A 57,671-nucleotide genomic window follows, 5' to 3' on the forward strand; every position below is an offset into this window, starting at 1 on the left:
TGCCTCTGCAAGACCAATACGTGATCTATTACCGGTATTACCAGAATCAATGAGAGCATATCCAATGGTAGGTGGTAACGGGGCATTTGTTGCTCGTGATGGAGAAACAATTGAGGTGACAGCTTTTGCTTCAAAAATAGTGGAGGGTATTCGGCAGATTATTACCGCTTTTCAATTACCATATCTAGTAGATAGTCATTGGGATTATGCTTATACAGGAAGTGAGGATCATCCAATTTATCGAAATCTAGATCCTTTAAAAGCGGCAAAAAAAGTAGCATTGCAGGATATTCATGACATTGTAAAGGTAGTGTTTTTTCCAGGGGAACAGCGAGAAGCTGTATTGTCTGAACTACAAAAGCTTCCGGTGAGTCTGTATGAGCATGCTTCAGAAAATATTGTGGATATAAGTCCTAATGGTATTGATAAATGGAACGGCTTATCTAAATTGGGTGTTGCTGCAGGAGAGTTTATTGCATTTGGAAATGATGCAAATGATGCTTCTATGTTTTTGAAGGCGAAGGAAAGTATCTGTGTAGGAGAGCACCAGGTACGTGAAATGGCTACATTACAAGTTCCTAGCGAGGAAGCTGCCGTCATTGAAATGCTTCTTATGCTAAGTGTAAAGTACAGTACATAGAAATATATAACTAAAAAACTGCTCATTTTCTAGAGGCAATAAGGTGCTGCACCTTCAGAAAATGAGCAGTTTTTATTTAATCTAATTTAAAACGAGAAACTTGCGTGTGAAGCTCTTCTGCCATATTTGAAAGGGTAGCTGCTGAAGCTGCCACTTCTTCAATAGTAGCCAATTGTTCTTCTGAGGCAGAAGCGACATTTTGTAAATTAGATGAGGACATTTGTGCAATCGTTGCTATTTCATCAAAGGAAGCATAAATTTGCTCTGCACTAGATGACATCTCCTCCGACACGGTTGTAGCTTCTTGGATTTGCATGGAAACTTGTTCAATAAGCTCGACAATTTTAGAGAAGCCTTCTTCTGCTACTTTTACAACTTTCATACCAATTTGAACCTCTTGCGTACCGGTATCCATCACGGTCACAGCACGATTTGTATCTTGCTGAATTTCAGAAATTAAAGTAGCAATTTGCTCCGCGGATTTTTTCGATTGCTCTGCTAACTTTTTCACTTCATCAGCAACAACGGCAAAACCACGCCCATGATTGCCTGCACGAGCCGCTTCAATTGCAGCATTAAGTGCTAATAAATTTGTTTGTTCAGCAATATCCGTAATAATCCCAATAATATTGCCAATTTCAATAGAATGTTCATCTAAATTTTTCACAACACTTGCCGACTCTAAGACGGCTGTATTAATTGTTGTCATCTGAGAAATGACACGATGTAATGAATCATTGCCTTTCTTAGCTTCTGAATTCGTTTCGATTGCCAGTTCAGAAACCGCAGCCGTCGTAGAAGCTAATTGCTGTATGCCCTTTGTCATATTTTTCATCGCTTCAGAGCTTTCTGAGGCATTTTTTCCTTGGGCTTCAGAGCCACTAGCAACCTCTTGAATAGAAGAAGTGATTTGTTCTGTAGCCTGTATAGTTTGGTCTGCACTTGCTGTTAACTCAGCAGCAGAGCCACTAACTTGCACTGTGTTTTGACGGACATTTGTAATTAAATCCTTTAAATTTGCAGCCATTTGATTAAAGGCAAGGGCTAAGTCACCCACCTCATCACGGTTTTTAATACGAATTTGTTCGGCTGTTAAGTCGCCTTCCGCTATTTTTTTAGCAGCTTTAGCCATGCCATTAATAGGGCGGGACATTAGGCTTCCTACAACCATTGCAATTATCAGACTTATGACAACAGCAAAGACCCCAAGTAGAAGCATTTGGAGTTTAATATCTTGAATTTGTTTTGATGTAGCAGCCATTTTTTTATCAATATAGTCACTTTGATAATTTGAAAGGTTTTCAACGCGTTCATCAAACTGTTTAATGATTAGGCGTCCTTGAGTACTATCAAGTTTTTCATACTTTTCAGTTTCTCCTTCAGCCTTTAACGCAAACATACGGTCAGCGAATTGTTGGACACTTTGCTCACTTTTGTTAATAGCCTCTAAGAATTTTATTGATTCATCAGAATCTAAAGTAGCCATCAACTCTTCAGATTTTTGCTTAAATTCCTCGCGAGAGTCCTGATTGCTTTGATAATTTTGCTTGTCTCCAAGCAGTAAATAGCCACGCATACTAACAATTTCTTGTTTTGCAATAACTCGTAATTCCTGAATACTGATTGATTTAGTTGTTTGTTCCTCCAGTAATGTACGATAGGTCTTATTTACAGAATCTAGCTGTTTTATATTTAAACCAATTGTCGTAACAAGCACTAAAATCACTATAAAAAAACCGAGTAATAATTTCTTGTAGATAGTAAATCGCATAGTTGAAATGTCCTTTCTCAGTAATTAGTAGAAATGTTACAAAATAATGAAATATGTATATATATCATTTATATCAGATTATACGGATTTTACAAAGTATTATGAGTATTTTTACTGTAATTAATAGTTTGAAGATAATATCAATTTATATGTGATGTGATAAAAAAAGGAGATTTTATAGATAAAATATTAATAATAATAGAGATGGTTAATGATATCTATTGAATATTAAGCCAATTTTCATAAATTTTGAAACTTTATTTATAGTAGTTACGTAGAAGGAGTAATGGAAATGAATAGGGGTGAAGGAAATGTATAGACCAATTTTAAAATTACCCAAAACAAAATCAGAGAAAATATGGAATTATATTGGCGGAGGTATATTTGTTGTATCCATCATCTATATTATATTTGCATGGTTCGAATTACCTAATGAAATTCCTGCGCACTTTAATGGTGTAGGCGAGGTAGATCGATGGGGCTCAAAGGTAGAGTTATTTATTCTTCCATTCATTGGTTTATTTTTATGGATTGTCATGGGACTACTAGAAAGGGCCCCACATATGCATAACTATCCAGCACGCTTGAATGAAAACAATGTAGAAGCATTCTATTTAAATAGCAGAAGAATACTAAATGAAGTGAAAAACCTCTGTCTTATTTTCTTCGCATTTATATCATTCCAAATGGTTCGTATTGGTCTTGGTGAAACAAATTCGTTAGGTTGGTGGGTCTTACCTGTCATCCTATTAGGAACTGCTATTCCGATTATTAAAGGGATAATTGCGACTGCCAAAATAAAATAATAGGTAATAACGTAAACGCTTGAAATTTTTCAGGCGTTTATTTTTTATACCCAAGTTTTCAATAATTCAGTATACTAACAAAACTAAGATGAAAATGTATCAGTACATTATTAGCTGCCAAAAAGGAGATAAAGGTACAGTAAAATGGTGTTAAAGCTAGGCAAAAGGAATTTAAACTGAAGGCTGAATTAGCAGTTGTTATAATCAATAAACCTCGTGATTTGTTAGTTAGAAGTTCTGGTAAAGCACCATTTAATCGAATTATTTCATTTGTGTTCTCTAGTGATGAGATGGTAAATTATTTACAAAAAGTGTTAAAGAGGACTACGCTAGGAGTGAAGGTAGTAAACTACATGATAAAAGTGAGGCAAAATATGAAAAATGTATATATGGAGCAAGTCGAAGAAAAATGGCGTGATGCTTTTAGTGAGCTTGTTGCTGCCGTAGAAACGAATGTACCAGATGGATTTGAACAAACAATGCAATATGGAATGGTCAGTTATGTGGTACCATTAACATCCTATCCTGAGGGTTACCATGTGACACCGAATACGCCATTACCTTTTATTAGCCTAGCTGTACAGAAGCGTCATATTGCACTCTACCACATGGGTATTTATGCAGATCCAGCATTGCTTTCTTGGTTCCAAGAGGAGTATGCAAAGCGAGTGCCCACAAAATTAAATATGGGGAAAAGCTGTATTCGATTTACAAATGCCAAAAATATTCCATTTGATTTAATCGGTGAGCTTGTGTCAAAAATAACCCCTGCGCAATGGATTTCACATTATGAAGGAGTGAAAAAATAGATGAAAAGCGCGACTCCATTTTTAATGTTTCAAGGGCAGGCCAATGAGGCGATTGAACAATATAAGAAGTGGTTTCCAGATTTAGAAGTTGTTAGCTTAGCGTATATGGATAATTCACAACAGGTAGCAATGGCAGTCCTCCATTTAAAGGGATTAAAATTGCTGGTGAATGATAGTGCCATTCAACACGAGTTTACGTTTACTCCATCAACATCAGTCTTTATAGAGTGTGATTCGGAGGAGGAAATAAACCGTTTTGTTGCCCAAATGCTAGAAGGCGGCCAAGCATTAATGCCACTTAATCATTATGGTTTTTCTAAACAGTTTGCATGGATTCAAGATCGTTTTGGCATGTCCTGGCAATTATCGTATGATTGATGAATTAGGAATATAAATAATGAAAAGAAAACAAAAAATAGTAGTAAAAGGGGAATTGAGGATGGCGGTAACTTTAGTGAAGCATGATATTAAATATGCTGAGGCGATGCATGAGTTATCTTCTATGCCGCAGGTGCGAGATGCCCTCGGGTTACCTGCTGGTAAGGTAGAAGATACCATTAATTTTATCAAACGTGAATGTGTGGACGAGGAAGAGGGGAAGACGGTTCCTCGTGTAGTTTTGAATGAGGAAGGGCAACTGATTGGTGTAACATCCCTAATGTTTATAGATCATGATAAAAAGAGCTGTCATATTGGCTCTTGGCTAGGTCACCAATTTTGGGGGAAAGACTATAATCTTGAAGCCAAAACAGCTATCTTAGACATTGCATTTTTCGAGCTAGGACTAGCACGGGTTTTTGCTGGGGCTCGGAAGGTAAATATCCGATCACAAAAAGCACAAGAAAAACTGCCTTTTATTCGATTAGGTGTGGAAAGTAAATATCCAGAGGAGCATTCATGGTTGGAGGTGAAGGAAAAACAACCGTGTGTGTTAAATGTCTTTGAACGTGAAGATTTTGTCCGTTATCGAATATCCCTACAGAAGGTAGATGGCAATCGTGAAGATTTTTTACCACAATTAATGCTAGCTGATGAAAGTGAAATGGTAGTTCGAGAATACTTAGATAAAGGCACTTTATTTGAAATTAAGTGTGGGGAGCTGCTGGTGGGGGTGGCGTTAGTCATTGCGCAATCTGATACAACGATCGAGTTGAAGAATATTGCTATTGTGCCAAAGTACCAAGGGAAGGGAATGGGCAAAGAGGTATTACGACAACTCACTGAAATATGCCAGAAGGAAGGCTATCAAACAGTGCTTGTTGGAACAGCCAACTCAAGTATTGATAATATTGCCTTTTATCAAAAAGCAGGCTTTCGCATGGAGGCTATTGAAAAAGATTTCTTCCGCCATTATCCAGAGCCTATTTATGAAAACGGCATTCGCGCATTAGATATGATTTTCTTTTCAAAGGCATTATAAGTATCTTCATAAAGAAATACCCGTTCAACAAAGGTTGAGCGGGTATTTTTATTTCCCAAGCAGAAGAGCCATTAACTTTTCTTTGGAATGTAAGAAATCGTCTAATGTATAGCGATCTAATACGTTCAAATAGGCTTGTAAAGCTTCATACAGAACACCTTTCAGCTGACATTCTGGGGCTATTTTACATAGATTATTTTCTTTATCGAAACATTCTACAAGATGAAAATCTTCTTCTGTATGACGAACAATTTCACCGATAGTAATGGTTTTTGGATCGATGGCTAAGCGAATGCCACCACCACGTCCACGAATCGTTTCGATATACCCTAATAATCCAAGCTGATGTGTCACCTTCATTAAATGGTTTTTCGATATATTATAAGCATCTGAAATCTCTTGAATAGTTGATAATTGACCATCTTCCTTCGCACCTAGATAAATAAGAGTACGCAGAGAGTAGTCTGTGTATAAAGTTAAGCGCATCAGAACACCCTACTTTCTATAATTCAAAATAATTATAGCATTTTTACATTGAAGTATAATATTTTCAAACCATTTTTAAAGATGTATTTAAAATACATTAATTATGTCCATTTTGTTAAAGATGTATTTAAAATATTGCTTTAAGAAAATGAAAGGGTTATATTGTAATCACGAAAGGATGGTAAGCGATATGTTAAAACAAGAAACAATTCAAATTATTAAAGCAACAGTACCTGTATTAGAAGTTCACGGTGTTGAGATCACGAAGACGTTTTACAAAAATATGTTTCAAGCTCATCCAGAATTATTAAATATTTTTAATCACACGAACCAAGAACAAGGTCGTCAGCAAACAGCATTAGCTAACACTGTTTATGCTGCTGCAGTTCATATTGAAAATTTAGAAGCAATTTTACCAGCAGTAATGCTTATAGCACATAAACACCGTAGTTTAGGTATTTTACCTGAACATTACCCAATCGTTGGGGAAAACTTATTAAAAGCTATTAAGGAAGTACTTGGTGACGCAGCAACCGATGACATTATTAATGCATGGGCTGAGGCATATGGCGTTATAGCAGATATTTTCATTCAAGTAGAAGAAGAGTTATACCAGAAAACTGAGAATAACGGTGGATGGCGTTTATTTAAACCATTAAAAGTGGCGAAGAAAGTTGTTGAAAGTGACTTAGTTACATCCGTTTACTTTGTGAATGAAGATGGCTCACCACTGCCAGCTTATGAACCAGGTCAATATATTAGCATCCGTGTGAAAGTGCCAGGCGAAGAGTATTTGATGAACCGTCAATACACACTTTCACAAGCGAATGCAGAAGACGGCTATCGTATTTCTGTAAAACGAGAAAGCGATCATACGCCAAATGGTAAAGTTTCAAACTATATTCATGATGACTTACAAGTAGGAGATTTAGTTGATGTAAGTGCTCCAGCTGGGTTATTTGTTTTAGAAGAAACGGCTGCACCAATTACATTTGTAAGTGGTGGTATCGGTGTAACACCTTTAAACAGTATGTTGCAATCTTTACATGATGATGCAGTGAATGAAGTAAACTTTATCCAATGTGCTCGTAATGAGAAAGTTGTAGCGTTCAGCGATGACATTCAGGAGAAAGTAAAGGTACTACCGAATGCATCCTATACAGCTTTATTCTCTGAAGAAGATAAGCTTATTACAAAAGAGTTATTAGCAGAAAAAGTTGCTAATAATGCAGATGTTTATGTATGTGGGCCTGTAGGCTTTATGGAAGCTGTTATTAAAAACTTACAGGAAATTGGCGTGAAAGATGAAAAAATTCACTATGAATTCTTCGGACCAGCCATGCAATTAGCTAAATAATATAATGTGTAGGTCCCTGTTATGAGTTACAACTCGTAACAGGGATTTTTTTGCGGACAATCCTGAGAGATGGATTAAATCTGAAACGAGATGAGTGAAGCGGTATGACGGAAAGAGCGAACTATGAAAAAAAGTAGGGACTTTCCCGTTGACAATATACCTTATGGGGTATATTATAAATCACGTAAGCAAGTTCAATCAATCGTTATGGAGGGGGGCGCAAACAGCATGGCTTATGGTTCTAACACAGCAAATCGTGTGAAACGTATGGAAGGCCAATTACGGGGTATTTTACGTATGATGGAAGACGGTCAAAACTGTAAGGATGTTATAACGCAGCTATCTGCCGTACGTTCCGCGGTTGATAAGACGATAGGTGTTATTGTTAGTGAAAATTTATTGGATTGTGTATCAACAGCTAAAGGTGATGCAGAAAAAGTGAATTTCGCTATTCAAGAGGCAATGGATTTAGTTGTGAAAAGTCGATAGTTTTGATATACCCCAAAATGTATAAAGAAGGAGAGTGATCACATGGAAACATGGATTGTTATTGCGCTTATCGCAGCGTTTTTCATTTGGCGAATGAAGCCTACTAAAGGTATTCATTCAATTTCTGCTGCACAATTAAAAAATATGCTTAATGATAAAGATAAGGTATTTATTGATGTGCGTACACCAGCTGAGTATAAGGGACGTAACATTCCGCAATTTAAAAATGTTCCGCTTGGATCAAGCTTTGACAAACTACCAAAGGACAAAGAAATTATTGTCATTTGTCAAAGTGGAATGCGAAGTAGCCAGGCTTGTAAGAAACTAAAAAAACAAGGCTTTAAGCATGTTACCAATGTTCGTGGCGGAATGAGTGCATACTAGGAGGAGGAAAAATGAAGGAAATTACAGCAAAAGAAGTTCAACAAGCAATGGAGCAGGGAAGCAAGTTGAATCTTATTGATGTACGAGAGGTAAATGAGGTAGAGACTGGTCATATTCCAGGTGTTATTCATATCCCGCTCGGATTATTAGAGTTTCGACTACATGAATTAAATAAGAATGAGCCGTATATTATGGTTTGTCGATCAGGTGGACGTAGTGGTTGTGCTACTCAAATACTAGAAAGTAATGGCTTTATTGTATCCAACATGGCTGGTGGTATGCTTGCTTGGGAAGGCGCAGTAAAAATATAGAGCATAGCTATATTTTTTTAGTAAAAATAATACCCATGTAGGTATATGGAGGTTGTTAGGTGTATGAAGTCTGATTTTCAGCTAGATGCTAAAGGACTATCTTGTCCAATGCCGATAGTGAAAACGAAGAAGGTGATGGCTGATTTACTGGATGGTCAAATTTTAGAAGTTTCTGCGACAGATAAAGGATCAAAAGCGGATATTGCTGCATGGGCTGAAACGGTCGGTCATCAATACATTGGTACGTTAGAGGCAGATGGTGTGCTAAAGCATTATATTCGCAAATGTACAAATGAACAAATAGTAGAGATGACATTTGGTCAAATAATTGATCTAGAGCAGATTACCAATCGTGAGGGATTGATTCTTGATGTACGTGAGGAGGCAGAATTCGCTTTTGGACATATTGAGGGAGCAAAATCTATTCCGATGGGTGAACTAATGGCACGACTTACGGAGCTTGATAAAGAGCAGGAGATTTATGTCATCTGTCGTACAGGAACACGCAGTGATATGGCTGCACAAAAGCTTGCTTCACATGGTTTTACAAAGGTATTTAATGTCTTGCCGGGGATGACATCCTGGACGGGCAATTTAACAAAAAGCATTTAATTAGGAGGAATTTAAGATGTCAAACAAGGTAGCAATCATTGCAAGTAATGGTGGTTTATTTGATGCATATAAAGTGTTTAATATCGCAACGGCTGCGGCAGCTTCTGAGAAGGAGGTAGCCATCTTCTTTACGTTTGAAGGGCTGAATCTCATTCATAAACAAGGGATGCATGTACTACCGATGCCTGCTGGCGCGGAGCATTATGCAAAAGGTTTTTCAAAAGCAAATGTACCAGCCATCCCACAACTGGTGGAAATGGCACAAGAACTAGGGGTGAAATTTATTGCTTGTCAAATGACTATGGATGTCATGGGTTTATCAACAGATGATTTTATTGACGGTATTGAAGTAGGTGGAGCTGTAACTTTCCTTGAGTTTGCCAAAGATGCAGCGCCATCACTAACTTTCTAGTAATTTGTTCTTGAGAGTGGGGAGTGACTATAGCTCTCCGCTATAAAAAAAATTGAAATCATACCTATGGGGGTAAAATGTATGTCTATTCAAAAGTGGAGTGCATCACAAGTTGCTAAAAAGGTCATTAATAATGAAGCGCTGTTTATTTTAGATGTTCGTAATGCAGAGGCATTTGAAGATTGGAAAATGGAGGGACATCGATTTGAGTACCTAAATATCCCGTACTTTGAGTTGTTAGATGGGATTGAAGATATTTTACCTAAAATTCCGGCTGAACAAACAGTATTAGTTGTCTGTGCCAAAGAAGGCTCATCATTGATGGTCGCTGAAATGTTGTCTGAGGCAGGTCGTGATGTTGCCTATTTAGCAGGAGGCATGAAATCTTGGAGTGAATATTTAGAGCCGATTAAAGTTGGTGATTTAACAGGTGGTGGAGAGCTGTATCAATTCGTCCGTTTAGGAAAGGGCTGCCTTTCATATATGGTCATTTCTGAAGGTGAGGCAGCGATTATTGATGCTGTGAGATTTACAGATGTATTTACAAGCTTCGCTGAACAGAAGAACGTTACAATTAAATATGTTTTTGATACACATTTACATGCCGACCATATTTCAGGTGGACGCCATATAGCAGAAGAAACTGGTGCAGCTTACTACTTACCACCAAAAGATGCTGAAGAGGTTGTCTTTCCTTATACACCTCTAGTTGATGGAGCCACTGTTCAAATCGGTGCTTCTAAAATAGATGTAGGTGCTATCTATTCACCTGGTCATACAATTGGCTCTACATCTTTTGTCATCGACGGCAGCTATTTATTAACGGGTGATATTTTATTTATTGATTCAATTGGTCGACCTGATTTAGCTGGACTTGCTGAAGATTGGGTTGGAGATTTACGAGAAACACTTTATAAGCGTTATCGCAAATTGTCTGAAGAATTAATAGTGCTACCAGCACATTTCATGATTATTGATGAGCTTAATGCAGATGGAACGGTTGCGAAACGATTAGGAGAGTTATTGGCGCAGAACCATGGTTTAAATATTCAAAGTGACGAGGAATTTAGACGTGTTGTCACGGATCAATTACCTCCACAGCCAAATGCATATCAAGAGATTCGTCAGGTAAATATGGGGAAAATAACACCTGCACCAGATGAACAGACAGAAATGGAAATTGGACCAAATCGCTGTGCTGTCCGATAGCGTATGCTAAAGTGCAATGAGTACGCATGCATGCTTGTAGCGTGTAAATTCCGTGAATGGAAGGCACTCTTCCTTCCTGAAGTTAATAAAGTGGAACCGGCAAAATCGCTTACACCCTTTGTCGGATCAAAGGAGATTACTATGATGTCAAATTTACAACTAGATGCAAAAGGCTTGTCATGTCCCATGCCTATTGTGAAAACAAAGAAGGCAATGGATACATTAGTTACGGGGGAAATCTTAGAAGTTCAAGTAACAGATAAAGGAGCTTTAGCGGATATTCCTGCTTGGGCTAAAGCGGGAGGGCATGTGATTTTAGATCAATCCGAGGTTGCTGGTGTCATTACATTTTTAATTCAGAAAGCATAGAGCTTATTGAGGGTTGTCTATTAACGTAGCACAACCTTCTTTCTCTTTATCTTGATAGATGGGAGCTAGAAAGAAGGAAAAATAAATGGATATTGCATGGATTTTCACCATATTTTTGATTGGTTTTGTCGGTTCGTTTGTTTCGGGGATGCTCGGCATTGGTGGTGCTATTATTAATTTCCCGATGCTACTGTATGTTCCGTCATTATTAGGCTTTGTGGCTTTTTCAGCGCATGCAGTTTCAGGAATTAGCGCAATTCAAGTGCTTTTTGCTTCCTTTGCTGGTGTATGGGTATATCGGAAAGGTGGGTATTTAAATAAATCACTTATTATCTACATGGGTAGTGCTATTTTAATCGGTAGCTTTGTAGGGAGCTTCGGTTCAAAGTTCTTATCAGAATCAGGCATTAACATTGTCTATGGTATCCTGGCATTGATTGCAGCTGTCATGATGTTTATCCCGAAAAAGCAAATTGATGATAAGCCGATGGAGGAAGTGACATTTCGTAAACCACTGGCGATCATTTTGGCCTGGATTGTTGGTATTGGTTCAGGAATTGTGGGGGCAGCAGGTGGCTTTTTATTAGCACCGATTATGCTAGTTGTCTTAGGAATTCCAACACGTATGACCATAGCGACAAGCCTTGCCATTACTTTTCTCTCTTCAATAGGAGGCACCATTGGGAAATTAATAACGGGACAAGTTGAATATTATCCAGCTTTCATCTTAATTGTAGCTAGTCTGCTAGCGGCTCCTCTTGGTGCAAGAGCGGGGAAAAAATTGAATACAAAAGTGTTACAAGCCATTTTAGCGGTGCTGATCGTTGCAACGGCTATTAAAATTTGGGCGGATATAATAGGGGGAGTGTAGCGATGAAAATTGAAGTTTTTTCTGATTTCACATGTCCATTTTGTTATATTGGTAAGCGTGAATTGGAGCGAGCTATTGATGTTGCGGGCTATACAGAGCAAGTAGAAATAGAATATAAAGCATACCAAATAGGGCCAGATACGCCGAAAGTGAATGCCCCCTCTTTTTACGAGGGGATGGCTAAAAAATATGATATCTCGCTAGAAGCTGCGAAAGACATGACGAAGGGCATCGCCGTGAGAGCAGCAGAGATTGGATTGCATTATGATTTTGATAAGATGACAACAGCCCATACAGAAAAGGCTCATCGTTTAGCGAAGTGGACTCAGCAGTTTGGCAAGGCGGCGGCTTATACTGAAGCTCTCATGGCAGGGTATTTTACAGCTGGAGAAGATGTCAACGAAGATGCTTTTTTATTAAAAGTGATAGCACAATTAGATTTAGATATAGAAGAGGCAAAGGTTATTTTAGCAACGAATGATTTTAGCGAGGCCTTAGATCGAGATCGTTATGATGCACAGCAACTTGGTGTGCAAAGTGTCCCGTTCTTCGTGTTTGAAAACCGTTATGGCATTAAAGGGGCAGAGCCAAATGAAGTGTTTGTGCGAACTTTACATCAGGCGGCAGCATTAGCAGGAAATCAACCGACGATAAAGTTGGTGGGAAATGATGGAGCTGCCTGTAATGATGACGTATGTAAACTATAAAAAAGTGTCGAGTACTTGGGTGCTCGACATTTTTTTATTCAGAATGAGCAATATACTACAAGAGGTATTAAGTCTAGTTTTTTGTGTTATAGAACAAAAATAAATGTATAATATATCCATTTTTATCATCTTAACGGTGCTATTTTAAAGAGATGTGAGAAAAATCACATCCAATTAATTGCTATGTTGCTAAAATATAAGAGAGGATACAAAGGGGGGTATTATAGATGAAACCTATAGTAGCAGGAGTAGCAGGGACAGTACTGTTAGCAGGCGCAATTTTTGTTGGAACAATTGTCAGCGATAAAATATCAGTTGATTCGAATGTTGGCGAGCAAGAAGCGACAGTGCAGACGCAATTACCAACAACAGCAGCTGCTCAGTCAGTGGTCTATGCTCCGCCAAGTATTGAAGAAGTACCAGATGGACCTATGAAAGAGGCAATCTTATACGGTTATGAGCTTGTCAATAACACGCATGTAGCGGCAGATGAATATGTAGGAAACCAATTATCTTGCACAAGTTGCCACGCAGGTGCAGGCTATGATGAGCAAACATCGTCGTTAGTGGGAGTAATGGCAAATTATCCACAATATATCGGACGCTCAGGTAGTATAGTTACGATTGAAGAACGTATTAATGGTTGTATGGTTCGTAGTATGAATGGTAAAAAATTTGAAATGAATAGTGATGAGCTAGAGGCTATGGTGGCGTATTTTGCTTATATTTCTGAAGGTGTACCTATCGGTGCAAAACGTGAATGGGCAGGCACTAGTGATATGAAGAATGTTCCGATTCCAAATGTTGCTGATGGCGAGGAGCTTTATGCACAGTCTTGTATTGCTTGTCATGCTGCTGACGGATCTGGTACTGATGCCAATACTGGTCCAGCGTTATGGGGGGGAAATTCCTTTAATGATGGAGCTGGCATGGCGCGTATGTCGAAGATGGCAGGTTATATTCAAAATAATATGCCGATAGGTGCGGCGGGTACTTTAACTGACCAGGAAGCTTCTGATTTAGCTGCCTTTATTTTGTCGCAAGATCGTCCAGAATGGGCAAACCATGATAAAGACTGGCCAAAAGGCGGACGTCCAAATGACATTATGGATAAAGAAAAACGTGAACAAATTAAAAACGGTACGATTGATTGGGAAAAAGTACTGTCAACAAATTAACAATAAGGGATGCTGTTAAACAGCATTCCTTATTGTGTTGTAAAACAAAACCATCCATAGAATTTTTGCGAAAGGTGAAAATGGATTTCCGTTGCAGGCTACTTGCTTTCCTGTGGGCGAGCGCCGAGCCGCTTCCTCTTTTAGAGGCTCGCCTGTCTCGCTATCCCACGGGAGTCAAGTAGCCTTCCACTCCAACCCATAAATTTAGTAAAGGTTTTCCAATAAAGTGAAGGGTATTCACTACTCTTTATGGAGAGGTGTTGTCACTCATCACTTCTCTATATTGAAAATAGGAGCCTTTCCTTTCTCTAATCAGACAAATAATGGGCTAATTTGTTCACTACGGCTCGTATGAAAGATAAGGAAAAGACACTTTTGCACATGGTTGATTGGAGTGGAGCCAGCGTCACAGATGAGACCTTGGAGCGAATGCAGTGAGTGAAGCGGCTCATCGGACGCCCCCCTTGGAAAGGACACTGACGGAACGGAAATCAACCCCTTACCTTTCAAAATAGCTGCTTCTCCCATTGACATCACCGCATCCCTTTTAGATTAGTTAAAGTTATAGGTAGTTACAATTTTTTCCCTGTTAGTTGTTATATCTGTAAAGTATTCATATAAGCAAATACCAAGGAATGATCCACTGACATTCATGACATTAGAATAGCCATTATTTTGTAGAGTCATAACCGCGTTATAACTTCGTTGACCAGATCGGCAATGTACATAAACAGGCTGATCCTTTGGTATCTCATTCATTCGTTCTCGAAGTTCGCTTAAAGGTATATGGTGGGCGCCAATGAGATGACCAGATTCGAATTCGTTCTTTTCACGTACATCTAAGAAAAAGGCTTGCTTTTCAATGAGTGGCCTAACTTCATCCACTTTTATTTGTTTGAAGTTCCCGTGTAATTGGTTTTGTGCTACAAGTGCTGCCAAATTTACAATATCACGTGCAGTGCTAAACATTGGAGAATAGGATAATTCTAGTTCCTTCAAATCTTCTAAAGTACCGCCCATTGTGATAAGAGTGGCTATAACGTCTATTCGTTTATCTGCATTCCCTTTACCAACCGCCTGTGCACCAAGAACCTTTCCAGTTGGTGTTTCGTAAATGAGTTTAAAGTGAAGTGGATTACTATTTGGCATTAATCCTACTTTGTCTGGTGCAATTAAATAAACACTTTTTGCTTGAAAGCCATTTGCTAGAGCTGTTTTTTCGTTCAAACCTGTTGCAGCACATACAAGGTCGAAAATTTGTACGCTCGAAGAACCAATAACCCCTTTGTTATGCTGTGGGATACTATACATATGGTTAGCTGCGGCGCGTGCTTGTCGTTGAGCAGGACCAGCTAAAGCTAGACGCGTTTGTTTATGAGTAAGCTGATGGAATACTTCAATAGCATCTCCTACAGCATAGATGGAAGGGTCAGATGTCACATAATTAGCGTCCACTCGAATACCCCCTAGTTCACCAATAACTAGCCCAGCTTCTTTAGCTAATTTGGTTTCAGGGCGAACACCAATGGCTAATACAACTGCTTGTGCTTTTAATTGCTTGCCTGAATTTAATACCACATAATCGGGTGCAACTTGTGCGAGGCCGTCGTTCACAATGACTTGAACCCCTTTGTCAGCCATTTCCTTGTGTAATATTTGAGCCATGTCATAATCGAACGGTGCCATAATTTGTTGACCGAATTCGACTAGTGATACATTAAAGCCTGCAAGCTTTAGATTTTCTGCTACCTCTACACCAATGAAGCCTCCGCCAATTACAGCAATATCTTGCACATTATCCGTTTGTAGATAACGGTTTAAACGGTCAATATCCACCACATTTCGAATAGTAAAGACATGTTCAGAATGAATACCTTCTAAGTTTGGAACGATAGGACTTGCACCAGGCGACAGAACTAACGTATCGTAACTTTCCTCATAATCAGCACCAGTTTTCAAATCCGTAATCGTGACAGTTTTTTGCATGCGGTTAATACGTATAACTTCTTGTTGAACACGAGCTTCAATATTGTATTTTGTTTGAAAGGCTTGAGGTGTCATTAAGATTAATTTATCGCTATTTTCAACAATCCCGCTCAAGTGGAACGGTAGGGAACAATTAGAGAAAGAAACATTCGGGCCTTTCTCAAACATGATAATTTCTGCTTTTTCATCAAGACGACGTATACGTGCCGCTGTTGATGCGCCACCTGCAACGCCACCAACTACTATAAATTTTTTACTCAAAGTAAACACTCCTTTTCAAAATACATATTAGGGTATTTGGGTACTATTAAATAAGGGTTTAATTTCTAATGATTGATTATTTATATAGGATGAATACTATAAATCAATAATATACCTATAAGGGTATATTATCAAGCAGTACATATTATAAAATTTCAGAGATATTCCTTGTAAAAGAAAGTTAGGGCATAAATTTGCTATACTAGCGGTAGTAGGAATTGGAAATGACACAGGGGGTGACACTGTTGATTTTTTTGAAATTTTTAATTCAAATCCTCATTGTATCGGGTTTGATTTATATTGTGAGCGGACGATTAATTGGTTCAAATATTAATTTTGTTCGCAGAGTGCTATCGGTCGTCATTAGTGTGACACTAACCTCTTTTGTTTACTGGTATTCTTATTTACGCCATACAGATTTTTTGTCTGAAACGATGATGCAGACAGTGACAGAGGTTAGCACACTTATTTGGATTGGTAGTATGCTACTTATCTCGATGTTGCTTTATTTGGTTTTTGAGTTATTTGATCCAAGCGGTATTACGGCTGGAGATCGTCGTAACGGTCAAAAGTCCTTGCTATTGCGTCTGCGAAGCTATTGGCGACAGCAGAAACGTTTGCGACAGGTGTTAAAAATTGCTGTTACAAACGGTGTTGTGCAAACAATTAAATATGCAAGGCAGCGGGAAAATGAAAAAGAGCTTGCGATTGCACTACGAGCAACTTTAGAGCAGTGTGGTGGGATTTTTATTAAATTTGGACAGGTCCTCTCTACACGTAAAGAATTATTTTCACCTATTTTTATTGATGAGTTAGAAAGATTGCAACATAGTGTGAAGCCTTTACCAGCAGAGCAAGTTACACAAATTTTAGAGGGTTCACTTCCACAACCTATGGATGAAATCTTTAGTCATTTTCAAATGGAGCCCATTGCAGCAGCGTCAATTGGCCAAGTGCATAAGGCACGACTCAAAAATTATGAAGAGGTTGTCGTCAAGCTATTGCGCCCAGAAGTAAAAGGGATTATGCGTGATGATCTTGAAATTTTAGAGGAATTTGCTAATTGGCTTTCAACAAAATCGACTTGGGCAGAGTCATTAGGCTTTCGGGAGTTAGCGGGTGGGTTTGCCGATGGACTACGTGAGGAAATTCATTTAGATATTGAAGTGCGTAACACATTACAGGTAAAGAATGCGCTAGCCAAAAGTGATTATAAGGTGCGAATTCCTAAAATTTATACAGCGTATAGTAATGAGAATATCATTGTGATGGAATATATTCGTGGACAAAGTGTGGCGGATGGGGCATCAGAATTCAAACGTTTATCTATTGATCGTAGGCACTTTGCCAAAACGGTATTATATTCTTTCTTTGAGCAAATGCTATTCTCAGGTATTTTTCATGCAGACCCACATCCAGGTAATATTCATATCGATGAATCGGATGGCACACCCGTTTTGCTCGATTTTGGAGCCGTTGGACGATTAGGAGCTACACAGCAAGAAGGCTTAAAGCTATTTTTGATGGGCATTCAGCTTAATGATTCAAGCGTGTTATATGATGGCCTAACATTATTAGTGGAAAATGCTGATCATGCAGAACGCGCAAGAATGGAGCAGGCCATCGATCAAATTTTATTAAAAATCTCCTATGTTGATCGCATACCAACTGAAGAATTGATCCATGCGCTCTTTACAGTGGTAAGAGATTTTGGACTTGCATTTTATCCTGCTGTAGGATTGGCTCTCCGGTCCTTGGTGACGCTAGATGGCACATTACGGGTCATTGATCAACGTTTCGATATATTTACAGAGGCAAAGGATTTTTCTGCTACATATATGCGTGCGTCTTTCCTAAAGCCATTTAAAGAACCGATGGCAACAAAAGAGCGACTGCAGGAGGAACTATCCATGCTGATTCCCACTTTGCGAAAAATGCCAAGAAGGGTAGATCAACTCATCCAACGGGTTGAAAGTGGGAAAATCATTTTACATCATGATATATTCTCGGATGAACATAATGCACGTTTTATCACACATCTGTTTTCTCGATTTGTGCTGCTTCTAGTAGGGATAACATTTGGCATTATATCTGTCGCTCTTTTAGCCATCTCACAATTTATTCATGATTCGTATGCGGTATATTTAAACACAGCCGCTTATTTAGGTTTATTTTTATGTGCAATTTTGTTAGTGAGATTATCTATACAAGCACTGAGATCGATGAAGCAGTAGGTAGGGATTGATTCCCTACCTCATGTTGTTGAAAAAGGTGATGTCAACGGCAGAGACGGGTGGGGGGGTTCCGCCAGCGCCTTTTCCAGGGGGCGTCTTATGAGCCGCTTTACTCACTGCGTTCGCTCTAATCAACCATGTTCAAAAGTGTCTTTTCCTTATCTTTCATACGAGCCGTAGTAAACAAATTAGCCCATTATTTGTCTTCTTAGAGAAAGGAGAGGCCCTTATTTTCAATGTGGAGAAGTGCTGAGTGACAACACCCCTCCATAAAGAGTAGTGAATACCCTTCACTTTATTGGAAAATCTTAACTAAAAAGAAACATTTTTATGGGAAGGCTACTTGACTCCCGTGGGATAGCGAGTCAGGCGAGCCCCTGCACAGAGCGATAGCGGAGGAAGCGGCTCGGCGCTCGCCCACAGGAAAGCAAGTAGCCTGCAACGGAAATCCATTTTCACTTTTCGCGAAAATTCTATTGGTGGTTTTTTTCAAACATTAGTAGGTAGGGATTGATTCCCTACCTTTTTCATTGAAATATTTGAATAAAATATTACAAAAACATTACAAAGTGATGTGTAGGTCTAATGTTGAATCAGCTAATAGTAGCGATAGGCAGAATAAAGTGGCGTTTTGTAGAATAAAGTAGCTTTCTTGCAAATATTACAGAAATATTTCGAGTTTTACTAATGTATTAAATAGACATGAAATAGTATAAAAGTTATGCCGAAAATGCTAAACTTTAAAAGGCTAAAATAAATATAAGAACATTTGATTAAAATAGAATCGTTCAAGTGATTACATAGAATATCTAGAGCGAAATTGACAGATGAAGGGGAATGAAAATCAGTGGGTAAGCGCAATAAATGGCGTAAGTCGATGGTGCTAGCATTAGCACTAGCTGGCGGCTTATTATTTAATACAATTCAACCAACAGAAGTACATGCCGAAGAAACTTCTCAACAAATGATTGAGAAAAAGGCTGAAATTGATGCACAAGTTAAAAAATTACAAGAAGAATTAACAAAGTTACAACAAGAGATCGACGCAAAGGTGAAAATATTTAAACAGGTACAAGCTGATATTAAAGAAGTGGATGCTAGTATTGTTGAAACACAAAAACGTATCGAGCAACGTTCTAAAATTTTAAGTGAGCGTATGGCTGCATACCAAGCACAAGATAATACTGTAGGCGTTTATTTAAATGTCGTTCTTGAAGCAAAAAGCTTTGCCGATTTAATGGATCGTGTCGTAGCGGTCAAAACATTAATGGATGCTGACCAAGAATTGGTAGATCAACAGGAAGCAGATAAAGCAAGCTTAGAGCAACAAAAAGCTATACTAGATGAAAAACAAAAAGAGCTTCAAAAGCAGTTCCAAGAGCTTCAACAAAAGGAAAGCGAAATGGAAGTGAAAAAGGCTGAAAATGAAGCGAAATCACTTGCATTAAAAGCTCAAATTGCAACGAAACAAGAAGAAGAACGTTTAGAGGCAGAGCGTAAAGCAGCTGAAGAAGAAGCAGCCCGTTTACGTGCGCTACAAGCAGCAACTCCAGTTGTACAAGCAACTCAAAATAATGATGGCGGCGTGCCACAAAAAATTGTTATGGGCTCAGGAGCTGGTACGGCTTCTTCAGGAGATGCTATTTCAACAGCTAAACAATTCCTAGGACGTCCATATGTCTGGGGTGGTAGTAACCCATCGACAGGCTTTGACTGTTCAGGTCTTGTACAGTGGTCATACAAACAAGCAGGTGTTTCTTTACCACGTACAGCATCACAGCAGTATTTAGCAACTCAACGTATCTCAGCAAGTGAAGCGCGTGTTGGAGACTTAGTATTCTTCAGCTATGGTTCTGGTGTAGCTCACGTAGGTATTTACTTAGGGAACAACACAATGATCGATGCTCAAAACAATGGTATCGTAATTGAATCACTTGATTGGTGGAATCAATACTTAGTAGGCTTTGGTCGTATTCAATAAGCCTCTATATTTAATAGACGATTGACATGATGAAAAGGTCATCTTTGTAGAGAAAAAATATACAAAGATGACCTTTTTTATTTTGCTTTAGTGTTCATCTACCTCCTTTGTCGAGGAGAGATGAACACTTATTTTGCATTTCCAGTGGTTTAAGAGGAGCATTAGAGGTAAGCTCGAAGCGTAATGACTTTGCATTAAATTTTAAAATTTAGCTTAATGACACCTGTCTCTTTTAAGGCAATAAAGAAAATGATAACAAATGGGCCAACGAGTAAACCAATGATACCAAATAACTGTAGACCAATGAACATGGCAATTAATGTTGGCAAAGTGGATAAGCCAATGTGGTCGCCCATTAGTTTAGGCTCGACGACACGACGAATAATAAGTAAAATAGCAGCTAAGATGAATAATTTTACAGCGATAGCTGTGTTTCCCATTAATAGATGGTATAGTCCCCATGGGGCTAATATAATAATGGACCCTAGGAAAGGAACGATATCTATTAACCAAATAATAATGGTCATCGTAACTGCATATTTCGGTTGGATTAATAGTAATCCAATAAGTGTGACGCCACCTATGATAAAGCTTACAAATAAGTGTGCCTTCATATAACCGAATGTTGCATCTTTTAAACGATTTAAGATGATTTTTATTTTCTTTGCTGTGTTAGGCTTTAAATATTTATAAGTGATTTCCTTTAATTTGGGCAAATCAAGCATAAATAGGAATAAAGCAATCATATAAACGAGAAGACTGATAAATAGGCTTGGAATCTCTGAAAAGAATGCTGAAACTTTGTTATAATTAAAGAAGCTTAAAAAGGATTCTTCAACTTTCTTTATGAAATCCATAGTGGTTTTTTGAAGCGAAGCACTTACTTCAGGTGGAAAGTCCTCTGTGTATTTAGAAATATTTTCTTGCATATGAAGCCACATATCTGATAGCTTGGAAATATAATAGGGAGCTTGCTTTGATAATATAATTATTTGCGACATAATTTGTGTAATGGATATATAGCAAATAATAGAGATAACAATAACACTCACTATGTATATAAAAGCAACTACAATTTTCCTTGACATTTTCCATCGCCTTTTAAAGAACATAACAATGGGTTCTAAGAAAAATGCACTGACACCAGCAAGTATTATAGGCATGGATACAGGGATTACAAAATAGGCAGCTACAAGTAGAGAAAGAATCACAATCAATCGGAAAATCATTTTCCTAGCATTAAATTTATTCATAAACTCACCTTCTTTGAGAAAAAAATTAAGTTAAGTGTACCATAAATCAAATTTTATTACGTTCTGAAACAATAAAGGTAGGGATAAATTATGGAGAAAGAGATTTTGCAACTTTTTAATAATCTAACAGAGCATGACCGCGATATTGAATCTTACGAGGAACTAATAAAAATTCTGCAGGAACCCGTAGATTGGACATATGCAGTCTGGGAACAGCTTGTACAAGCACTTACATACAAAGATGGTCATGCACGTGCACGTGCTGCACAAATTTTATGCGCCTTAGCCGCAAAAAGTGACCCAGAAGAAAGGGTATTGGAGGATTTTTTAAAGATTTGGGCTGTGACTTATGATGAACGATCCGTTACAGCTCGAAATGCATTACAAGCTATTTGGAAAATTGGGCTAGCAGGTCAAGTACAAAGTGACTTAGTGGTGTCTTATTTAGCAAAGAGATTTCAAACTTGTTTAGATGAGAAGCATCCGACTCACATTCGCCATGATATTATTGTATCTTTTAAAAAGCTATATGACGAGACAAGTGACATAAAGTTATTAGACATTGCCCATCGTTTAATTAATGAAGAGCAGGACGTTAAATCTAAACAGAAGTATAAGTCAGCCATCCGTTCAACGTAACGAGATGGTGTTTTTTGTGCAAATTATTTGGTAAATTATTGAATAGTCAACTATAATAAATGAAAAAATAAAAGGGGTTAAGACATGAGCATTTATAATTATTTAGTACGAAAACCTAATGGTGAAATTTTATCCATGGAAACATATCGTGGAAAAACGATGCTAATTGTCAATACGGCGAATCAATGCCGATTTACATATCAATTTGATGACTTACAAAAAATGTATGATAAATATGGGAAAGATAATTTTGTCGTTCTAGGATTTCCTTGCGATCAATTTGGTCATCAAAATCCTGAAGATGGCGAGGAGACTACGCATCTTTGTAAAGTGAATTATGGCGTTACCTTCCCAATTTTTGAGCTTGTACAAGTAAATGGAGAGACTACCCACCCATTATTTAATTATTTAAAACATGAAGTGGATTTTCGAGAGTTTGGCAAGGCGAGCATGCAGGAAAAAATGCTTGCTGAGGCAATTGTTCAACTTGCCCCTAACTTTTTAGATGGTCGTAATATTCGCTGGAACTTTACAAAGTTTTTAGTAGATGCTAACGGCAAGACCGTTGCACGCTTTGAACCAACAGATTCACAACTTGATATTGAACAGGCAATTGAAACTATACTATAAAACAGTTTTGTTTATCTTATTCTTTAGAAATGGTGACGATCCATTCAAAGCACAGCTATTTTTTCCTATTAATATATGATAAACTGCTTTACAAGTGAATTATTCTTGCAGAATAAAGGTGCTAACAAGCATAATCGGGAATTCGGTGAAAAACCGAAGCTGTTTCCGCAACTGTAAGTACAGCTAGTATAAAGGTTTACCACTGTCTTAACAGAGATGGGAAGGTACTTTATCACACATTCGTTTTTTATGTAATGAACTGTACAAGCCAGGAGACCGACCTTTGTTTGAACGTATAAAAACTTCTCGGAAGCTAGGAGGATATACGGCAAATACATAGGCTATGTCATGTTAATTTGGCCATTATTATGTTATTTTCGTCGTTCCTTTGCGTAAAGGAGCGGCGTTTTTTTATGCAAGAATTTTCATAATGAAAAGTGGGGGGATCGCAAGTGAAAAAAGATGCACGTTATTCTTGTTATCCATTTATGCGTGAAAAAGCTTCGACGGTTGATTTTGAGATTCGAACAGACAGTCTGACTACGCATTTGGGAGTTGCTTTAGCTGCAGTTAAGAAAGAGGATGTACAAGCTGTTGTAGAAGATTTAATGATTATTTTACCTATGGCCTACCATGTCAATGGCTCGGTTCGTGGAAAACTAGCTGTAACAGAAGAGGATCTTGCTTGGTTAAGTGAGCGCTATGATTTTTATGTTCGTCATGTGAAGGAAGAGATACAAAACTTTGTCTTACCTCAAGGTACAGAGGCTGCCGCTGCTCTACATCTTTGCCGTAGTGAAGCAAAAAAATCATATCGTACATTACACAAAGTATCGGAAGAACGAGAGGTTCCAGCTATTCTTTTTGATTATTTAGGCCTATTAGCCAATGTGTGCTTCGTTATGGCTGTCTTTATGAATCAACAAGCAGGGATAGTTGAAATACCATTTATTAGTAAATCATATCCGATGAAAAAGAAAAAGGAGAATAATAATGAAGAAATTATTTAATGTTCAATGGCTAACAGTACTCTTCCTTGCAATGATTTTAGCAGGTTGTGGTACTTCAGTAGATACTAAAAATAAAGACGCTTCACAGGATACACAACAAACAGAGCAAACAAACTACAAAGTGACAGATGATCGCGGTGTAGAAATAGAGTTTAAAGAAGTACCAAAAACAGTTGTATCATTGCAACCAAGTAACACAGAAATTTTATTTGCTCTAGGTGTTGGTGATAAAATCGTAGGAGCAACTGAGTATGATACTTACCCAGAGGAAGCACAGAAAATTGAACGGGTTTCTGATTCTGTGAATTTTAACAGTGAACGAATCATAGCGTTGAAGCCAGATGTTGTTATAGCTTATACGATTGGTGATAAGGAAGCAATGAAACCACTTGAAGATGCTGGAATCAAAGTGTTTGTTATTCAATCAGCAGCTACATTCGATGATGTTTATGGTGACATCGAACAGATCGCAGCTGTAATGGGTGTTGCAGATAAAGGAAATGAAGTAAACGAAGAGATTAAAGCGAAATTAGCTGACGTTAAAGCAAAGGTGAAGGAAGTAAAAGCACCGAAAAATGTTTATTTAGAAATTAGTCCTAAGCCCGATATTTATACAGCAGGCTCTGGTACTTTCCAGCAAGAAATACTAGATGCAGCCAATGTTAAGAATGTTTTTTCTGACTTGAGCAGCTGGGCACAAGTTTCTGAGGAAGATGTCATAGTGAAAAACCCAGATGTTATTTTAACGACAGTAAACTACACAGAGGATCCAATAGGTGAAATACTTGCACGTGATGGATGGAATACAGTGACAGCAGTTCAAAATAAAGCAGTACAGACTCTTGATACAGATATCTCTAATCGACCTGGCCCACGTATTGGGGAAGCCGTAGAACTAGTAGCAAAGGCTGTCTATCCAGAGTTATTTAAATAAGAAACCATTCAAGGCTAGCTGTATACTGACAGCTAGCCATTTTTATGTGTGTTGTTATTTCCTAGTGTGAAAATTGGAATTAATTGAGTTAGTTCTATAAAATAAAAGTAAGAGTGCTCGATAATTTTAGGAGGTGTAGTAATTGGAACAGTTAGAGACAAAGATAATTCCATTTGAGGCAGTTTATAATTTTCGAGATATGGGGGGATATAGGACAAGGGATGGGCGCATTGTCAAGAACGGTTTATTTTACCGCTCAGCGGCTCTTGGGAAAATGACGTTGGCGGATAAAGAGCTATTTGAAACATTAGGGATTAAAACCATTTTTGATTATCGTGATAATAATGAGGCACACCATAATCCTAACCCTATGTTCTCACACGCTCAATATATTCAAATACCAGCGAAGGGCAATCATACATTTGAAATGCCTACAAATGCTGGTGGTAGAGATTTTTATAAAGCAGTAAGCCCCGAAATGTTCCGAGATTTTTATGCACAGATGCCGTTTAATAATCCTTCTTTTAAAGAGTTAATGAAAACCATACAAAATCCTGACAATTTGGGTCTTGTCCACCATTGTGCAGTTGGTAAGGATCGCACAGGTATAGGGGGAGCTCTTATTTTGCTAGCCTTAGATGTACCTGAGGAGACGATTATGGAAGACTATTTAAACACGAATATCCATTTACGTCCAATGGTAGACAGAATGGCACAGGCTATTCAACATCAATATAATGAGCAAGAATTACAGCAATTTTATGCATTAATGTCTGCTCGAGAAGACTATTTACAAGCAGCATTGGATGCTATGGATTACCATTATGGCTCAAAGACTAAGTTTTTAGAGCAGGAGTTTGGCCTAACTATTGCTAGACGAGAGCAATTGCAAGCTTATTGCTTAACATAACAATGACCCCTTTCACATATCTGTGTGAGAGGGATTTTTTATGTGGAAGCGCTGTCTTCCTATAAACCTCTTTACAGTCTGAAAATTTATGATAAGATACAATAGATTTTTAAGAAAAATATAGGAGAAGTGAAAGTATTGGCAGAGACAATGAAAGAGACAAATAAGTTAAGTCTATTCCATTTAACATGGCCTATTTTCTTAGAAGTATTTCTATTTATGTTAATGGGATTAGCCGATACTTTTATGCTCAGTGCTTTATCAGATAATGCTGTATCCGGAGTAGGTGCAGCCAATCAATATATCCATATTGCGATCTTGATTCTTGAAGTGGTAGGGAATGGTGCATCCATTGTCGTTTCACAGTATTTAGGTTCAAGACGTTTTTTTGAAGCAGCGAAAATATCGGCTTTAGCTGTCACAATGAATTTGGTTGTTGGACTGTTAATGAGTATTCTATTTTTCTTCTTTGCAAAACATTTAATGACTATGATGAACTTGCAGGGAGAAGTACTTCACTATGCACAAAGTTATTTAGTTATCATCGGGAGTTTTATTTTTCTACAGGCTATTATTAATGCACTTGCTGCAATTATTCGTGTACATGGTTGGACGAAGCAAACGATGTATGTATCACTTGGCATGAATATCTTGCATGTTGTGCTAAACTATGGTCTGATTTTTGGGAATTTAGGTTTACCAGAGCTTGGTGTAAAAGGAGCGGCTATTTCTTCGGTCATTAGTCGGGGATTAGCTGTACTAGTGTTTTTCTGGTTGCTCTATCAAGTGATGGAAGTACGCGTGAAGCTACACTATTATTTTGATTATTCTAAGGAATATGTAAGGAAAATATTAAACATTGGTTTACCTTCTGCCTTTGAGCAGGTACTTTATCAGTTTTGTCAGATTGTCTTTTTATATTATGCGACATATTTAGGAGCAGAAACACTGGCAGCACGACAATATGCTATGAATATTTCGATGTTTACGTATTTATTTGCGATTGCCATTGGTACAGGAACAGCTATTATTATCGGACGTCATGTGGGGGCAGGGAAGAAGGATGAGGCATACCATCAACTATGGATAAGTGTCCGTGCGGCATTTGTTTTTACGATTATTATGGTTGCAGTCGTTACGATTTTCCGCAAACCACTCATGCATGTTTTTACCGATAATCCAGATGTCATTACTATTGGAGCATCCGTGTTAGCCCTCAGTATTTTGCTAGAGACTGGCCGTACAATGAATATCGTTGTCATTAACTCTTTACGTGCTTCTGGAGATGCCAGATTTCCTGTGAAGATTGGTTTTCTATCGATGGTTTGTATGAGTCTTCCGCTTGGTTATTTATTTGTATTTATATTGGATTGGGGCTTGGTTGGAATATGGCTAGCTATTTCAGCAGATGAATGGGTACGTGCAATTATCGTATACTTTAGATGGAAAAGCCGTAAATGGGAGCGATTTGCCCTCGTTTCACCGAATGAACAGAAGGAGGCATAGAAATGGGAGCATTATCTAAACGTGCGATAGCGGCAGCATTAATGGAGCAATCTATCACACTTTTTGCTTGTCCTGTATGTCAGCAATCGATGCATGTCTATGAGCAGGGAAGATTGGTTTGTCCTGCTAACCATTCTTTTGATATAGCTAAGCAGGGCTATGTCAACATGCTGACACATAGCGCTGCTTCTAAATATAGCAAAAGTCTTTTTGAATCTCGTAAGGCAGTGATTGATAGTGGGATTTATGATGCTGTAGAAGAAAAAATTAGTAAGCTTATAGCCTCTGCAAAAACAGTGCTTGATACTGGCTGTGGAGAAGGATCACATTTAGCTCGTATTATGACAGACATAGACAATGGCATCGGTGTTGGTATCGATATAGCAAAAGAGGGCATATTGGCAGCAACACGTCATTATCCACAACAAATTTGGTGTGTAGGTGATTTAGCCAAAAGTCCATTTGCGCAAGAAAGCTTTGATGCAATATTAAATATTTTATCGCCCGCAAATTATGAGGAATTTAAGCGTCTTCTTGCCCCAGATGGCTGTCTTGTAAAGGTTGTACCACAAAGCGGCTATTTACAGGAACTGCGTGCCCAATTATATGCAGATTCGAGCAAGGAAACATACTCTAATGAACAAATTGTTGCCCGTTTTAAAGATAGCTTTAGTGAAGTTATAGTAGAACGTGTAACCTATACTTTACCGCTTGCAGAAGAGCTTGTGCCGGCGTTATTAGAGATGACACCGATGGGCTGGCATAAAAAAGAGGAAACGGCCATTGTATTAAATGAAATTACGATTGATGTAGATCTATTAGTAGGGAAAGTTTAAGAGGGCCACCTGCAATTGCAGTATACTGGTCTTTTCGATTACAATGGGAATAACTATTGAATAAGGTAGGAATGTAACAGTGTATAAATTAGCAGCTAATGTTGTCAAAGTAATATTAAAATTAATGGGTTCAAAGGCTCGTGTATATGGAGAAGAAAACTTGCCAAAAGATGGTGGGTATATTATAGCTTGTACACATACAGGCTACGTCGATATTTTAAACCTTGGTGTAGCCATGTACCCTCGTGAAATTCACTTTATGGCGAAGAAGCAATTATTTGAAATGAAAGGGCTTGGCTGGCTTATTGAGCGTTTAAATGCCTTTCCGGTGGATCGTGATAATCCTGGACCAAGCGTGATTAAAATTCCTTCACAGTTATTGAAAGAAGGTAAAATTGTAGGGATTTTTCCCTCTGGTACTCGTAGCTCAGAAGGAACGGATTTGAAGCAAGGAGCGATTACGATTGCACAGCTAGCAAAGGCGCAAATTGTTCCAGCTGCATATGTTGGCGCGCGTAATGCTGGCGATGTAATGAAGCGTGGCAAAGGCTACTTAATCTATGGTGAGCCATTTTATGTAACAGGGAAAGGGAAAGAAGGTCGTGAGCAATTTACACAACATCTTGAACATGAGCTAATTTCTTTAACGGAAGAATTACAAAAACGTATTGCAGTCAAATAAAGAGAAGCGGCACTCAGAGTCACATAGATTTTGAGTGCTTTGTTGTAGGAGGAGAAACATGATTCGAGTACTTTTCGTTTGCTTAGGTAATATTTGTCGCTCTCCCATGGCAGAAGCCGTCATGCGAGAGTTAGTAGAAAAAGAGCATTTAGGAGATAAAATTGAAGTGGATTCTGCTGCCACAAGTTCATGGCATATTGGTGAACCTCCACATCAAGGTACATTGGATAAGCTTAGAGAAAATGGTATTTCCACAACAGGCATGCAAGGTCGACAATTACAACGGGCTGATTTTGAAAAATTCGCTTATATTATCGGTATGGATGAAAGCAATATTCGCAATATCCGAACGATGCTAGGCGATCCGCGCTCACCAAAGATTTTTCGTTTTCTAGATTTAACGGAACATCGCAAAGACGTCCCTGATCCATATTATACGGGTGATTTTCAAGAAACCTATGATTTAGTGCAAGAAGGCTGTCAGGCATTACTAGCAAAAATAAAACAAGAGCTGTTGTAAAGTGACACTAAAAAACGAAAATTTTAACAGCTATTTCTTCAGAAAATATTAGCTTAAACATTGGTATATATAGCTTTGTAAGTATCATTGTGTTATTATTTGCAGAGTAAAGATACGATAAGTATTTAATTACCATTTACAGATGTGCAACTGCGTATCTATCATTTTTATAAACTTATATTTGAAAGAGAGTGGAAACAATGGGTCGTAAGTGGAACAACATTAAAGAAAAGAAAGCGTCTAAAGATCAAAGCACAAGCCGTATTAATGCAAAATTCGGGCGAGAAATTTATGTGGCAGCTAAATCAGGCGAACCAGATCCAGAGTCAAACCGTGCACTTAAAGTAGTGCTCGAACGCGCGAAAACATACAGTGTTCCAAAACATATTATAGAAAAAGCCATCGATAAAGCAAAAGGTGGCGGCGATGAAAACTTTGATGAATTACGTTATGAAGGCTTTGGACCAGCCGGCACAATGATTATTGTGGATGCTTTAACAAACAATGTGAATCGTACAGCATCAGATGTTCGTGCGGCATTTGGTAAAAATAACGGGAACATGGGTGTCAGTGGATCTGTCGCTTATATGTTCGATTCAACTGCAGTTATTGGCTTAGAAGGTAAAACGGCTGATGAAGTACTTGAAATTTTAATGGAAGCAGATCTTGATGCTCGCGATATTTTAGAAGAGGATGACGCGGTTATTATTTATGCGGAGCCAGATCAATTCTTTGCGACACAAGAAGCGTTAAAGGCTGCAGGGGTTGCAGAATTTACAGTAGCAGAGCTTTCTATGCTACCTCAAACAGAAGTTGCCTTAACTGGCGATGATGTAGCTAAGTTTGAAAAACTAATCGATGCATTAGAAGATTTAGAGGATGTACAAAATGTCTTCCACAATGCAGATTTGGGCGAATAAATCGATAAATGAAGTGAGTAAACCAGTAGCAAATTAGCTACTGGTTTTTAATTAGGGAGGAAAACGATGCAGAGTATTTTAGCCATTAGTTTATTTTTAGTCACATTATTTTTTGTCATAGTACAACCACGTAAACTATCTATCGGCTGGTCAGCCTGTATAGGGGCGGCGATTGCCTTACTAATGGGTGTAGTTACCTGGCATGATGTGTTAGCAGTAACTGGAATTGTTTGGAATGCGACGTTATCATTTATTGGCATTATTTTAATTTCGCTAATCTTAGATGAAATTGGTTTTTTCGAATGGGCAGCTCTGCACATGGCACGACTTGCGAAGGGAAGCGGAATTCGGTTATTTGTTTATATTGCTTGCCTAGGGGCAGTTGTGTCGGCCCTATTTGCTAATGATGGAGCGGCTTTAATACTCACTCCCATTGTGTTAGCAATGGTAAGAAAACTGAATTTAACTGAAAAAATGATTTTTCCGTTTATCATGGCAAGTGGTTTTATAGCAGATACAACTTCCTTACCATTTGTAATAAGTAATTTAACTAATATTGTATCAGCTGATTTTTTTGAAATCGGCTTTATAGAGTATGCAATTCATATGGTTGTACCGAATTTCTTTTCTTTAGTGGCCAGTATTGTTGTACTGTATATTGTTTTTCGACGGTCCATTCCACAGCATTATTCTCTTGAGGCGGTTGAGCATCCAAAGCAGGCAATTCGAGATCCTCGCTTATTTTCGATAGCTTGGTATGTGATTGCCATCCTATTAGTAGGGTTCGTGGTCGGTGAAGTTCTACACATTCCTGTATCCTTCGTTTTATGCGGTGTTGCTTCTATTTTCTTATCGCTTGCACAGCGTAGTAAGGTTGTAGATACGAAGAGGGTCATAAAAGGAGCGCCGTGGAATATAGTGTTCTTTTCCATCGGTATGTATGTGGTGGTCTATGGATTAAAAAATGTAGGGATGACAGGATTGCTAGCCAGTTTACTAGAGCAAGCGGTACAGCATGGTTTTGTAGTGGCAACCATGACGATGGGATTTGTTGCGGCAATTTTGTCTGCAGTGATGAATAATTTACCTACTGTTATGATTGATGCCTTAGCGATTTCTGAAACAAGTGCAACTGGTATGATGAAGGAAGGGCTCATTTATGCAAATGTTATTGGCACAAATTTAGGTCCGAAAATGACACCGATTGGCTCACTTGCGACATTATTATGGCTTCATATATTGGCTCAAAAGGGCATTAAAATTAGCTGGGGACAGTATTTTAGAATCGGCATCATTCTTACAATTCCAACACTGCTCGCTACTTTACTAGCATTAGTTTTTTGGATAAGTATAATAGCATAGTTATATTGTCGAAATAGTGAAATAAATAGTACAATAAGTAATAGTAAGATATTAATATATCAGCGTATTAAAGGAGGAAAGTATGCGAGCGACAGGTAAATTAAGTAATAAAATTGTGCTAATGTCATTTGTTATGCTATTAGCTTTGTTAGCCTTTTTCATTGTAACAACGATATATACAGCGAAATCATCTGTTAATAAAACAATGGGAACACAGGCAGTTGCAGTTGCTGAGAATATTGCAAAACGTTTGAACGCAGATGAATATGAACAACTCTCACAGGACCCAAAGGAATCTGAATTATATTGGCAGCTAAGGCAAGAACTCAATGAATTGCGTGAAATAAATGGGGTTCTGTATGCCTATACTTTCGCAGTCCCAAAGGAAGATAAAAAGGTTCGATTTTTAGTGGATGGTATGCCAGTAGATGATCAAGAAAATGCTGGCGTTATAGGAGATGAATCTGCTTCCACCTATTATAAAGATTTAAAAAAGGTAATGGATACGGGGAACTACTACTCCGATATTTTACATAGCGATTTTGGCGATTATTTATCAGGTACTGTGCCATTGAAAGATGCCTCAGGAAATATTGTTGCCTTTGTAGGGGTAGATATAGAGGCAACAGAGGTAAGTGGTGTGACAAATGCTGTGCTAACAGCCATTTTACCTGCTTTAATTGTCGTTATATTAGCTTTAATAGGACTTGTTATGTTTATTATGTATCGTTATATCAATCGAGCGTTGAAGCCTTTAACAAATTTAGGTGTTGCCGCACAAAACTTTGCACAAGGAGATATTGCTAAGGCATCTATGGCAGTAGAGGAAATTCAATTGACAGGAGAAAATGAGATTACTATTTTTGCTCAATCCTTTAAGGAGTCTCTACAAAGATTAAAAGAAACATTCCACACGATTCAACAACGAACATTAGCTTTACAAAGTGTCGTTCAAAAGATTGATGAGACAACTCATCATGTGGAAACATCAAACGCTCAAATTGCGGATCGTATTATCGAAATTGCTGCGGGGAGTGAGCAGCAGCAGCAAAACAATCAAGAGGTTGTCTTAACGATGAACGAAATGTCGATTGGTATTCAACGTCTAGCTGATACTACGTCTGAAATTGCCGAGTCATCTTCAGCTATGACGGGTCTAGTTGAAACAAGTGTTGGTCATTCACAAGAAGTTGTATCACAAATTCAAAATGTAGAAGCCTCCGTTTTACGTACAGCTAATCATGTCGAGGAGATGGGCGAGAAGTTCCGTTCTATTGAAGAGATGGTGACGATCATTACGAGTATTGCCGATCAAACAAACTTACTTGCTTTGAATGCGGCGATTGAAGCAGCGAGGGCTGGGGAAGCAGGTAAAGGATTTGCGGTTGTGGCGGACGAAGTACGTAAACTTGCAGAGATGTCTAAATCATCAGCTGACGAAATACACATGCATTTAGAAAGCTTTAAGAAAATAACAGATCGAGCATTGCAAGAGATGTCGAGCAGTACAGTAGACGTACAAGCAGGCAATAAAGCGGTGCAATATATTGGTGTAAGCTTAGAGCAAATATTGCAATCAGTCATTGAGGTAAATAACAAAATTCAAGATGATTCAGCTGTGATCGAGGAAATGTCAGCTGGCTCTGAGGAAATATTAGCTACTATAGAGCAAATGAATGATATTGCGAAGCATAGTGTGCTAGGAACAAAGGAAGTTGCAACTTCCTCTGACTTACAAGTAGCAATGGTTTCGGAATTAAATGAAGTTGTAACCATTTTAGATCAGACATCTAAAGAAGTTATCGATACGATTAATACATTCAAATTATGATGACCTTGAAACTATTTTTCTATAAGCATAGGTCTTGTAGAAAAATAGTTTTTTAATAGGAGATAGTAGTGTGTAAATGTCTAAATAAACCATATTAAGGGAAATTAGAAAATAATTTGTGTTTTACCCATTGTGAAAACTTTCAAACCATAACATAATATAAAGTAATATTTGTTGAACGAAATAGGGGGGCTAAAGTATGAGGTTTTTACGTTCAATACAGGGGAAATTGATTATTATTTCATTAGCAATACTGATTATTCCAAGTTTAATAATTGGTATAGTTAGCTACGGTAAGGCTAAGAATGGCATGGAGGAAATTGGTGAGCAAGTACTTTACAATAGCGTAGAATCAGCTTTGCAAATAATTGAGCTTGCCAATGAGAGTGTTGAAAAAGGTGACATTCCTTTAGAAGTTGCACAGGAGCGAGTACGTGAGGCGTTTCTTGGACCTAAAGATAGCGAAGGGAAACGCCCTATTAATTATCCTGGTGATTTAGGAGAATATGGCTATATTTATGTATTGGATGATAAGGGGACATTAACAACACATCCAACGCGAGAAGGGGATAATCTTTGGAATGACCAGGATAGTAGCGGAAATTATTTTATTCGGGAAGTGACTGAAAAAGCTCTTGCTGGTGGTGGTTTTACAGTATATGAATTTGAGCTACCAGGTCAGGATGTCTTAGCAGATAAAATTATTTATTCGGAGAAAGATCCACATTGGGGATGGGTAATCGCATCAGGTACATATATGCAAGATTTTAACGAAGGGGCAAATTCTTTATTGTTAGTGATTGGTGTGACATTAGTGGGTGCGATTATTATCGGGACAATCGTAGTCATTTTAGTATCTAGACATCTGGCATTACCAGTTAAAAAATTATCGATGCGTGTGCGAGAAGTAGCGCAAGGGAATTTAACTGTAGAGATTGAGCATTTACAGCGTTCAGATGAAATTGGACAATTAAATGAGGGCTTTAATGAAATGGTAAATCAACTCAAAACGCTTATTTCAGATGTGGAGGAAGCGATTGTAGAAATACAATCGACATCAGCGAACCTAACAGCAGTGGCTGAAGAGACGGATGCCTATGGTGACGAAATCGTCAAAGCCATCAATGAAGTATCTAAAGGTGCAGTCAAGCAAGCATCAGATGCGGAGGATACAAATCGAACAGCTATTGAGTTTGCTCAGCAAATTGAAGGATTGCACGATAAAAATGATTTAATGTTGGATGCATCACAGCATATGAAAAAATCAAATGAAGAAGGTCTCGTTAATCTAGATAGTTTAAAAGAGACATCACAGGAATCTTCCGATATTATTCAGAACATTCAATCTGTTTTTGGCAGTTTAATAGTCAAAGTGCATGAAATTGAAGGTATTGTAGAGACAATTACGCAAATTTCCGACCAAACAAACCTACTGGCTCTTAATGCCTCTATTGAAGCCGCAAGAGCGGGAGAACATGGTAAAGGATTTGCAGTTGTTGCAGAAGAAGTACGTAAGCTTGCGGATCAAACATCAGTCGCGACAGAGCTCGTCCGCACCACTATAAAGGGGATTGAAAGTGAAACGAAGTTAGTCAATGATGAGATGCAGAAAACGCATGCTATTGTGCATCAGCAAAATGATTCGGTTCAGGTGACAGCGTTATCTTTTAAAGAAATTAAATTGGCTGTTGAAAAAATAATAGCCATTATAGGAGATATGGCAGAGGGTGTAGAATATTTAAATAGCTCCAAGAATGTTATTATGCAGTCGATTGAAAGCATTGCAATGATTAGTGAAAAGAATGCTGCTGCATCTGAAGAGGTAACAGCGTCTGTAGATGAGCAGCAACGAGCAATCCAGCTTGTTAGTGAGTCTTCCAATGATCTAACTGATGAAATATCAGCCTTACAGGAGTCTATTAAACGCTTTATATTGAGATAATTATGCAGGATGCTTGGTCAACAAGCATCCCATGTTGTTGAAAAAAGGTAATGTCAACGGCATAATAAGCAATTTTGTAAGGCGAGGGGTTGATTTCCGTTCCGCCAGCGTCCTTTCCAGGGGGCGTCCGATGAGCCGCTTCACTCACTGCGTTCGCTCCAGGGTCTCCTCTGTGACGCTAAATCCCCTAGGAGTGACGCCGGCTCCACTCCAATCAACCATTCTGCAAAAGTGTCTTTTCCTGAACAAAATAGCCCATTATTTATATTATAAGAGAGGATAGCCTCTTACTTTCAATGTGGAGAAGTGATGTGTGACAACACCCCTCCATAAAAGAGTAGTGAATACCTTCACTTTTTTATGGATTGGAGTGGAAGGCTACTTGACTCCCGTGGGATAGCGAGACAGGCGAGCCTCTAAACGGAGTGGTAGCGGAGGAAGCGGCTCGGCGCTCGCCCACAGGAAAGCAAGTAGCCTGCAACGGAGATCCTTTTTCACCTTTCACATAAATTCTATGGATGGTTTTGTTTTTCAACACTATGGGATGCTTGGTCAACAAGCATCCTTTTTTCTTTAGCTGCGTTAATAAAAGGTAAAGGAGGGGTGATTTGTGAAAAAATGGGTAATTGGAGGAAGTGTACTTCTAGTAAGCATTGGAATGGTTCTTTATATTTGGTTGGGAAAACAAATAGAGCAGGGTGTTGAACCAAGTGCAAAAGGCTCTGCTGACTATATGATTATACTAGGGGCAAAAGTAAAGGCGGGTGGTGTACCATCACTTTCATTAAAGAGTAGATTAGAGGTGGCAGTTCCATACTTAACAAAATACCCTCATGTTAAGGTCATTGTGTCAGGGGGGCAAGGACCTGATGAAGATCAAACAGAGGCATCTGTTATGCAAGAATATTTAGAACAGAACGGTATCGAGGCTACAAGGATTATCGTCGAGGACAAGTCTACGTCCACTTATGAAAATTTAGTATTTTCCAAAGAATTATTACCGAAAGATACAAAGAAAATCACCATCGTTTCAAATGACTTTCATTTGAAACGCGCTAAGTATTTAGCAGAAACTTTAGATTTCGAAGTGGATGTCGTCGCAGCCGAAACACCAAAGTCAGTAGAAGCTAAACTAAGATTGAGAGAAAGAGCCGCTTTATTAAAAACGTATATTGTTGGCTATTAAAGTACTTTCATTGAGGCGTAATCATTTCTAGTGCTTTCTCGTAAAAAACACCACTACAAAAATAGATAATTGTTTCTTAATAGGTTCCATTTGGCATATAATAGAAATATCACGGGGTATAGGACAGAAAGAGGGGACTTCAATGACAACGTTTAAAGATTATCAGTATAGCCGTCCAAATGTGGCAGCGATGAAAGAACAGCAATTAGCACTTATCGAGCAATTTAAACATGCACAATCAATAGATGAGCAAAGTGGTGTAATTGAGAAGCTAAATGCCATCAGTAATGACTTTGCGACAATGGCTAACTTAGTATACATTCGCGCTTCAATCGATACGAATGATGAATTTTATCAAGCAGAACGCGATTATTTCGATGAAGTAGGCCCAGAGCTAGAAGAAGTAACGACTGAATATTATAAAGCATTAATTGATTCACCATTCCGTGAGCAATTAGAAGAGAAGTGGGGTCAACAATTATTTGACCTTGCAAGCTATCAAATTAAGGGTTTTTCACCAGCAGTTATTGATTTAATGCAAAAAGAAAACAAGCTTGTTTCTGAGTATAATAAGCTTGTAGCTTCTGCACAAATTGACTTTAATGGGGAGACATTAACACTTGCTCAGCTTGGTCCGTTTGCAGAATCAACTGATCGAGAAACACGTAAGGCAGCAACTGATGCCCGTTTCGGTTTCTTTGCGAAGCATGAAGATGATTTCGATCGTTTATATGATGAGCTTGTAAAAGTACGTCATGAAATTGCGATTAAACTAGGCTATAACAACTATGTTGAGCTAGGATATGTTCGTATGAATCGTATTGATTATAATGCGGAAATGGTTCAAAAATTCCGTGATCAGGTTCGTGATTTAATTGTACCTGTGGCAACGAAGCTATATGAGCGTCAGGCAAAGCGTATTGGAATTGAAGATTTTAAATTCTATGATGAAGCATTCAACTTCTTATCAGGTAATGCTGCTCCAAAAGGAGATCCAGAGTGGATCGTGGCGAATGGTAAGAAAATGTATGAGGAATTATCACCTGAAACAGGAGAATTCTTCAATTTCATGATTGACCATGACTTAATGGACCTAGTAGCGAAGAAAGGGAAAGAGAGTGGTGGTTATTGTACATTTATTGAAAACTATCATTCTCCATTTATTTTCTCGAATTTTAACGGTACGTCAGGTGATATCGATGTATTAACACATGAAGCAGGACATGCCTTCCAAGTTTATTCAAGCCGTAACATTGGCATTCCAGAGTATCTATGGCCGACCTATGAATCTTGTGAAATTCACTCGATGAGTATGGAATTCTTCACATGGCCTTGGATGGAGTTGTTCTTTAAAGAGGATACAGAGAAATATAAATTTACGCATTTAAGTAGTGGTCTTTTATTCTTACCATATGGTGTTGCAGTAGATGAGTTCCAACATGTTATTTATGAAAATCCAACAATGACGCCGGCTGAACGTAAAGCAGCATGGAAAAAAATTGAGGAAACATATTTACCACACCGCGACTATGATCATAACAGCTACCTAGAGGCTGGAGGCATATGGCAACGTCAGGGCCATATTTATGCAAGTCCATTTTATTATATTGATTACACGTTAGCCCAAATTTGTGCATTCCAGTTCTGGAAACGCTCACGTGAAGAATTTGAATCGGCTTGGAAAGACTATATTCATCTATGTGGCTTAGGTGGTTCTATGTCCTTTACAAAGCTGGTAAAAGAGGCAGGTTTAATTTCACCATTTGAAGATGGCTGTGTTGAATCGGTTATCGGGGAAATTGAGGAATACTTAAATTCAGTAGACGATTCTTCACTATAATTGATTACGTAAATTCGCTACACTTCCATGCTAAGCGTTGTGGAAGTGAGCGAATTTTTTAGTTTGTCAAAGTTGATTTTTCAAGCAAATTCGAAAAATCTGGACGCATGGCTTAGCTGTGCGCATGTAGCAATGTCGTCCAGTAGTATCATTGATTTTGTTTAAAAATACTAGGATACTTGCGAAATGGGTAATATATCAGTAGTATTTTCAGTAACTGTGAAAAAAGGAAGTGAATAAAAGTGACGAGGAAAGTTTGGTTTCAAGTAGGTGTAGGGATATTAATTACACTACTAATCATTAAATATTTTATAGAGATTCATTGGATTTTTTCACCATTAGTCATCATATTAAAAGCTATTTTTGTCCCTTTACTACTTGGCGGTGTCCTCTATTATGTGACAGAACCGATCCAGAGATTTTTAGAAAAACGTAGATTTCCTAGATGGGGAAGTATTTTGACGATTGTATTTGGGCTAATAGCCATTGTAGGGATTTTTGGTTGGATTATTGGTAATCCGATTGCTGAGCAGATCAATAAATTAGTGAAGAATGCCCCTATGATTAGTACGAGCATTAGCACAAGCATTCAGCAACTAACAGACTATGTAACGCAAAATAAAGATAACTTCCCACAGCAATTAAATGATGTTATTGAAAAAATGGCGAATTCAGTACAAGATGTTGCAGTAGTGGCGAGTAAAGGATTTATGTCTTTTTTACAATCCATAGTGTCCGTATCGTTATTAGCTATATTAATTCCGTTTTTCTTTATTTTTATGCTGAAGGATCATGAGAAATTTGCACCATCCATCTATAAGTATTTCAGTGGTGAACGTCAGCAATGGGTAAAGAAAACGTTAAGTGAAATTGATGATGTATTACGTACTTATATTCAGGGCCAACTGCAAATTAGTTTTTTATTAGCACTTATTATGTATGTCGGCTATTTAATTATTGGATTAGACTATTCGTTGCTGCTAGTAATCTTCGCGTTCTTTATGAACATGATTCCATTTATCGGACCTTGGATCGCCTTTGCGCCAGCGCTGATCGTAGCAGTTATTCAGGATCCTATTTTAGTTGTGTGGGTATCCGTTGTGACGCTTGTTGCTCAGCAAATTGATAGCAACTTTATCACACCTAATGTTATGGGGAAATCCCTTGATATCCATCCACTAACCGTGATTACAATTATTCTAGCAGCAGGTAATATAGCAGGTTTTATTGGAATTATTATCGCTGTACCATTTTATGCAGTATTAAAGGTTATCGTATCCAATATTTATGATCAACGTAATGCGATTAAGAAAAAAGCGACGAAGTCAGTATAGGAGTCGAAACAATGGAACGAGAAATTGTAAAGGTATTTAATGAGCAGCATGAGCAAATAGGGACAGCTACGAGAGCAGAAGTACATGAAAAAGGGCTTTGGCATGAGACTTTTCATTGCTGGCTTGTCAATGAAGACTATATTTATTTTCAAATACGTAGCTCACAGAAAAAGGATTATCCAGGCTTACTCGATATTACAGCAGCAGGACATCTTTTAGCGATTGAGACTGTGGAGTCAGGTATCAGAGAAGTAAAAGAAGAATTAGGGCTCCAGATAGATGTCCATGAAGTTGTCAAAATGGGCATGACCTCTTGTAGTATCGTTTCCGAAAATATGATTGACAATGAATTTTGCCATGTCTACATATACCCTTTCGAGCACGATTGGGATTCCTTTGATTTACAGTACGAGGAAGTATCAGGTGTAGTGAGAGCAAGGCTAAATGAGGCTGAGGCTTTCTTCTTGGGAGAAACAACAACACTTAATATTGAAGGGTACGAGTATTTCCCTGATGGTCAACGAGTGAAAATTGTCAGACCAGTTGGCACCACGCAATTTGTTCCTTATCGAGAATTGTATGTAGCACAAGTGATAAAATTTACACGCGAAAAGATATTTAATCAAACATCATAAGAGGGAAAGTAGGACAAGCTATCAATGTAAGCTTGTCCTACTTTTTGGGCAAAAATGATTTAGAAACTACACGATATAACAGTAAAAAATACGTTATACTGTAAGATAGATTGTAAAGAAAAGGAGCATTTTTAATATGCTAACATTTGAACAAAAACAAGCGATTATTGAATCGTTTTCTGGACTAACAAAAAAGGAGATTTCATTAAAACGCTTAAATTATCACTATATGGATAGTCTTTATGAAAAGACAATTGTAGTGGAAAAGCTTCACCCAAATGGCAATGGCTTTGTCTTTGTTGGGGATTTATTACGCTATGAGCAAGAGGCTACTGATAAAGGATTAGTGAATATCCGTGATTACGATGAGCAACAGCTACGTGAGATTATTGAGGATTCTATTCAGTATTTATCAGAAGAAGTAGAAGAGCAGGAGCCGATTGTAGAGATTTGGCATAGCCGAGATGGTGTGAAATTACAGCTAGCGTTTGAGCAACGTTCTTGGAATGTGTATCATGGAGAAAATCTTGAAGAGGCATTTGGTACGTATGACGCGGCAAAGGAATATTTACTAGAAGAAGGCTTTCGTACAAAGAAATAAACATACGGGGGATCATCATAAATGAACGGAAAAAAATTAGTGGGAATTGTAATTGTTGTTTTAATCGTGGCATGTTTATTTTCAGTTTTTACCATTACTAATTTTTATAAAAACCATGAGGAACAGCCGAATCGAGAAAATCGAGAAATTAATAAGTCAAAGAGCTTGAATTTAATTTTGCCACAGGCTACAATTATCTCGAATTCAAGATAATCGAGAGGTGATTGTTAGTGCAACACATTTTTTATAAAGGTACAGATGAAACAAAACCGACGTTGCTATTGTTACATGGCACGGGTGGTAATGAAGAAAGTTTAATTGGGTTGGCAAAAGAAATAGATGAAACAGCCAATATTTTAAGTGTACGTGGAAATGTTCTTGAGCATGGGATGCCGCGATTTTTCCGTCGATTAGCAGAAGGTGTCTTTGATATAGAGGATTTAATCTTTCGAACTAAAGAGCTTCATGACTTTTTACAGGAGGCGGCACAGCAATATGGCTTTGATCGCCAACGAATTGTAGCGATTGGCTATTCAAATGGCGCTAATATTGCAGCAAGCTTATTATTCCACTATGCTGATGCATTAGTAGGAGCTATTTTACATCATCCAATGGTACCAAGACGTGGAATAGAATTACCTCAACTTTCTTCTACGCCTGTTTTTATCGGTGCTGGAACGAATGATCCGATGTGTACAGCACAGGAGTCTGAGGATTTAGAAGCGCTTTTAACGTCTTCAGGTGCAATGGTCACGACAGCTTGGTTTAATTTTGGTCATCAGCTAACAATGCCGGAAGTACAAGCAGCAAAAGAATGGTATAACAGTATCTATGTTTAATTGAAAAATCCGCCTCTTTTCCTAAAGGAGGCGGATTTTAATGATTTTATTTACTTTTCTTTGAAAAAGGTAGCCACCAGTTCCAATCACCAAATAATTTCATGAGACTTGGCACAAGCATAAGACGAATAATCGTCGCATCAATAGCAACGGCAATGGCTATACCAACACCAATTTGTTTTACAGGCATCACGTCTGTGAAGGCAAATGCCCCTGTAATAACAATCATAATAAGCGCTGCCGATGTAATAATACGGCTAGTGGATGTTAACCCATCAATTGTTGCGTGTGTATTATCTGCCCCTTTTAAATATTCTTCTTGGATACGAGAGATTAAGAAGACTTCGTAGTCCATACTTAAGCCGAACACCAGACAGAAAACAATGACTGGAATAATTAGTACAATCGGACCTGCTTCAATACCAAAATGTCCATATTGGAAAATATAAACGAGTATACCGAACGCAGATGAAAGCCCAATAATGTTCATAATAATCGCTTTTAACGGTATTAAAATCGAACGGAATGCCAGCATTAAAATAAAGAATGTGGAAACGATGATAATGGCTATAGCCAAAACTATTTTATTCGCAATTTCATCAAAAATCTCTTGGTTGAATTTAGCGGGTCCTCCAAGCGCGAAATCTACACCTAAATCTTGATCCATCCAAGATCGGGCAAATTTTTGAGCAGTAGTGGAAGAGCCCGCTGCATCGATGGTAATAGGGATAAATAATTGAGTATCTTTTGAAAAAGTATTCATTACAGACTTTAACTGTTCCGCAATCTGTGGAATTGCTAAAGAAGTAGAAAGCTCCTCAGGTGTTTGAATGTTAGCAGCTGTATAGACTGTTGAAACATTTGTTACTAGGGAGTCCTTTAATAGCTTTTCTTGAATAGCATAAATGAGCTCTCTTCCTTCAGCATCCTCCCAGCCTTCTTTTCGTTCAGCTAATAAATATAACGTAGATGATTCACCCAGTCCAAACGTTTCATCTAATTTATCATATGCTGCACGTGCATCATATTTAGTTGGCAAGGAGTCAACCTGTGGAATCGTTAGTTGTATGTCCTTTAATGGGAGCATACCAATGCCAAGTAATAATAAAGCAGAGATTACAATGGCTATTGGATGTTTCATGACAAAGCCTGCAAAGCCACGCCAACGATTGGCACCACCTGGTTTAATGCGTATTAGACGCCATTTATTGAGTTTATCTCCTAATAGCATCATAGTGGCAGGGAGTAGTGTCAAGCCAGAAAGAACGGCTAACAGGACGACTATGGTACCTCCTAGAGCGATATTGTGAAAAATCTCTACATCAATAACGATCATAGCGCCTAAGCCTATCATGACACAAACGGCAGAGAAAATGATGGAACGCCCTGCTGTTTGTATAGCAGTTTGAATAGCTTGGACTATAGAGGTGTGCGCACGCTCTTCTCGGTAACGATTAATAAACAACAATGCAAAATCAATGCTTAAAGCAAGCCCGAGCATTGGGACAATATTTAAGACGAAAATGGATAGATTCACACTACCACTAAGGAGCGTCATTATACCGAACGCAGTAACAACTGTTACAACACCAATGATGATTGGCAAAATAGAAGCAATCACTGTACCAAAAGCCAATAAGAGAACAACGATGGCAATGGGTAACCCAATGGCTTCAGCGGAAGCTAAATCTTTTTGACTGGCTGTATTAATGTCAGCAGAAATAACGGGTCCTCCCGTAATGCTAACGCCGTCTTCTTCAATTAATGATCGAACATTTTCTACAATGTCAGAAAGATTCTCCACATCATTTTTTAAATGAACCATTGCATAGGCAATGTCATCTTTACGTAAAGAGGAGTCTTCTAAAGGTGATTGGATTGAATGTATGTCTTTTATGCTATCTAGTTTTTTTAAAGTGTCTTTCATTTGTTGATCTTCAGCTGGATCAAAGACAATTAAAATCGTATCAGATGGTAGATCAAAGTTTTCTGCTAGCTCATTTGTCACATAGGTATGGTCGGCTTCAACAAAAAAGCCATCACCCTGAAGTTTACCTGGAAGCTGTAGAGCAAAATAAGCCATTGCTAGAAAAATAATAAGCCATATCGCTACGATTGCTTTTGCATGTGCTGTAATAAATGCCGAAAAAGTTTTCATGGTTGTTAATGCATCCCCCTTTTCAAATAGTGTAAAGGATGTGTCACATTTTGTCGTGTGACAAAGTAAAGATATTGGACAGGAGTCTTTCATAGTGTTGAAAAACAAAACCATCCATAGAATTTATGTGAAAGGTGAAAAAGGATTTCCGTTGCAGGCTACTTGCTTTCCTGTGGGCGAGCGCCGAGCCGCTTCCTCTGCTACCGCTCCGTTTAGAGGCTCGCCTGTCTCGCTATTCCCACGGGAGTCAAGTAGCCTTCCACTCCAATCCATAAAAAAGTGAAGGTATTCACTACTCTTTTATGGAGGGGTGTTGTCACACATCACTTCTCCAAATTGAAAGTAAGAGGCTATCCTCTCTTATACTATAAATAATGGGCTATTTTGTTCAGGAAAAGACACTTTGCAGAATGGTTGATTGGAGTGGAGCCAGTGTCACTCCTAGGGGATCTAGCGTCACAGAGGAGACCCTGGAGCGAACGCTGGCGGAACGGAAATCAACCCCTCGCCTTACAAAATTGCTTATTATGCCGTTGACATTACCTTTTTTCAACAACATGAAAGACTCCTGTCCATCTATTGGACAGGAGCCTTTTATTAAAAGAATAATGATAAGAGGAAATAAATAACAGATGCCATAACGGCTGAAATTGGCATTGTAATAATCCAAGTAGTGACAATCTTGCGGGCCATACCCCAGTTTACACCACGTACACGCTGTGCAGAACCAACACCCATTATAGATGAAGAAATAACATGTGTGGTTGATACTGGTAAGTGGACTAACGTAGCCCCAAAAATGACAGTAGCGGAAGCTAAATCTGCTGCTACCCCGTTAACAGGGCGGATTTTCATAATTTTACCGCCAACGGTTTTGATGATTTTATAACCACCTATCGATGTACCTAGACCCATTGCTGCTGCTGCTGCTGCACGCACCCAGAACGGTATTTCATCTCCTGTATGCAAACCACCAGCAATTAACGCCATTGTCATAATCCCCATTGCTTTTTGTGCATCGTTTGTCCCGTGGGTAAATGATTGAATGGCCGCCGTGAAAATTTGCATAGTACGGAAACCTTTATTTGTTCGATATAAGTTTAAATTTTTAAACCATATTTTAAATAGCGTCATCATAATAAAACCTGCGCAAATAGCAAGTATTGGAGAAAAAACTAACGCCATAATAATTTTAGTAAAGCCACCATAGTTTAGTACATTAAAGCCAGCAGAAGCGATAGCAGCGCCGGCAATAGAGCCAATCAATGTGTGAGAAGAACTAGATGGAATACCAAAATACCATGTCAATAAATTCCAAATTATAGCTGAAATTAATGCAGCTAAAATAACGACTGAACCGGTTGTGTCACCTTCAAAAGCATTTAAAGAGAAAGGGTCTACAATATCTTTTGTTAGAGCTTTTGCAACCCCTACAAAGGTAATAGCACCGATAAAGTTCATGGTTGCTGCCATGATGATTGCTACTCGAGGTGGCAATGCTCTAGTGGAAACCGAAGTTGCGATAGCATTTGCTGTATCATGGAAGCCATTGATAAAGTCAAATGTAAGGGCAAAGATGACGACCAGTACGGTTAGTATAATGATTGTGTTCATTGTAAAGTGCCCATCTCCTAATTATGCGTTGCGCATGATAATTGTTTCCATAGTATTTGCTACGTTTTGACAATGATCAGCGATATCTTCAAGTTGTTCATATATATCTTTAAATTTAATGAGGCGAATTGGATCTTTTTCATTTAAAAATAATTTCTTAATGGAAGAACGCTGTACCTCATCACATTCACGTTCATAGTCTTTAATAAGAATTGCGTGTGGACGCATGCCAATTAGATTCTTTTTCTTTAACTCTTCAGTCGCTTTAACAATTTCATCAGCACTTTTAGAAATAAACCCTAAGAACGTACGCATGGATTCATCGATTTCTGTCAGGGAAAACATTTCAAAGTGTGCAATACAGTGTTCTGTTCCATCTAAAATATCATCCATACGAATGGCAAACTCTAAAATATCCTCACGTTCAATAGGTGTCATAAATGATTTGTTTAGCATTACGATCAGTTCATGAATGAGCTTATCGCCAGCAGTTTCGTAATTTTTCATTGTAATGCTAATCTCTTTTAGGTCAGCTACACTGTTAATACGAAAATCATTTGCGTAATGTACAGCCTCTCTCATATTTTCAGCAATTTTATGCAATGCAATAAAGAAAGGGTCTTGTTTTTTTGAGTTAAGCATGTAAATCGAATCCTCCTGGATGTAAATAAAATTAATCGACCTCTAAACTTTATTATCATAACAAAATCTTTAATTTATCTACATAAAAACTTTATATTCGACATGAAAATTTACATTCCTGTAATATTTATTTCGTTCACAAAATGAAAGGGGAACAAACTGTATTTATTTTTATAGATACAGGAAAAGTCTTTATTTAATAAGGAATTATCTTATAGTTTTTTCTGTTTGGTACAGATTTCAACGGAAAATAGGATGAATAACAAGAGAAATAGCATGATGAATTGTAAAGCTAATGTAAATACGTTTGTACTATGAGGAAGTCTTCTTATTCTTAAGAATTTCTTCATTTTTATCCTTCCTCTTTATTAAGAATTGTTTTCTACAATGGGAAATGAATGAGAAAGGAGCGTTTATAAACAAATGATTCAAGTTGAAAACTTACAACATACATTTTTAATTGGTAAAAGAGGGAAGGAAAAACAGGTTCCAGTATTGAAAGGTGTGAACTTTGAAGTTAATAAAGGAGAGATTGTTGCCATTGTAGGAAAAAGTGGCTCTGGCAAATCGACCTTATTACAAGTTCTTGCTGGTTTTATGAAAGCTGAACAGGGGTCTATTAAAGTAAATGGTAAGGAAACAGCCCATCTGACTGAAACAGAAAGTGCTGCTTTTCGCTTACGTCAATTTGGCTTTATTTTTCAAAACTTTCAGTTGATGCCGGGTTTAACGGCTTTCGAAAATATTGAATTACCTTTAAAACTACAGGGCTTACGTAAGGCTGTACGGAAAGAAAGGGTAAAGAAATTAATGGACAAAGTTGGTCTGACAGAAGTGGCAGATCATTATCCTAATGAATTATCTGGTGGACAACAACAGCGTGTCAGTATTGCGCGTGCCCTTATCACAAATCCTCCGATATTGCTTGCTGATGAGCCTACAGGAAGTCTTGATTCAGAAACCGAGCAAGATATTTTATTGCTTATCCAGAGCCTAAACCGTGAGCTAGGGCTAACCTTTGTCATTATTACGCATGATGAAGAAGTGGCCACGATAGCACATAGACGTTTTCGCATGTATGATGGCGAACTTGTAAAGGAGGAGGCTTAACATGTTATTTAAAGATCAACTAGATTTTGTAACACAACATATTAAGAAAAATAAGCTGCGCGTGTTTATGACGATATTAGCTGCAACGATGGGCTGTGCTTTTCTGATTGTGCTAGCATCCGTTGGTTTTGGATTACAGGAATCTTTACGCAATGAAATTCTTTCGAATGAAACAGTTACGAAAATTCAAGTATATGGCGATAAGCAATTGACAGAAGAGCAAGTACAAGAAATTAAAAATTTGAACCATGTAGAAACGGTGCTTGAAACGATAAGTGTGAATGCTTCTGCACATTCCTTTTTAGGTGATCGTGATACAACCTCTAATTTAATTTTGTCGGATATGCAGGACTTTGAGCAGGTGAACGGCAAGCTTGCAAAAGGACACTATCCAACAAAGCCAAATGAAATTGTTGTAGGCTATCATTTTGGTCAAACATTATTGAATGCGGCAGAACGCAATATTATTGAAGAAAAGAGTAAAAAGGCTGAAGCAGAAGGAACATACTATGATGGTAGTGAAGAAGGCTATAAAGAATCATTAATTGGAAAAAATATAGAGCTTTCCTTAGTGCCTCATACTGGCACAAATGATGAAACGCAAAAAATGGCCTATACAATTGTTGGTGTGATGGAGAAGCCTTCTTATGATTGGATGGTTGATAACGCCATTCACATGGATAAAGCACAAAAGTCAGTGTTAGCTGAAAATATACCTGCCAATAGTGATATCAAAGAAGATGAGCTATTTTACTCAGAATTTAATATTTATGCGGATACTTTAGAAAATGTAAAGCCGATTTTGGAGAAGTTAAAGGGTAAAGGCTATAGTGTCTATTCAGTGACCGAACAATTAGATCAAATGAATGTATTTTTCCTTGTACTAAAAATTGGCTTAATCTTTGTAGGGACGATTGCGGTGCTGATTGCTTCTATTGGTATTTTTAATACAATGACAATGGCTGTCACAGAGCGTACACGTGAAATCGGTGTGTTAAAGGCGATTGGTGCAAGTCCGAAGCTTATTCAACGATTATTCTTAATGGAGAGCACGTTTATTGGTATTTTTGGAACGTTTATTGCGGTTGTTATTTCGTATGCCATCAGCTTTGCGGCTAACGCAGCATTACCATTGATTCTTAAGGCAGCGACAGGAGAGGAGGCTTTTGCAACAAATGATATAATATTCTCTCTTATACCATGGCAATTAGTCATTATTGCAGCCGCCATTAGTATCGGAGTAGCGATGATTTCAGGCTATCGTCCAGCACGCAAAGCGACTAAAATAGATGTGATTCAAGCTTTACGACAAGAGCTATAATAAAAGGCGGTCCATTTCAAAGATGGATCGCCTTTCTATTAGGGAAGGAGTACCCCGTAGATTATAAATAATCTTTTAACTCTTTAGCTAAAAATGGTGTGGCATTGAGCAATTTTAAGAAGGCATCATAGCTGGCGCGTTGCTCTTCACTAGGTTTTTTACCTGTTTGATATGCTCGGATTAAAATGTTTTTAGGGGTATTTTCCATATCAATAAACTCTAAAAGCTGTGCCTCATAGCCAACCAAGGATAATATTTCAGCACGAATAGCATCTGTGGCTAGTGCTGCAAAACGTTCTCGAACAAGACCGTGTTGCAACATAATATCAAGAGCTGGCGTATTTAATTGACGATTTAACTCATGCTGACAACAAGGGACACTTAATATTACACTGGCCCCCCATTTCACAGCACGAGCTAGTGCCATGTCTGTCGCAACATCACATGCATGTAGTGTTACCACCATGTCCACAGCAGATTCATCATTATAATCATTAATATCTCCTACAAGAAATTCGAGCTGGTCATAGCCTAGATCCTGTGCGATTCTTGAACATTCTTCAATAACCTCTTTTTTTAAATCTAAACCAGTAACACGAATGTCTAAGCCCTTTTCGATTTTTAAATAATGATACAAAGCGAAGGTTAAGTAAGATTTACCCGAACCAAAATCTAAAATACGCACTTGTCGATCCTGAGGTAAGTAAGTTAAAGCATCATCAATAAATTCAATGAAACGATTAATTTGCTTAAACTTATCGTATTTTTGTTTCTTTACTTTCCCTTCCTCTGTTTGTACCCCAAGCCGAATTAAAAATGGATAGGGCTGGTCATCAGATAGTAAATAATTTTTTTTTCGATTATGGGCTAAATTGACTTGTTTAGGGGAGGTCGCTTTATCAGATTTCCAAAGGACCTTATTCTTTTTGGATAATTGCACATGTACTTTTTCATCTACAAAATCGATATGTGCTTGACGATAATCCTCAAAAATGGCTTCAAGCTTGTAAGGGAAATCGGCCACTTCAATATTTTCATGTTTTAAAATGCGTTCATATTGGTATTCAATTTGTATATGATAATGATTTTTTAACATTAATGGCTTTAATTTTATACGTTTGATTTCGTTCGATTTCATGCGTGGTTGACTGATTGTAGCAGTCACAAGCTGTTGCTGTAAAATTTGCTCAATGAGCAGAGCTTTCATTTCTTCAAATGTCATACATTTTCGCCTACTTTATTGTGTAATAGATGGCACTAGTTTAACACATTTTATAATAGACAATGGCTACTTTGACATTCGGAAAAATTTTAATAAAAATTCTGAGTATTTATAGGTGGAATTGTATATTCATGGTATCTTAAATATAGTAATTCTTTTTGAATTGGAGATACTAAAGAGGAAAAAAGGAGGAGAAAATATGTCAGATAACATGTATCAATTATTAGCAATTATTATTTACATGGTCGCCATGCTAGCAATAGGTTGGTATGCATTTGTGAAAACATCCAATTTAACAGACTATATGCTTGGCGGTCGTTCCTTAGGTCCAGCGGTTACTGCGCTAAGTGCAGGTGCTGCGGATATGTCTGGCTGGCTCCTTATGGGCTTACCAGGTGCGATATTTTTATCAGGTCTTGTGGAAGCTTGGATTGCGATTGGACTTACAATAGGGGCTTATTTAAACTGGCTGCTTGTTGCACCACGTTTACGGGTTTACACACAGGTTACGAATGATTCCATTACCATTCCAAGTTATTTGGATAATCGATTACGTGATAATACTAAGCTTATTAGGATTGCTTCAGGTATTATCATCCTATTATTTTTCACGTTTTATGTATCGTCAGGAATGGTAGCAGGAGGCAAGTTTTTCGAGAGTTCATTTGGTTATGATTATCACACAGGATTATTAATCGTTTCAGGCGTAACAGTTGCCTATACCCTATTCGGTGGGTTTTTAGCGGTTAGTTATACAGATTTTTTACAAGGGCTTATTATGTTTTTAGCACTTATTATGGTACCGTTATTCGGGCTATTTGTAACAGGTGGGATAGGAGATACAATTACCTCTATTAAAGCGGTTAGTCCAGATCTTCTAAATTTATTACCAGCCACTGCGACAGCGGCAGGAATTATTTCTTCAGTTGCTTGGGGATTAGGTTATTTTGGACAGCCACATATCATTGTTCGCTTTATGGCAATTAGCTCTGTGAAAGAAACAAAGCAGGCTCGACGTATTGGTATTGGCTGGATGATGTTAAGTTTATTCGGTGCTATTGGGACAGCTTTGGTAGGGGTAGCCTATTATGAGCAAAACGCTGGTGAGCTGAAAGACGCTGAAACAGTATTTATTGTCCTAGGACAAGTTTTATTCCATCCATTTATAGCCGGTATTATGCTGGCGGCTATTTTAGCAGCTGTTATGAGTACCATTTCCTCACAGCTTATTGTGACTTCCTCAGCGCTTGTAGAGGATATTTATAAAGCTTTATTTAATAAAACAGCAGATGATAAACATTATGTGTTTGTTGGGCGTATGGCTGTATTAGTTGTTGCAATTATTGCAGCAATCCTAGGGTGGAATCCAGATAGTTCCATTTTAAGCTTAGTTGGCTTTGCTTGGGCAGGATTTGGTGCAGCGTTTGGACCTATTATTTTACTCTCTTTATATTGGAGAAAGCTCACGAATTATGGGGCACTTAGCGGAATGATAACAGGGGCTGCAACTGCGTTTGTTTGGGGTAAAGTGGATGTTTTATCAAGTGCTCTATATGAAATTGTTCCTGGCTTCTTTGTTTGTTTAATTGTTGCGATTGTTGTCAGTATGCTGACATATAGACCAAATAAAGAAATTGAAGAAGAGTTCACTCGCTCAGAGACAATACTAAAAGAAGAAAGAAAATAGTTAAAATGCGCCTTTTCTTAAGAGGCGCATTTTTTAGAAAAATAGCTGAATATCAAGAGATACGAAAAAGAGTTATATATGGTAAAATGAAGAAAATTTGTCGTAGAGACACCAAGCTTTGGTGGGAGGTTTCTAATGGATAGAATTAAGGAAGTCGATGTATTACTTGAAAAGGCCATATTAGTTGGCGTAAATTTACGAAATGATGAGCATTTTGATTATTCTATGGAAGAGCTAAAAAATTTAGCAGAGGCCTTGCATGTGGAAGTAGTAGGCGTTGTCACGCAAAATTTGGAGCGTGTTACACCGTCTCATTATGTGGGGACAGGTAAAATAGAAGAAATCAAAAATTTTTATGAAGAAGCGCAAGCAAATCTTGTTATTTTTAATGATGAATTGTCGCCTTCTCAAATTCGTAATTTAGAGCGTGATTTAGCAACGAAGGTTATTGATCGAACAATGCTTATTTTAGATATTTTTGGAAGACGGGCAAAAACACGAGAAGCACAAATGCAGGTGGAATTAGCTCAGTTACAATACATGCTACCTCGCTTAGTGGGCTTACATGCCTCTCTAAGTCGTCAGGGCGGTGGTACTGGAGGCGGCTTTAAAAACCGTGGTGCTGGTGAAACGAAGCTTGAATTGGATCGACGAAAAATTGAAGATCAAATTGCTAAAATTAAAAAGGATCTTGAGCACGTTAAAGAGCAACGAGAAACACAACGTAAACAGCGTCGAAAAAATGCACTCCCAGTTGTATCAATCGTCGGCTATACAAATGCGGGTAAATCAACCATTATGAATCAGTTGCTTGCCCAAATAGGGCAAGAAGAACATAAACAGGTTTTTGAAAAGGATATGCTTTTTGCTACACTTGAAACTTCAGTTCGTCAAATTGAACTACCCGATAAAAAGACATTTTTACTGACAGATACAGTTGGTTTTGTTAGTAAATTACCCCACCATTTAGTAAAAGCGTTCCGATCCACATTAGAAGAAGCGCGAGATGCTGATCTTTTACTCCATGTTGTTGATGTTTCAAATGCAGAGCATGGATTTATGATGGATGTGACAAATGAAACGCTGAAGGCGGTTGGAGTAGAAGACATTCCAACAATCTATGTTTACAATAAGGCTGATATAGCAGATGTTCCTTACCCTGTAGTCAGCGGTGATAATATGTGGATTTCAGCAAAACAAGGGATCGGTTTAGAGGAATTAATACAATTGATTCGTCAGCATATCTTCTCTCATTATGTGACGTGTGACATGTTAATTCCTTATGACCAAGGCAACGTTGTTTCTTATTTAAATGAATATGCCTCTGTTTTTAATACAGCCTATGAAGAGGGCGGTACATTATTATCGCTTGAAGTAAAGGCAGCAGATTATGCCAAGTACCAACAATATGTTGTCAATTAAAAAAATGTAGATCACCCAAAGCATGCCAAAGGATTTTTGGCATGCTTTTTGCGATTAGTGGGAATAGTAGAATCTAGAACTACATGACAGGACTTCGTAAATTTTATAGACAAAATAGTGTGAATTTGTATAATAAGTAAAAAATCCGAATGTTAAATATTTTAGAATAATTTAAAGCTTTTATGTCAGTTTTCTGAAAACAAAGAATGAGAAAACTTAGATATATCAAAGGATTTAATATTTTGTGCTATAACCAATCAGAATTTATAGAAAAATGACAAATTTTCAACATTTTTTAAAACTCTTGCTAAAGATAATAAAACGCTTTAGTATGATGAAACAAAGTTTTTTTATCCTTAAATTAGGGTAGTAATGTTTTTGGAGAATAATTTTTATTTGGGAGAGGGTATTGTATGTCTAGTAAAGATGAAGTTGTAAAATCTGTCCCTCAAAATGGCTTTGTTGGACACCCTAAAGGGCTCTTTACTTTGTTTTTCACGGAATTTTGGGAACGTTTCTCGTATTATGGAATGCGAGCAATTCTCATCTTCTTTATGTATTATGAATTGAATGAGGGTGGCTTAGGTCTAGACCGCGGAACAGCGAACTCTATTATGGCCATCTATGGCTCACTTGTTTATATGTCTGGTATTATAGGTGGCTGGATTGCCGACCGAGTTTTAGGAACACGTAGAACCATTTTTTATGGTGGCGTGTTAATTATGATCGGTCACTTACTGCTAGCATTGCCTGGCGGAGTGACTATGTTATTTGCTTCAATGGCATTTATCGTCATGGGTACAGGTTTATTAAAGCCAAACGTTTCAAGTATTGTTGGGGACATTTATGCTGAAACAGATAGCCGCCGTGATGCAGGTTTTTCTATTTTCTATATGGGTATTAATATGGGGGCATTCATTGCGCCATTTATTGTCGGAACAATTGGACAAAAATATAGCTTCCATCTAGGCTTTGGTTTAGCTGGTCTTGGAATGTTTGTTGGTTTAATTGTTTACAAATTAACAGAGAAAAAGTATTTAGGCTTAGCAGGATTACAAGTTAATAATCCATTAAAGCCTGAAGAACGTAAAAAAGTCTTTACACAATTCGGAATTGTAGCCTTACTTATCATCATTTTAGGTGCTATTGGTATTAAAACGGGTACATTAACAATGAATGTATTCAGTTTTATTATTACGGCACTAGGTGTATTAATTCCAACTGTGTTCTTCATTTATATGTATCGCAGTGAAAAAACTACGAAAGATGAGAAGTCTCGCCTACTTGCTTATATTCCATTATTTTTATCAGCGGTAATGTTCTGGGCTATACAAGAACAAGGGGCAACAATTTTAGCTACGTATGCAGATGAGCGTACTCAGTTAAGTATTGGAGGCATTCAGCTTCAATCTTCATGGTTCCAGTCGTTGAATCCTTTATTTGTCATAACATTGGCACCATTATTTGCGATGCTATGGCTTAAATGGGGGGACAAGCAACCAACTACACCACGTAAGTTTTCATATGCATTGTTTTTTGCAGGTCTCTCATTCTTAGTAATGATGATTCCAGCATACTTATCTGGTGGGGAAACGTTAGTAAGCCCTTTATGGCTAGTCCTGTCATTCTTCCTAGTAGTGGTTGGTGAGTTATTATTATCACCAGTTGGTCTATCTGCTACAACAAAGTTGGCACCGCAAGCCTTTGCAGCACAAACTATGTCATTATGGTTTTTAACAAGTGCCGCAGCACAAGCAATTAATGCGCAATTAGTAAAGGTTTATGAAGTTGTAAGCGAATTCACATACTTCGGCTTCTTAGGTTCATTATCTATTGTGGTCGGAATTATTATATTAGTACTTTCACCGATTATTTCAAAAGCGATGAAGGGTATTAATTAAAAGAAAGATGCAAGTACAGTTTGATTAGTAACTGTACTTGCATCTTTTTTTGCTATCTAAATAAAAGTCTATCTAAGAAATTTAGAGTGAAATATATTATCGTAAGTAGTTAATTTATTGAATGTGGGTATAAGTTTCTATGTAGATAATAATCATTTTCGTTATAATAGTCTTAATAATATGAAAATTTAAGGGGTTGGAAGCCATGAAAGAAGAGTTAGATTATTTGAGGCCAAGGTTAATGGAGATTTTTACGTATTTACATGCAAATCCTGAAATTAGCTGGCATGAAGTAGAAACCACCAATTATATAGTTGAGCTATTAACACAGGAAGGATTTTCTCCTATACGGTTTAAAAATTCCACAGGTCTATACGTCGATGTTGGCCATGGATATCCAAAAGTGGGGTTAAGAACAGATATAGATGCCTTATGGCAGGAGGTCGATGGTCATTTCCGTGCAAATCATTCCTGCGGTCATGACGGACATATGACGATGGCCATTGGTACGCTATTACTTTTAAAAGACTTACAGCAATCATTTAATGGTACAATTCGTGTTATTTTCCAACCGGCAGAAGAAAAGGGAACTGGAGCGTTATCTGTTTTAGAGGAAGGTGTTATTGATGACTTAGATTATTTATTTGGTGTTCATGTACGACCTGTCCATGAGCTAGAGGATGGTACGTATTGTGCTGCGCTCTATCACGGTGCCTCTCGCTTGCTTGAGGGGGAGATTATAGGGGAGGATGCCCATGCTGCAAGACCTCACCTAGGCATTAATGCCATTGAAGTAGGCGCAACGATCATTGAAGATTTAAGAACTATTCATACTGATCCTATGGTGCCAGTGTCTGTTAAGATGACGAAATTTCATGCTGGTGGAGATTCAGGCAATATTATTCCTGGTAATGCATCGTTTACGATTGATATTCGTGCCCAGCAAAATAATGTAATGGATGATTTAGCACAAGGGGTAAAGCGCGTTATAGATTCCTCTAAAATCTTGCATAAGGTGCAGATTGAATTACGCACTGTTGCGAATATTGTAGCTGCTGAAGTCGACACAAGTGCACAATACATGATGGAGCAGGCCATTATACAGGCTGTGGGATTATCGAATTTAAGAAAGCCAGTTCATACACCTGGTGGAGAAGATTTTCATCACTATGCTGTGCAACGACCACATTTAAAAACAACGATGCTTGGCTTGGGATGTGGTCTTACACCGGGGTTGCATCATCCAAAAATGAAATTTAAACAAGCAAGACTTGTCACGGGAGTTGAAATTCTAACGAGGGCAGTACTGCTAGCATTGGATTCAGGGCAGACAAAGGAGGCGTCAGCATAATGTTAGAGCAAGTGCGTATACAGAAAGTAATGACACCGGTAGAAATTGCAGAGGTCCAAAAATTGAATGCAGAAATATGGGGTAGCCAAGCAATTCCCTCCCATCAATTACTAGCAGCTGTACAAAATGGTGGGTTAATAGTAGGGGCATATTTAGGAGAAAAGCTAGTTGGCTTTAACTATTGCTTCGTGGGTTATCAAGATGGCGAAATGTACTTACATTCGCACATGATTGGTGTAGAAAAAGCATATCGTGAACAAGGTGTAGCTGAATTATTGAAGCACGCGCAACAAGAATATGCAAAAGAACATGGTTTTCAGCTTGTCCGTTGGTTAATTGAACCGTTAGAAGTACGTTTAGCTAATCTAGCGTTTCTAAAACTAAATGCCACTAGCTATCAATATGAAAATGATTACTATGGCCCGCTCCAGGATGATTTTAATGAAGGACTACCTTCAGATAGGTTAGTCGTTGAATGGTGGATCGAGCGTGACCAAATGACAGATAGCCTTGATGAATTAGAAGAAATAGCGGGGGAGATTGTACCGTGGACATTAACCGTCGATGGCTTACCTGCGCTTGATGTGGAAAATGCATTTCAGATGGAGCAGTCCTTTTACAAGGATGCCTATCTCTTACCAATTCCACAATCTTTGCAGAAAATGAAAGTAGAGAGTCCAAAACTTGCAGAGGATTGGCGTTATAAAATACGCACAATCTTAACTACATTATTTAATCAAGATTATGCCATTGTACGTATGAAGAAGCACCCAGAATATGTTCATAGCTATCTGTTAGTCAGACGCTCCTTATTAGCCTTATAATAAGGATAAGGAGTGAATATCGTGAGAGTAGAAAAGATAACGTTAAGGCACTTAAAAATGCCCATGAAAACACCATTTACAACGAGCTTTGGCACAGTCGATGAAAAAGAGCTGTTATTAGTAGAAGCAAGAGATGAGTCAGGAATTACAGGATGGGGAGAAACCGTTGCTTTTGTAGCACCTTGGTATACAGAAGAGACATTAAAGACCACATGGCATATGCTACAGGATTTTTTGATACCCATCTTGTTACATAAAGAGATTGGGCATCCAGATGAGGTCAATTCGTTATTTGCCCCTATTCGTCGAAATTGTATGGCGAAGGCTTCGATAGAGGGTGCTGTCTGGGACATCTATGCTCAACTAACGAAGCAATCACTTGCACAGGCATTAGGTGGCCAAAAGCAGCGTATTGAAGTCGGAGTCAGTGTAGGTATCCAGCCTTCCACTGCGCAATTAATAGAGGTAATAAAAAGTCATATTGCAAAGGGTTACAAAAGGGTGAAAATAAAAATAAAGCCTGGCTATGATGTTGAGGTAGTACGAGCAATCCGTGCGGAACTACCAGACTTACCTTTGATGGTGGATGCAAACTCTGCTTATACATTAGAGGATATAAATATACTTCAGCAGCTGGATGACTTTCGTTTATTAATGATTGAACAACCATTAGCTACGGATGATATTGTCGATCATGCAACATTACAGAAAAAGTT

54 protein-coding genes and 1 riboswitch (2 of these 55 cut by a window edge) are annotated in these 57,671 nt (G+C 38.0%); of the genes, 46 read left to right on the forward strand and 8 right to left on the reverse strand.

Annotated features, from left to right (window positions below; translation table 11 throughout):
* Window positions 1-640, forward strand: the 3' portion of a protein-coding gene (locus AC6BKE_RS05250) for an HAD-IIB family hydrolase (RefSeq protein ID WP_499856102.1). The gene continues 113 nt to the left of window position 1, outside the view; only the last 640 of its 753 coding nucleotides appear in the window; its start codon lies beyond the left edge, outside the window; its stop codon occupies window positions 638-640.
* 76 nt (window positions 641-716) lie between these two features.
* Here the strand turns inward: AC6BKE_RS05250 and AC6BKE_RS05255 are convergent, their stop codons facing one another.
* Window positions 717-2,411 carry a methyl-accepting chemotaxis protein gene (locus AC6BKE_RS05255; RefSeq protein ID WP_499856103.1) on the reverse strand — a complete coding sequence of 565 codons (1,695 nt, stop codon included), beginning with the start codon at window positions 2,409-2,411 and terminating at the stop codon, window positions 717-719.
* 311 nt (window positions 2,412-2,722) lie between these two features.
* Here AC6BKE_RS05255 and AC6BKE_RS05260 point away from each other — a divergent pair, with 311 nt between their 5' ends.
* The 4 genes from AC6BKE_RS05260 to AC6BKE_RS05275 all read left to right on the forward strand — a co-directional run bounded on the left by AC6BKE_RS05260 (window position 2,723) and on the right by AC6BKE_RS05275 (window position 5,446).
* Window positions 2,723-3,217: a DUF1648 domain-containing protein gene (locus AC6BKE_RS05260; RefSeq protein WP_499856105.1), complete on the forward strand. Its 495-nt coding sequence runs from the start codon at window positions 2,723-2,725 to the stop codon at window positions 3,215-3,217.
* Between the two features lie 374 nt (window positions 3,218-3,591).
* Entirely contained in the window at window positions 3,592-4,026 is a 435-nt protein-coding gene (locus AC6BKE_RS05265) for a DUF1801 domain-containing protein (protein WP_170829872.1), read from the forward strand.
* On the forward strand, window positions 4,027-4,404 hold the full coding sequence (locus AC6BKE_RS05270; RefSeq protein ID WP_089933750.1) for a VOC family protein: 378 nt from the start codon (window positions 4,027-4,029) through the stop codon (window positions 4,402-4,404).
* A 61-nt stretch (window positions 4,405-4,465) separates the two neighbouring features.
* Window positions 4,466-5,446, forward strand: coding sequence for a GNAT family N-acetyltransferase (locus AC6BKE_RS05275; protein ID WP_058843905.1), 981 nt, complete (start codon window positions 4,466-4,468; stop codon window positions 5,444-5,446).
* Between the two features lie 48 nt (window positions 5,447-5,494).
* On the opposite strand, the gene AC6BKE_RS05280 is transcribed toward AC6BKE_RS05275, so the two are convergent.
* Window positions 5,495-5,932 (reverse strand): Rrf2 family transcriptional regulator, encoded by a 438-nt coding sequence (locus AC6BKE_RS05280; RefSeq protein ID WP_036128579.1) that lies wholly within the window; start codon window positions 5,930-5,932, stop codon window positions 5,495-5,497.
* A gap of 190 nt (window positions 5,933-6,122) precedes the next feature.
* Here AC6BKE_RS05280 and hmpA point away from each other — a divergent pair, with 190 nt between their 5' ends.
* From hmpA to AC6BKE_RS05335, 11 genes are all read left to right on the forward strand, one after another.
* The gene (gene hmpA, locus AC6BKE_RS05285; protein WP_036128577.1) at window positions 6,123-7,289 is read left to right on the forward strand and encodes an NO-inducible flavohemoprotein; all 1,167 of its coding nucleotides are present in this window, start codon (window positions 6,123-6,125) and stop codon (window positions 7,287-7,289) included.
* Window positions 7,290-7,517: 228 nt separating this feature from the next.
* Window positions 7,518-7,778, forward strand: a complete 261-nt coding sequence (locus AC6BKE_RS05290; RefSeq protein ID WP_036128575.1) for a metal-sensitive transcriptional regulator — start codon at window positions 7,518-7,520, stop codon at window positions 7,776-7,778.
* 42 nt (window positions 7,779-7,820) lie between these two features.
* The gene (locus AC6BKE_RS05295) at window positions 7,821-8,162 is read left to right on the forward strand and encodes a rhodanese-like domain-containing protein (protein ID WP_036128573.1); all 342 of its coding nucleotides are present in this window, start codon (window positions 7,821-7,823) and stop codon (window positions 8,160-8,162) included.
* Between the two features lie 11 nt (window positions 8,163-8,173).
* Entirely contained in the window at window positions 8,174-8,473 is a 300-nt protein-coding gene (locus AC6BKE_RS05300) for a rhodanese-like domain-containing protein (protein ID WP_499856107.1), read from the forward strand.
* A gap of 63 nt (window positions 8,474-8,536) precedes the next feature.
* Window positions 8,537-9,085, forward strand: coding sequence for a sulfurtransferase TusA family protein (locus AC6BKE_RS05305; RefSeq protein WP_499856109.1), 549 nt, complete (start codon window positions 8,537-8,539; stop codon window positions 9,083-9,085).
* Window positions 9,086-9,101: 16 nt separating this feature from the next.
* Window positions 9,102-9,497 (forward strand): DsrE/DsrF/DrsH-like family protein, encoded by a 396-nt coding sequence (locus AC6BKE_RS05310; RefSeq protein ID WP_036128567.1) that lies wholly within the window; start codon window positions 9,102-9,104, stop codon window positions 9,495-9,497.
* Between the two features lie 81 nt (window positions 9,498-9,578).
* Window positions 9,579-10,706 carry an MBL fold metallo-hydrolase gene (locus tag AC6BKE_RS05315; RefSeq protein WP_036128565.1) on the forward strand — a complete coding sequence of 376 codons (1,128 nt, stop codon included), beginning with the start codon at window positions 9,579-9,581 and terminating at the stop codon, window positions 10,704-10,706.
* Between the two features lie 141 nt (window positions 10,707-10,847).
* Complete coding sequence (locus tag AC6BKE_RS05320) at window positions 10,848-11,075, forward strand: sulfurtransferase TusA family protein (RefSeq protein ID WP_036128590.1); 228 nt, start codon at window positions 10,848-10,850, stop codon at window positions 11,073-11,075.
* A gap of 85 nt (window positions 11,076-11,160) precedes the next feature.
* Window positions 11,161-11,946: a sulfite exporter TauE/SafE family protein gene (locus AC6BKE_RS05325; RefSeq protein WP_499856111.1), complete on the forward strand. Its 786-nt coding sequence runs from the start codon at window positions 11,161-11,163 to the stop codon at window positions 11,944-11,946.
* Window positions 11,947-11,948: 2 nt separating this feature from the next.
* Window positions 11,949-12,653 carry a DsbA family oxidoreductase gene (locus AC6BKE_RS05330; protein WP_058843909.1) on the forward strand — a complete coding sequence of 235 codons (705 nt, stop codon included), beginning with the start codon at window positions 11,949-11,951 and terminating at the stop codon, window positions 12,651-12,653.
* A gap of 227 nt (window positions 12,654-12,880) precedes the next feature.
* Entirely contained in the window at window positions 12,881-13,831 is a 951-nt protein-coding gene (locus AC6BKE_RS05335; RefSeq protein ID WP_101966894.1) for a c-type cytochrome, read from the forward strand.
* 552 nt (window positions 13,832-14,383) lie between these two features.
* Here the strand turns inward: AC6BKE_RS05335 and AC6BKE_RS05340 are convergent.
* Window positions 14,384-16,078, reverse strand: coding sequence for an FAD-dependent oxidoreductase (locus tag AC6BKE_RS05340; RefSeq protein ID WP_499856114.1), 1,695 nt, complete (start codon window positions 16,076-16,078; stop codon window positions 14,384-14,386).
* A 245-nt stretch (window positions 16,079-16,323) separates the two neighbouring features.
* On the opposite strand from AC6BKE_RS05340, the gene AC6BKE_RS05345 reads away from it, so the two are divergent.
* The gene (locus AC6BKE_RS05345; RefSeq protein WP_058843809.1) at window positions 16,324-18,312 is read left to right on the forward strand and encodes an ABC1 kinase family protein; all 1,989 of its coding nucleotides are present in this window, start codon (window positions 16,324-16,326) and stop codon (window positions 18,310-18,312) included.
* An 847-nt stretch (window positions 18,313-19,159) separates the two neighbouring features.
* Window positions 19,160-20,293 carry a C40 family peptidase gene (locus AC6BKE_RS05350; protein ID WP_036128519.1) on the forward strand — a complete coding sequence of 378 codons (1,134 nt, stop codon included), beginning with the start codon at window positions 19,160-19,162 and terminating at the stop codon, window positions 20,291-20,293.
* Between the two features lie 194 nt (window positions 20,294-20,487).
* Here the strand turns inward: AC6BKE_RS05350 and ytvI are convergent, their stop codons facing one another.
* Window positions 20,488-21,546, reverse strand: coding sequence for a sporulation integral membrane protein YtvI (gene ytvI / locus AC6BKE_RS05355; protein ID WP_036128518.1), 1,059 nt, complete (start codon window positions 21,544-21,546; stop codon window positions 20,488-20,490).
* 90 nt (window positions 21,547-21,636) lie between these two features.
* Here ytvI and AC6BKE_RS05360 point away from each other — a divergent pair, with 90 nt between their 5' ends.
* From AC6BKE_RS05360 to AC6BKE_RS05455, 20 genes are all read left to right on the forward strand, one after another.
* Window positions 21,637-22,185, forward strand: coding sequence for a hypothetical protein (locus AC6BKE_RS05360; protein ID WP_036128516.1), 549 nt, complete (start codon window positions 21,637-21,639; stop codon window positions 22,183-22,185).
* Window positions 22,186-22,269: 84 nt separating this feature from the next.
* Complete coding sequence (locus tag AC6BKE_RS05365) at window positions 22,270-22,815, forward strand: glutathione peroxidase (RefSeq protein WP_036128514.1); 546 nt, start codon at window positions 22,270-22,272, stop codon at window positions 22,813-22,815.
* Between the two features lie 99 nt (window positions 22,816-22,914).
* Window positions 22,915-23,114, forward strand: a riboswitch (cobalamin riboswitch).
* Between the two features lie 153 nt (window positions 23,115-23,267).
* Complete coding sequence (locus tag AC6BKE_RS05370) at window positions 23,268-23,825, forward strand: cobalamin adenosyltransferase family protein (RefSeq protein WP_499856116.1); 558 nt, start codon at window positions 23,268-23,270, stop codon at window positions 23,823-23,825.
* Entirely contained in the window at window positions 23,809-24,759 is a 951-nt protein-coding gene (locus AC6BKE_RS05375; protein WP_036128510.1) for an ABC transporter substrate-binding protein, read from the forward strand. The genes AC6BKE_RS05370 and AC6BKE_RS05375 overlap by 17 nt, the downstream gene beginning before the upstream one ends.
* A gap of 142 nt (window positions 24,760-24,901) precedes the next feature.
* Window positions 24,902-25,669 carry a tyrosine-protein phosphatase gene (locus AC6BKE_RS05380; protein WP_036128509.1) on the forward strand — a complete coding sequence of 256 codons (768 nt, stop codon included), beginning with the start codon at window positions 24,902-24,904 and terminating at the stop codon, window positions 25,667-25,669.
* Between the two features lie 150 nt (window positions 25,670-25,819).
* Window positions 25,820-27,175, forward strand: a complete 1,356-nt coding sequence (locus AC6BKE_RS05385) for an MATE family efflux transporter (RefSeq protein WP_101966905.1) — start codon at window positions 25,820-25,822, stop codon at window positions 27,173-27,175.
* 2 nt (window positions 27,176-27,177) lie between these two features.
* Entirely contained in the window at window positions 27,178-28,011 is an 834-nt protein-coding gene (locus AC6BKE_RS05390; RefSeq protein ID WP_036128503.1) for a putative RNA methyltransferase, read from the forward strand.
* 79 nt (window positions 28,012-28,090) lie between these two features.
* Window positions 28,091-28,693 (forward strand): lysophospholipid acyltransferase family protein, encoded by a 603-nt coding sequence (locus AC6BKE_RS05395; protein WP_036128502.1) that lies wholly within the window; start codon window positions 28,091-28,093, stop codon window positions 28,691-28,693.
* A 58-nt stretch (window positions 28,694-28,751) separates the two neighbouring features.
* Window positions 28,752-29,213: a low molecular weight protein-tyrosine-phosphatase gene (locus tag AC6BKE_RS05400; protein WP_036128500.1), complete on the forward strand. Its 462-nt coding sequence runs from the start codon at window positions 28,752-28,754 to the stop codon at window positions 29,211-29,213.
* 200 nt (window positions 29,214-29,413) lie between these two features.
* Window positions 29,414-30,133: a YebC/PmpR family DNA-binding transcriptional regulator gene (locus AC6BKE_RS05405; protein WP_036128496.1), complete on the forward strand. Its 720-nt coding sequence runs from the start codon at window positions 29,414-29,416 to the stop codon at window positions 30,131-30,133.
* Between the two features lie 66 nt (window positions 30,134-30,199).
* The gene (locus tag AC6BKE_RS05410; RefSeq protein ID WP_036128494.1) at window positions 30,200-31,495 is read left to right on the forward strand and encodes an arsenic transporter; all 1,296 of its coding nucleotides are present in this window, start codon (window positions 30,200-30,202) and stop codon (window positions 31,493-31,495) included.
* A gap of 82 nt (window positions 31,496-31,577) precedes the next feature.
* Complete coding sequence (locus AC6BKE_RS05415; protein ID WP_036128492.1) at window positions 31,578-33,326, forward strand: methyl-accepting chemotaxis protein; 1,749 nt, start codon at window positions 31,578-31,580, stop codon at window positions 33,324-33,326.
* Window positions 33,327-33,525: 199 nt separating this feature from the next.
* On the forward strand, window positions 33,526-35,268 hold the full coding sequence (locus AC6BKE_RS05420) for a methyl-accepting chemotaxis protein (protein WP_330493694.1): 1,743 nt from the start codon (window positions 33,526-33,528) through the stop codon (window positions 35,266-35,268).
* A gap of 610 nt (window positions 35,269-35,878) precedes the next feature.
* A complete protein-coding gene (locus AC6BKE_RS05425; protein WP_483869263.1) occupies window positions 35,879-36,454 on the forward strand; it encodes a YdcF family protein in 576 nt (191 codons plus the stop codon).
* Between the two features lie 142 nt (window positions 36,455-36,596).
* Window positions 36,597-38,294: a M3 family oligoendopeptidase gene (locus tag AC6BKE_RS05430; protein WP_036128477.1), complete on the forward strand. Its 1,698-nt coding sequence runs from the start codon at window positions 36,597-36,599 to the stop codon at window positions 38,292-38,294.
* A 242-nt stretch (window positions 38,295-38,536) separates the two neighbouring features.
* Window positions 38,537-39,628, forward strand: a complete 1,092-nt coding sequence (locus tag AC6BKE_RS05435; RefSeq protein WP_036128475.1) for an AI-2E family transporter — start codon at window positions 38,537-38,539, stop codon at window positions 39,626-39,628.
* Between the two features lie 11 nt (window positions 39,629-39,639).
* Window positions 39,640-40,263: an NUDIX domain-containing protein gene (locus AC6BKE_RS05440; RefSeq protein ID WP_141904263.1), complete on the forward strand. Its 624-nt coding sequence runs from the start codon at window positions 39,640-39,642 to the stop codon at window positions 40,261-40,263.
* A gap of 136 nt (window positions 40,264-40,399) precedes the next feature.
* Window positions 40,400-40,864 carry a hypothetical protein gene (locus AC6BKE_RS05445; protein ID WP_036128470.1) on the forward strand — a complete coding sequence of 155 codons (465 nt, stop codon included), beginning with the start codon at window positions 40,400-40,402 and terminating at the stop codon, window positions 40,862-40,864.
* A gap of 21 nt (window positions 40,865-40,885) precedes the next feature.
* Window positions 40,886-41,077: a hypothetical protein gene (locus tag AC6BKE_RS05450; protein WP_036128468.1), complete on the forward strand. Its 192-nt coding sequence runs from the start codon at window positions 40,886-40,888 to the stop codon at window positions 41,075-41,077.
* Window positions 41,078-41,094: 17 nt separating this feature from the next.
* Window positions 41,095-41,703, forward strand: a complete 609-nt coding sequence (locus AC6BKE_RS05455) for an alpha/beta hydrolase (protein WP_499856121.1) — start codon at window positions 41,095-41,097, stop codon at window positions 41,701-41,703.
* Between the two features lie 46 nt (window positions 41,704-41,749).
* On the opposite strand, the gene AC6BKE_RS05460 is transcribed toward AC6BKE_RS05455, so the two are convergent.
* The 3 genes from AC6BKE_RS05460 to AC6BKE_RS05470 form a co-directional block, all read right to left on the reverse strand.
* Window positions 41,750-43,861, reverse strand: coding sequence for an MMPL family transporter (locus AC6BKE_RS05460; RefSeq protein ID WP_036128463.1), 2,112 nt, complete (start codon window positions 43,859-43,861; stop codon window positions 41,750-41,752).
* Window positions 43,862-44,458: 597 nt separating this feature from the next.
* On the reverse strand, window positions 44,459-45,475 hold the full coding sequence (locus tag AC6BKE_RS05465; RefSeq protein ID WP_058844748.1) for an inorganic phosphate transporter: 1,017 nt from the start codon (window positions 45,473-45,475) through the stop codon (window positions 44,459-44,461).
* A 21-nt stretch (window positions 45,476-45,496) separates the two neighbouring features.
* Window positions 45,497-46,117 carry a DUF47 domain-containing protein gene (locus AC6BKE_RS05470; protein ID WP_036128422.1) on the reverse strand — a complete coding sequence of 207 codons (621 nt, stop codon included), beginning with the start codon at window positions 46,115-46,117 and terminating at the stop codon, window positions 45,497-45,499.
* 423 nt (window positions 46,118-46,540) lie between these two features.
* On the opposite strand from AC6BKE_RS05470, the gene AC6BKE_RS05475 reads away from it, so the two are divergent.
* Both AC6BKE_RS05475 and AC6BKE_RS05480 read left to right on the forward strand, forming a co-directional pair.
* Entirely contained in the window at window positions 46,541-47,227 is a 687-nt protein-coding gene (locus AC6BKE_RS05475; protein ID WP_036128420.1) for an ABC transporter ATP-binding protein, read from the forward strand.
* A 1-nt stretch (window position 47,228) separates the two neighbouring features.
* Window positions 47,229-48,548 (forward strand): ABC transporter permease, encoded by a 1,320-nt coding sequence (locus AC6BKE_RS05480; RefSeq protein ID WP_036128417.1) that lies wholly within the window; start codon window positions 47,229-47,231, stop codon window positions 48,546-48,548.
* 61 nt (window positions 48,549-48,609) lie between these two features.
* On the opposite strand, the gene AC6BKE_RS05485 is transcribed toward AC6BKE_RS05480, so the two are convergent.
* Window positions 48,610-49,770 carry a class I SAM-dependent methyltransferase gene (locus tag AC6BKE_RS05485; protein ID WP_058844747.1) on the reverse strand — a complete coding sequence of 387 codons (1,161 nt, stop codon included), beginning with the start codon at window positions 49,768-49,770 and terminating at the stop codon, window positions 48,610-48,612.
* 199 nt (window positions 49,771-49,969) lie between these two features.
* Between AC6BKE_RS05485 and putP the strand changes: the two genes are divergently transcribed.
* The 6 genes from putP to menC form a co-directional block, all read left to right on the forward strand.
* Window positions 49,970-51,457, forward strand: a complete 1,488-nt coding sequence (gene putP, locus AC6BKE_RS05490; protein WP_249646073.1) for a sodium/proline symporter PutP — start codon at window positions 49,970-49,972, stop codon at window positions 51,455-51,457.
* Between the two features lie 135 nt (window positions 51,458-51,592).
* Window positions 51,593-52,879 carry a GTPase HflX gene (gene hflX / locus AC6BKE_RS05495; protein ID WP_249646074.1) on the forward strand — a complete coding sequence of 429 codons (1,287 nt, stop codon included), beginning with the start codon at window positions 51,593-51,595 and terminating at the stop codon, window positions 52,877-52,879.
* 413 nt (window positions 52,880-53,292) lie between these two features.
* Window positions 53,293-54,780, forward strand: coding sequence for a peptide MFS transporter (locus AC6BKE_RS05500; protein ID WP_036128411.1), 1,488 nt, complete (start codon window positions 53,293-53,295; stop codon window positions 54,778-54,780).
* Between the two features lie 205 nt (window positions 54,781-54,985).
* Window positions 54,986-56,131, forward strand: coding sequence for a M20 peptidase aminoacylase family protein (locus AC6BKE_RS05505; protein ID WP_036128409.1), 1,146 nt, complete (start codon window positions 54,986-54,988; stop codon window positions 56,129-56,131).
* Window positions 56,131-56,955 (forward strand): GNAT family N-acetyltransferase, encoded by an 825-nt coding sequence (locus tag AC6BKE_RS05510; protein ID WP_499856125.1) that lies wholly within the window; start codon window positions 56,131-56,133, stop codon window positions 56,953-56,955. Before AC6BKE_RS05505 ends, AC6BKE_RS05510 begins: the two co-directional genes overlap by 1 nt.
* A gap of 21 nt (window positions 56,956-56,976) precedes the next feature.
* Window positions 56,977-57,671, forward strand: the 5' portion of a protein-coding gene (gene menC, locus AC6BKE_RS05515) for an o-succinylbenzoate synthase (RefSeq protein WP_089934442.1). The gene runs 412 nt beyond the window's last position; only the first 695 of its 1,107 coding nucleotides appear in the window; it begins with the start codon at window positions 56,977-56,979; its stop codon lies beyond the right edge, outside the window.

The sequence above is a fragment of the Lysinibacillus sp. COL-1 genome, assembly GCF_059814265.1.

Coding starts and splice junctions, on each gene's coding strand:
- AC6BKE_RS05255 (WP_499856103.1), bottom strand. CDS start 2,411: ATGCGATTTACTATCTACAAGAAATTATTACTCGGTTTTTTTATAGTG.
- AC6BKE_RS05260 (WP_499856105.1), top strand. CDS start 2,723: ATGTATAGACCAATTTTAAAATTACCCAAAACAAAATCAGAGAAAATA.
- AC6BKE_RS05265 (WP_170829872.1), top strand. CDS start 3,592: ATGAAAAATGTATATATGGAGCAAGTCGAAGAAAAATGGCGTGATGCT.
- AC6BKE_RS05270 (WP_089933750.1), top strand. CDS start 4,027: ATGAAAAGCGCGACTCCATTTTTAATGTTTCAAGGGCAGGCCAATGAG.
- AC6BKE_RS05275 (WP_058843905.1), top strand. CDS start 4,466: ATGGCGGTAACTTTAGTGAAGCATGATATTAAATATGCTGAGGCGATG.
- AC6BKE_RS05280 (WP_036128579.1), bottom strand. CDS start 5,932: ATGCGCTTAACTTTATACACAGACTACTCTCTGCGTACTCTTATTTAT.
- hmpA (WP_036128577.1), top strand. CDS start 6,123: ATGTTAAAACAAGAAACAATTCAAATTATTAAAGCAACAGTACCTGTA.
- AC6BKE_RS05290 (WP_036128575.1), top strand. CDS start 7,518: ATGGCTTATGGTTCTAACACAGCAAATCGTGTGAAACGTATGGAAGGC.
- AC6BKE_RS05295 (WP_036128573.1), top strand. CDS start 7,821: ATGGAAACATGGATTGTTATTGCGCTTATCGCAGCGTTTTTCATTTGG.
- AC6BKE_RS05300 (WP_499856107.1), top strand. CDS start 8,174: ATGAAGGAAATTACAGCAAAAGAAGTTCAACAAGCAATGGAGCAGGGA.
- AC6BKE_RS05305 (WP_499856109.1), top strand. CDS start 8,537: ATGAAGTCTGATTTTCAGCTAGATGCTAAAGGACTATCTTGTCCAATG.
- AC6BKE_RS05310 (WP_036128567.1), top strand. CDS start 9,102: ATGTCAAACAAGGTAGCAATCATTGCAAGTAATGGTGGTTTATTTGAT.
- AC6BKE_RS05315 (WP_036128565.1), top strand. CDS start 9,579: ATGTCTATTCAAAAGTGGAGTGCATCACAAGTTGCTAAAAAGGTCATT.
- AC6BKE_RS05320 (WP_036128590.1), top strand. CDS start 10,848: ATGATGTCAAATTTACAACTAGATGCAAAAGGCTTGTCATGTCCCATG.
- AC6BKE_RS05325 (WP_499856111.1), top strand. CDS start 11,161: ATGGATATTGCATGGATTTTCACCATATTTTTGATTGGTTTTGTCGGT.
- AC6BKE_RS05330 (WP_058843909.1), top strand. CDS start 11,949: ATGAAAATTGAAGTTTTTTCTGATTTCACATGTCCATTTTGTTATATT.
- AC6BKE_RS05335 (WP_101966894.1), top strand. CDS start 12,881: ATGAAACCTATAGTAGCAGGAGTAGCAGGGACAGTACTGTTAGCAGGC.
- ytvI (WP_036128518.1), bottom strand. CDS start 21,546: ATGAATAAATTTAATGCTAGGAAAATGATTTTCCGATTGATTGTGATT.
- AC6BKE_RS05360 (WP_036128516.1), top strand. CDS start 21,637: ATGGAGAAAGAGATTTTGCAACTTTTTAATAATCTAACAGAGCATGAC.
- AC6BKE_RS05365 (WP_036128514.1), top strand. CDS start 22,270: ATGAGCATTTATAATTATTTAGTACGAAAACCTAATGGTGAAATTTTA.
- AC6BKE_RS05375 (WP_036128510.1), top strand. CDS start 23,809: ATGAAGAAATTATTTAATGTTCAATGGCTAACAGTACTCTTCCTTGCA.
- AC6BKE_RS05385 (WP_101966905.1), top strand. CDS start 25,820: ATGAAAGAGACAAATAAGTTAAGTCTATTCCATTTAACATGGCCTATT.
- AC6BKE_RS05390 (WP_036128503.1), top strand. CDS start 27,178: ATGGGAGCATTATCTAAACGTGCGATAGCGGCAGCATTAATGGAGCAA.
- AC6BKE_RS05400 (WP_036128500.1), top strand. CDS start 28,752: ATGATTCGAGTACTTTTCGTTTGCTTAGGTAATATTTGTCGCTCTCCC.
- AC6BKE_RS05405 (WP_036128496.1), top strand. CDS start 29,414: ATGGGTCGTAAGTGGAACAACATTAAAGAAAAGAAAGCGTCTAAAGAT.
- AC6BKE_RS05410 (WP_036128494.1), top strand. CDS start 30,200: ATGCAGAGTATTTTAGCCATTAGTTTATTTTTAGTCACATTATTTTTT.
- AC6BKE_RS05415 (WP_036128492.1), top strand. CDS start 31,578: ATGCGAGCGACAGGTAAATTAAGTAATAAAATTGTGCTAATGTCATTT.
- AC6BKE_RS05420 (WP_330493694.1), top strand. CDS start 33,526: ATGAGGTTTTTACGTTCAATACAGGGGAAATTGATTATTATTTCATTA.
- AC6BKE_RS05430 (WP_036128477.1), top strand. CDS start 36,597: ATGACAACGTTTAAAGATTATCAGTATAGCCGTCCAAATGTGGCAGCG.
- AC6BKE_RS05440 (WP_141904263.1), top strand. CDS start 39,640: ATGGAACGAGAAATTGTAAAGGTATTTAATGAGCAGCATGAGCAAATA.
- AC6BKE_RS05445 (WP_036128470.1), top strand. CDS start 40,400: ATGCTAACATTTGAACAAAAACAAGCGATTATTGAATCGTTTTCTGGA.
- AC6BKE_RS05450 (WP_036128468.1), top strand. CDS start 40,886: ATGAACGGAAAAAAATTAGTGGGAATTGTAATTGTTGTTTTAATCGTG.
- AC6BKE_RS05460 (WP_036128463.1), bottom strand. CDS start 43,861: ATGAAAACTTTTTCGGCATTTATTACAGCACATGCAAAAGCAATCGTA.
- AC6BKE_RS05465 (WP_058844748.1), bottom strand. CDS start 45,475: ATGAACACAATCATTATACTAACCGTACTGGTCGTCATCTTTGCCCTT.
- AC6BKE_RS05470 (WP_036128422.1), bottom strand. CDS start 46,117: ATGCTTAACTCAAAAAAACAAGACCCTTTCTTTATTGCATTGCATAAA.
- AC6BKE_RS05475 (WP_036128420.1), top strand. CDS start 46,541: ATGATTCAAGTTGAAAACTTACAACATACATTTTTAATTGGTAAAAGA.
- AC6BKE_RS05480 (WP_036128417.1), top strand. CDS start 47,229: ATGTTATTTAAAGATCAACTAGATTTTGTAACACAACATATTAAGAAA.
- AC6BKE_RS05485 (WP_058844747.1), bottom strand. CDS start 49,770: ATGACATTTGAAGAAATGAAAGCTCTGCTCATTGAGCAAATTTTACAG.
- putP (WP_249646073.1), top strand. CDS start 49,970: ATGTCAGATAACATGTATCAATTATTAGCAATTATTATTTACATGGTC.
- hflX (WP_249646074.1), top strand. CDS start 51,593: ATGGATAGAATTAAGGAAGTCGATGTATTACTTGAAAAGGCCATATTA.
- AC6BKE_RS05500 (WP_036128411.1), top strand. CDS start 53,293: ATGTCTAGTAAAGATGAAGTTGTAAAATCTGTCCCTCAAAATGGCTTT.
- AC6BKE_RS05505 (WP_036128409.1), top strand. CDS start 54,986: ATGAAAGAAGAGTTAGATTATTTGAGGCCAAGGTTAATGGAGATTTTT.
- AC6BKE_RS05510 (WP_499856125.1), top strand. CDS start 56,131: ATGTTAGAGCAAGTGCGTATACAGAAAGTAATGACACCGGTAGAAATT.